Source organism: Leucobacter edaphi (assembly GCF_016522535.1).
GTDB lineage: Bacteria > Actinomycetota > Actinomycetes > Actinomycetales > Microbacteriaceae > Leucobacter > Leucobacter edaphi.
In genome coordinates this window covers 568533-626203 of the sequence record NZ_JAEHOI010000002.1, presented here as the reverse complement: position 1 = coordinate 626203, position 57671 = coordinate 568533, and the positions used below count along the sequence as shown (strand labels likewise).

The 57671-nt window shown below is 68.3% G+C and carries 47 protein-coding genes, 1 tRNA gene, 1 other RNA gene and 1 pseudogene (2 of these 50 cut by a window edge); 22 read left to right on the top strand and 28 right to left on the bottom strand.

Annotation, left to right across the window (positions count from 1 at the left end; genetic code table 11):
- From JD292_RS04210 to JD292_RS04180, 7 genes are all read right to left on the bottom strand, one after another.
- Positions 1–88, bottom strand: partial view of a glutamate ABC transporter substrate-binding protein gene (locus JD292_RS04210; RefSeq protein WP_200131450.1) — the 5' portion only. 806 nt of this gene lie to the left of the window's left edge; the window shows 88 of its 894 coding nt (coding positions 1–88); its start codon is at positions 86–88; the stop codon falls past the left edge of the window.
- Positions 89–132: 44 nt separating this feature from the next.
- The gene (locus JD292_RS04205; RefSeq protein ID WP_439649262.1) at positions 133–879 is read right to left on the bottom strand and encodes an amino acid ABC transporter ATP-binding protein; all 747 of its coding nucleotides are present in this window, start codon (positions 877–879) and stop codon (positions 133–135) included.
- Positions 880–1067: 188 nt separating this feature from the next.
- Positions 1068–2015: a TAXI family TRAP transporter solute-binding subunit gene (locus JD292_RS04200; RefSeq protein ID WP_369411141.1), complete on the bottom strand. Its 948-nt coding sequence runs from the start codon at positions 2013–2015 to the stop codon at positions 1068–1070.
- A gap of 26 nt (positions 2016–2041) precedes the next feature.
- Positions 2042–3415: a sensor histidine kinase gene (locus JD292_RS04195; RefSeq protein WP_200131449.1), complete on the bottom strand. Its 1374-nt coding sequence runs from the start codon at positions 3413–3415 to the stop codon at positions 2042–2044.
- A complete protein-coding gene (locus JD292_RS04190) occupies positions 3416–4090 on the bottom strand; it encodes a response regulator transcription factor (RefSeq protein WP_200131448.1) in 675 nt (224 codons plus the stop codon).
- A gap of 1197 nt (positions 4091–5287) precedes the next feature.
- The gene (locus JD292_RS04185; RefSeq protein WP_200131447.1) at positions 5288–5872 is read right to left on the bottom strand and encodes a hypothetical protein; all 585 of its coding nucleotides are present in this window, start codon (positions 5870–5872) and stop codon (positions 5288–5290) included.
- A 307-nt stretch (positions 5873–6179) separates the two neighbouring features.
- A complete protein-coding gene (locus JD292_RS04180; RefSeq protein ID WP_200131446.1) occupies positions 6180–6440 on the bottom strand; it encodes a hypothetical protein in 261 nt (86 codons plus the stop codon).
- A 496-nt stretch (positions 6441–6936) separates the two neighbouring features.
- Between JD292_RS04180 and JD292_RS04175 the strand changes: the two genes are divergently transcribed.
- Positions 6937–7350 (top strand): exonuclease domain-containing protein, encoded by a 414-nt coding sequence (locus tag JD292_RS04175; RefSeq protein ID WP_233613276.1) that lies wholly within the window; start codon positions 6937–6939, stop codon positions 7348–7350.
- 596 nt (positions 7351–7946) lie between these two features.
- Here the strand turns inward: JD292_RS04175 and acnA are convergent.
- The 4 genes from acnA to dut all read right to left on the bottom strand — a co-directional run bounded on the left by acnA (position 7947) and on the right by dut (position 12743).
- Complete coding sequence (gene acnA / locus JD292_RS04170) at positions 7947–10616, bottom strand: aconitate hydratase AcnA (RefSeq protein ID WP_200131444.1); 2670 nt, start codon at positions 10614–10616, stop codon at positions 7947–7949.
- A gap of 61 nt (positions 10617–10677) precedes the next feature.
- Entirely contained in the window at positions 10678–11571 is an 894-nt protein-coding gene (locus JD292_RS04165) for a DUF3159 domain-containing protein (protein ID WP_200131443.1), read from the bottom strand.
- Complete coding sequence (locus tag JD292_RS04160) at positions 11568–12215, bottom strand: DUF3710 domain-containing protein (protein ID WP_200131442.1); 648 nt, start codon at positions 12213–12215, stop codon at positions 11568–11570. The genes JD292_RS04165 and JD292_RS04160 overlap by 4 nt, the downstream gene beginning before the upstream one ends.
- A gap of 81 nt (positions 12216–12296) precedes the next feature.
- Positions 12297–12743, bottom strand: a complete 447-nt coding sequence (gene dut / locus JD292_RS04155) for a dUTP diphosphatase (RefSeq protein ID WP_200131441.1) — start codon at positions 12741–12743, stop codon at positions 12297–12299.
- 158 nt (positions 12744–12901) lie between these two features.
- On the opposite strand from dut, the gene JD292_RS04150 reads away from it, so the two are divergent.
- Positions 12902–13372, top strand: coding sequence for a DUF3093 domain-containing protein (locus tag JD292_RS04150; protein WP_200131440.1), 471 nt, complete (start codon positions 12902–12904; stop codon positions 13370–13372).
- 165 nt (positions 13373–13537) lie between these two features.
- Here JD292_RS04150 and JD292_RS04145 read toward each other — a convergent pair whose 3' ends face one another.
- The gene (locus JD292_RS04145) at positions 13538–13828 is read right to left on the bottom strand and encodes a DUF4193 domain-containing protein (protein ID WP_200131439.1); all 291 of its coding nucleotides are present in this window, start codon (positions 13826–13828) and stop codon (positions 13538–13540) included.
- Between the two features lie 209 nt (positions 13829–14037).
- Here JD292_RS04145 and sepH point away from each other — a divergent pair, with 209 nt between their 5' ends.
- On the top strand, positions 14038–15243 hold the full coding sequence (gene sepH, locus JD292_RS04140) for a septation protein SepH (protein WP_200131438.1): 1206 nt from the start codon (positions 14038–14040) through the stop codon (positions 15241–15243).
- Between the two features lie 54 nt (positions 15244–15297).
- Here the strand turns inward: sepH and JD292_RS04135 are convergent, their stop codons facing one another.
- Positions 15298–16530 carry an alkaline phosphatase family protein gene (locus JD292_RS04135; protein WP_200131437.1) on the bottom strand — a complete coding sequence of 411 codons (1233 nt, stop codon included), beginning with the start codon at positions 16528–16530 and terminating at the stop codon, positions 15298–15300.
- 10 nt (positions 16531–16540) lie between these two features.
- On the opposite strand from JD292_RS04135, the gene JD292_RS04130 reads away from it, so the two are divergent.
- On the top strand, positions 16541–18991 hold the full coding sequence (locus JD292_RS04130) for a DNA gyrase/topoisomerase IV subunit A (RefSeq protein ID WP_200131436.1): 2451 nt from the start codon (positions 16541–16543) through the stop codon (positions 18989–18991).
- 66 nt (positions 18992–19057) lie between these two features.
- Here the strand turns inward: JD292_RS04130 and JD292_RS04125 are convergent, their stop codons facing one another.
- A complete protein-coding gene (locus tag JD292_RS04125) occupies positions 19058–21151 on the bottom strand; it encodes a DNA gyrase/topoisomerase IV subunit B (protein WP_200131435.1) in 2094 nt (697 codons plus the stop codon).
- Between the two features lie 192 nt (positions 21152–21343).
- Here JD292_RS04125 and JD292_RS04120 point away from each other — a divergent pair, with 192 nt between their 5' ends.
- Entirely contained in the window at positions 21344–21565 is a 222-nt protein-coding gene (locus tag JD292_RS04120; protein ID WP_200131434.1) for a DUF7455 domain-containing protein, read from the top strand.
- A 142-nt stretch (positions 21566–21707) separates the two neighbouring features.
- Here the strand turns inward: JD292_RS04120 and JD292_RS04115 are convergent, their stop codons facing one another.
- Together JD292_RS04115 and JD292_RS04110 are read right to left on the bottom strand one after the other, a co-directional pair.
- Positions 21708–23282 (bottom strand): RNA polymerase sigma factor, encoded by a 1575-nt coding sequence (locus JD292_RS04115; RefSeq protein ID WP_200131433.1) that lies wholly within the window; start codon positions 23280–23282, stop codon positions 21708–21710.
- 199 nt (positions 23283–23481) lie between these two features.
- Positions 23482–24597, bottom strand: a complete 1116-nt coding sequence (locus JD292_RS04110) for a proteasome assembly chaperone family protein (protein WP_369411140.1) — start codon at positions 24595–24597, stop codon at positions 23482–23484.
- 166 nt (positions 24598–24763) lie between these two features.
- Between JD292_RS04110 and lpdA the strand changes: the two genes are divergently transcribed.
- The 5 genes and pseudogenes from lpdA (at position 24764) to glnA (ending at position 31522) form a co-directional block, all read left to right on the top strand.
- Positions 24764–26137 (top strand): dihydrolipoyl dehydrogenase, encoded by a 1374-nt coding sequence (gene lpdA / locus JD292_RS04105; RefSeq protein ID WP_200131432.1) that lies wholly within the window; start codon positions 24764–24766, stop codon positions 26135–26137.
- Between the two features lie 42 nt (positions 26138–26179).
- A pseudogene (sucB, locus tag JD292_RS04100) lies at positions 26180–28033 on the top strand (2-oxoglutarate dehydrogenase, E2 component, dihydrolipoamide succinyltransferase); the annotation flags it as partial.
- 810 nt (positions 28034–28843) lie between these two features.
- Complete coding sequence (locus JD292_RS04095) at positions 28844–29533, top strand: DUF4191 domain-containing protein (protein ID WP_200131431.1); 690 nt, start codon at positions 28844–28846, stop codon at positions 29531–29533.
- A gap of 3 nt (positions 29534–29536) precedes the next feature.
- On the top strand, positions 29537–29965 hold the full coding sequence (locus JD292_RS04090) for an RDD family protein (RefSeq protein WP_200131430.1): 429 nt from the start codon (positions 29537–29539) through the stop codon (positions 29963–29965).
- Positions 29966–30097: 132 nt separating this feature from the next.
- Positions 30098–31522, top strand: a complete 1425-nt coding sequence (gene glnA / locus JD292_RS04085; RefSeq protein WP_200131429.1) for a type I glutamate--ammonia ligase — start codon at positions 30098–30100, stop codon at positions 31520–31522.
- Positions 31523–32036: 514 nt separating this feature from the next.
- On the opposite strand, the gene JD292_RS04080 is transcribed toward glnA, so the two are convergent.
- Positions 32037–35111, bottom strand: coding sequence for a bifunctional [glutamine synthetase] adenylyltransferase/[glutamine synthetase]-adenylyl-L-tyrosine phosphorylase (locus tag JD292_RS04080; protein ID WP_200131428.1), 3075 nt, complete (start codon positions 35109–35111; stop codon positions 32037–32039).
- Positions 35112–35117: 6 nt separating this feature from the next.
- Positions 35118–36455, bottom strand: a complete 1338-nt coding sequence (locus tag JD292_RS04075; RefSeq protein WP_200131427.1) for a glutamine synthetase family protein — start codon at positions 36453–36455, stop codon at positions 35118–35120.
- A gap of 111 nt (positions 36456–36566) precedes the next feature.
- On the opposite strand from JD292_RS04075, the gene map reads away from it, so the two are divergent.
- A complete protein-coding gene (map, locus tag JD292_RS04070; RefSeq protein WP_200131426.1) occupies positions 36567–37436 on the top strand; it encodes a type I methionyl aminopeptidase in 870 nt (289 codons plus the stop codon).
- Between the two features lie 147 nt (positions 37437–37583).
- Here map and rnpB read toward each other — a convergent pair.
- From rnpB to JD292_RS04040, 6 genes are all read right to left on the bottom strand, one after another.
- An RNA gene (rnpB, locus tag JD292_RS04065) (RNase P RNA component class A) lies at positions 37584–37957 on the bottom strand.
- A gap of 36 nt (positions 37958–37993) precedes the next feature.
- Positions 37994–38722: a zinc ribbon domain-containing protein gene (locus tag JD292_RS04060; RefSeq protein ID WP_200131425.1), complete on the bottom strand. Its 729-nt coding sequence runs from the start codon at positions 38720–38722 to the stop codon at positions 37994–37996.
- Positions 38723–38731: 9 nt separating this feature from the next.
- Positions 38732–39589 carry a Nif3-like dinuclear metal center hexameric protein gene (locus tag JD292_RS04055; protein ID WP_200131424.1) on the bottom strand — a complete coding sequence of 286 codons (858 nt, stop codon included), beginning with the start codon at positions 39587–39589 and terminating at the stop codon, positions 38732–38734.
- 2 nt (positions 39590–39591) lie between these two features.
- On the bottom strand, positions 39592–40257 hold the full coding sequence (locus JD292_RS04050) for a methionine ABC transporter permease (protein WP_200131423.1): 666 nt from the start codon (positions 40255–40257) through the stop codon (positions 39592–39594).
- Positions 40257–41285 carry a methionine ABC transporter ATP-binding protein gene (locus JD292_RS04045; protein ID WP_200131422.1) on the bottom strand — a complete coding sequence of 343 codons (1029 nt, stop codon included), beginning with the start codon at positions 41283–41285 and terminating at the stop codon, positions 40257–40259. The genes JD292_RS04050 and JD292_RS04045 overlap by 1 nt, the downstream gene beginning before the upstream one ends.
- Positions 41286–41396: 111 nt before the next feature.
- Positions 41397–42302: a MetQ/NlpA family ABC transporter substrate-binding protein gene (locus tag JD292_RS04040; RefSeq protein WP_200131421.1), complete on the bottom strand. Its 906-nt coding sequence runs from the start codon at positions 42300–42302 to the stop codon at positions 41397–41399.
- 205 nt (positions 42303–42507) lie between these two features.
- On the opposite strand from JD292_RS04040, the gene JD292_RS04035 reads away from it, so the two are divergent.
- The 4 genes from JD292_RS04035 to JD292_RS04020 all read left to right on the top strand — a co-directional run bounded on the left by JD292_RS04035 (position 42508) and on the right by JD292_RS04020 (position 46881).
- Complete coding sequence (locus tag JD292_RS04035) at positions 42508–43947, top strand: glyceraldehyde-3-phosphate dehydrogenase (RefSeq protein ID WP_200131420.1); 1440 nt, start codon at positions 42508–42510, stop codon at positions 43945–43947.
- A 43-nt stretch (positions 43948–43990) separates the two neighbouring features.
- Positions 43991–44836 carry a universal stress protein gene (locus JD292_RS04030; protein WP_200131419.1) on the top strand — a complete coding sequence of 282 codons (846 nt, stop codon included), beginning with the start codon at positions 43991–43993 and terminating at the stop codon, positions 44834–44836.
- 89 nt (positions 44837–44925) lie between these two features.
- Entirely contained in the window at positions 44926–46185 is a 1260-nt protein-coding gene (locus tag JD292_RS04025) for a serine hydrolase domain-containing protein (RefSeq protein WP_200131418.1), read from the top strand.
- 51 nt (positions 46186–46236) lie between these two features.
- The gene (locus JD292_RS04020; RefSeq protein WP_200131417.1) at positions 46237–46881 is read left to right on the top strand and encodes an MBL fold metallo-hydrolase; all 645 of its coding nucleotides are present in this window, start codon (positions 46237–46239) and stop codon (positions 46879–46881) included.
- An 18-nt stretch (positions 46882–46899) separates the two neighbouring features.
- Here the strand turns inward: JD292_RS04020 and JD292_RS04015 are convergent, their stop codons facing one another.
- Both JD292_RS04015 and JD292_RS04010 read right to left on the bottom strand, forming a co-directional pair.
- Positions 46900–48000 carry a glutathione S-transferase C-terminal domain-containing protein gene (locus JD292_RS04015; protein ID WP_200131416.1) on the bottom strand — a complete coding sequence of 367 codons (1101 nt, stop codon included), beginning with the start codon at positions 47998–48000 and terminating at the stop codon, positions 46900–46902.
- 72 nt (positions 48001–48072) lie between these two features.
- Positions 48073–48627, bottom strand: a complete 555-nt coding sequence (locus tag JD292_RS04010; RefSeq protein WP_200131415.1) for a flavin reductase family protein — start codon at positions 48625–48627, stop codon at positions 48073–48075.
- 150 nt (positions 48628–48777) lie between these two features.
- Between JD292_RS04010 and JD292_RS04005 the strand changes: the two genes are divergently transcribed.
- Positions 48778–49263 carry a glutathione peroxidase gene (locus JD292_RS04005; protein WP_200131414.1) on the top strand — a complete coding sequence of 162 codons (486 nt, stop codon included), beginning with the start codon at positions 48778–48780 and terminating at the stop codon, positions 49261–49263.
- Positions 49264–49266: 3 nt separating this feature from the next.
- On the opposite strand, the gene JD292_RS04000 is transcribed toward JD292_RS04005, so the two are convergent.
- Positions 49267–49343, bottom strand: a tRNA-Val gene (locus JD292_RS04000).
- A 100-nt stretch (positions 49344–49443) separates the two neighbouring features.
- Complete coding sequence (locus JD292_RS03995) at positions 49444–49905, bottom strand: peroxiredoxin (RefSeq protein WP_200131413.1); 462 nt, start codon at positions 49903–49905, stop codon at positions 49444–49446.
- Between the two features lie 255 nt (positions 49906–50160).
- Here JD292_RS03995 and aceE point away from each other — a divergent pair, with 255 nt between their 5' ends.
- The 6 genes from aceE to JD292_RS03965 all read left to right on the top strand — a co-directional run.
- Positions 50161–52887, top strand: coding sequence for a pyruvate dehydrogenase (acetyl-transferring), homodimeric type (gene aceE / locus JD292_RS03990; protein ID WP_200131412.1), 2727 nt, complete (start codon positions 50161–50163; stop codon positions 52885–52887).
- Between the two features lie 14 nt (positions 52888–52901).
- Positions 52902–54101 carry a PucR family transcriptional regulator gene (locus JD292_RS03985; RefSeq protein ID WP_200131411.1) on the top strand — a complete coding sequence of 400 codons (1200 nt, stop codon included), beginning with the start codon at positions 52902–52904 and terminating at the stop codon, positions 54099–54101.
- A 79-nt stretch (positions 54102–54180) separates the two neighbouring features.
- Positions 54181–55098: an ACP S-malonyltransferase gene (locus tag JD292_RS03980; RefSeq protein ID WP_200131410.1), complete on the top strand. Its 918-nt coding sequence runs from the start codon at positions 54181–54183 to the stop codon at positions 55096–55098.
- Between the two features lie 42 nt (positions 55099–55140).
- Positions 55141–56145, top strand: a complete 1005-nt coding sequence (locus JD292_RS03975; RefSeq protein WP_200131409.1) for a beta-ketoacyl-ACP synthase III — start codon at positions 55141–55143, stop codon at positions 56143–56145.
- Positions 56146–56224: 79 nt separating this feature from the next.
- Positions 56225–56473: an acyl carrier protein gene (locus tag JD292_RS03970; RefSeq protein ID WP_130454444.1), complete on the top strand. Its 249-nt coding sequence runs from the start codon at positions 56225–56227 to the stop codon at positions 56471–56473.
- 103 nt (positions 56474–56576) lie between these two features.
- On the top strand, positions 56577–57671 hold the 5' portion of the coding sequence (locus JD292_RS03965) for a beta-ketoacyl-[acyl-carrier-protein] synthase family protein (protein ID WP_200131408.1). It continues 147 nt past the right edge of the window; the window shows 1095 of its 1242 coding nt (coding positions 1–1095); the start codon lies at positions 56577–56579; its stop codon lies beyond the right edge, outside the window.

Genomic DNA, 57671 nt, shown 5'->3' with positions numbered 1-57671 from the left:
TTCCGGGCGATCCGCTGTTGCAGGCGGAGAGTGTCAGCGTTGCCGCAGCGAGGGCGCCGATCACGACGAGTGCCTTTTTCATTCGCATGATGCGTTCCTTTCAGTGGGGTGGTCCGGCCTGATGAGAGCCGGCTACTTGGTGATGAGCTTGGAGAGGAAGTCCTTGGCCCGGTCCGACTTCGGCTGGGTGAAGAACTCGTCGGGCGTGCCCTCCTCGACGATGCGTCCGTCGGCCATGAAGACGACACGATCGGCCGCCTTCCGCGCGAAGCCCATCTCGTGGGTGACGACGATCATGGTCATGCCCGCCTTGGCGAGCCCCACCATGACGTCGAGGACCTCGTTGATCATCTCGGGGTCGAGGGCGCTGGTCGGCTCGTCGAAGAGCATGACCTTCGGCTGCATCGCGAGCGCGCGGGCGATCGCCACGCGCTGCTGCTGGCCGCCGGAGAGCTGGGCCGGCAGCTTCGAAGCCTGCTTGTCGACGCCGACGCGACGGAGCAGCTCCATGGCCTCCGCCTCTGCGTCGGCCTTCGAGAGGCCACGAACCTTGATCGGCCCGAGCGTGACGTTCTCGAGGATCGTGAGGTGTGCGAAGAGGTTGAAGGACTGGAACACCATGCCCACCTCCGCGCGGAGCTGCGCGAGGGCCTTGCCCTCGTACGGGAGCTCCTCGCCGTCGATGCGGATCGAGCCGCTCGTGATCGTCTCCAGCCGGTTGATCGAACGGCAGAGCGTCGACTTTCCGGATCCGGACGGGCCGACGATCACCACCACCTCACCGCGCTTCACGGTGAGGTCGATGTCGGTCAGCGCTTGGAAATCTCCGTAGTGCTTTTGCAGGTTCTCGACGACGACCAGGGGTTCGCTCGAACTCATCTCTGTTCCACCTTCGGCTCTGGGCCGGCATCGCGGGAGCCGCACTGCCAACACACGTGTCACGAACGGCTCAGAGGAACGAGGTGATCGCTTCCTCTTCGAACCGATGCCCTCACGCTAATGAAGGCCGCTCGCGAGATCACGCCTCTTGAGGGTTTCTTGAGTGTTGGGTGTGAATGCCTGAGAATCTAGAGCCGGTGCGAGGTGTAATAATCCTCCGCCCCGGGATGCAGCGGCACCGGTGCCGTGAAGATCGCCTGGCGCCGATCCAGGAGCGCGGCAACGGGGACGCGCTTCGACATCGCAGGACGTGCCGCGAAGATCGTCGCCACCACCTCGCTGACGAGCGCATCGGGGGCTCCCGCCGACACGATCAGGTAGTTCGGAATCGTCATGGTCTGGATCGAGGAGTGCGTGCCATAGCTCCCCTCGGGAACATCCGACATGCGGTAGACGCCGTTGTGCTCCGAGTTCATGGTCTCGACCACGTCGGCGGGGATGGGCAGCAGCCGGAGGGGCGTTGTGACCGCGAGTCGCTCGATGCCGGGCGTGGGGATCCCCCCGACCCAGAAGATGGCGTCGATCTCGCCGTTCTGCATGGCGGTGACCGAATCGTCGAGCCCGAGCGAGACCGGGGTGAAATCGCCCTCCGAGAGACCGGCGGCCGCGAGCGCGCGCGTCGCGACCACCCGGACGCCGGAGTTTTCGTCGCCGATCGATACCCGCTTTCCTCGAAGGTCCCCGAGGCCCGTGATGCTGGAGCTCTCAGGGACGAGGACGTGCACGTACTCGTCGTACACCCGAGCGACCGCGCGGATCGGTTCCGGCTTCGAGAACGCACCCGTGCCCGCCACCGCGTCCGCCGCGGCGTCAGCCTGGGCGAAACCGAGCAGCGCCCTCCCGTCGGCAACACGCCGCAGATTGTCGAGGGATCCGGCGGTGCTCGTGACCGTGATGTCGAGTCCGCCCTCCCGGAGCTGCGTGGAGATCTCGCTCGCGTAGGCGTAATAGATGCCGTGCGTTCCCCCGCCGGCGATCGTGTACTCCCCAGCATCACCGGCGAGGGGGCCGCTGCAGCTCGTGAGGAGCAGCAGCGAGCAGAGCGCGGCGACGAGCAGCCGCGCGGCGCGCGCCACGCCACTGACCCGCCCGTTCCGCCGCATCATGCTGCACGTCCCGGGAACACGAGGGTGACCTCGAGGCCGCCGCCAGCCGGCGCGGAGATGAGGAGCTCGCCGCCGAGCTCCGTCATGAGATCCGATGCGATCGCGAGGCCGAGTCCCGATCCCGGGAGCTGCTGATCGCGCGAACTTCGCCAGAAGCGGTTACTCGCCTGCTCGATCTCCTCCGGTGGGAGCCCCGGGCCGTGATCCCGCACGGTCAGGAGCACGAGGGCGTCGTCCTCGTAGAGCGTGATCTCGACCGCGGTTCCCGCTGGCGCGAATTTGAGGGCGTTGTCGATGAGGACGTCGAGCGCGCTCTGCACCGCGATCCGGTCGGTCGCGGCAAGGACCGTCGGCGAGGGCCCCTGCCGGAGCGAGATCCCCTGTTCAGCGGCGCGCTGTGACCAGGCCTCGATGCGCTCGCTCGCGAGCTCCCCCAGGTCGCACACCACGAATACCGAGTTCGTCTTGCCTCCACGCGCGAGGCGCAGGAGGGTGTCGAGGATCTGGGTCATTCGCCGTCCCTCCTCTCGCACCTGCTCGACGTCGGAGTCCCAGCTCTGGTCGAGCCCGGTGGCGAGGGTCTCCACCCTGAGGAGGAGCGCACCGAGTGGATTGCGCAACTCGTGCGACGCGTTCATGACGAACTCCTGCTGGCGGGACACCACCCGTTCGAGCTCGGCGGCCATCTGGTTGAAGAGACGCACCATGCGCCGCACCTCCGGCGGTCCCGTGTCATCGGCGATCCTGGCGTCCATCTCGCCGGCCTCGATCGCAGCCATCGCCTCGTCGACATGGTGGAGCGGGCGGAGCACCCAGCTCGCGAGCCGGAACACCGCCCACACGAGCGCCACGACCACCACAGCGCCGAAACCGGTGAGGCCAGCCCACTGGGCGAGCACCGTCGTGCGCGCGGTGCTCGTTCCGTTGACCACCACGACCGCGCCGATCACGGTGCCGTCGTCGACGACGGGCTCGACCACCGTGCTGTCGGAGGACGCCCAGGTCAACAGGCCGTCCGCGGGTTCGCTCCTGCGCCCGTCGAGCGCGAGCTGGATCAGGGGCCCGCGATCCTCGCCGAGCTTCCCCGGTTGGACGCCGCTGCTCGCCCACAGGGCGCCGCTCCGGTCGTAGACGGCGGCGTCCGCGTCGTAGAGTTCCGCGTACCGACGGAGCTCGTTCTGGATCAGGCTCGGCTCCTCAGCGCGCAGGGCCTGGCGCGCGCCCGTGAGAAAGAACCCGACGTCCCCGAGTTGCTGGGAGATCGCCTGCTGCTGCGTGGCCCGCGCCAGCGTCCACCCGTACGCGGCGCCGAGGAGCAGGAGTACGAGCGTCATGGGGACCAGGAAGACCACGATGAGCCGGCGACGCACCTAGGAACCGCCGCTCAAGCGATACCCGACGCCGCGCACGGTCTCAAGCCGGGTCGCTCCCCCGAGTTTCCTCCTGATCGAGGCGATATGCACCTCGAGGGAGCGCCGGAAGCCCGTCCAGTCGGTCCCCCACACCTCGCGGATGATCCGCTCCCGCGGCGTCACGACCCCGGGATATCTCGCCAGAACGGCGAGAATGTCGTACTCCTTGGGCGTGAGCTCCACAACCGCACCCTGGACGGTGACCTCTCGCTTGCCCAGGTCGATCCGCACGCCGTCGATTTCGACGCCGGCATGATCACCGGACACCAGCGGTTGCGCCCGGGCGCGCCGAGTCACGGCCTCGATGCGGGCCACGAGTTCGCGCACATCGAACGGCTTCACCACGAAGTCGTCGGCGCCGGCGTGGAGCCCGCGAATCCGCTCCTCGACGTTGCTCCGCGCCGTCGCGATGATGATCGGCACGCCCGTCTTCCCGCGAAGGCGACGGCACACGTCGATTCCGTCCATATCCGGAAGCCCGAGATCCAGGATCACCGCCTCGGTATCCGGCCCCACCAGGTCGATCGCGGTCGCGCCGTCGTAGGCGTGCACCGTCGTGTAGCCCGCCTGTCGCAGATACGCGCCGAGCGCCGCCGCGACGCGGGTGTCATCTTCGACGACGAGGATTCTCATGGCTGGCTTCCGACTGTGGGGGGACTTCGATCAGACTGCTCAATCTCAGACTAGCCTGCGGCGGCGACTGCTCGGCGACGCGCGCCGCCGAAGGCGTCGGCGCCGGGCGTCGGCGCCGGGTGTCGGGCGGCTGGCGTCTATCACCCGGCCAACGCCTATCCATTGCCCATGGAACTCACGATCTTTGACCAGCTCACGCAGACGATCGCGCTCGTCGCACAGGCGCGCGGGGTGAGCGTGCAGTGGGTGGACGTCTCGATCCTGCCGGGAACCTGAATACCACAGGAGAAACATGGAGGGGTTCGGCCGCATCGCGTCCGAACCCCTCTGTCAAGTGGTGGGTTCGGTGGAGGCTCTTTTCGTCTGTTTCAGGCAGGTCGAGTACCGCTTGGCACGCTGACCTGTAAGCTTTCTCGACTTTCGCGGGTGGCCGCCAATCGGGCACGCCATGGAGTCGGCCCCCGTTCCACCCGTCGACCCTTGCGGCGGTCGCGCTCTCGAGCCAGTTGACGATTGTCAAGGGTCCAGGTTTCGAACGAGTTCAGTTCTATAGAGCGAGTTCAGCCCTGGTCTCGTGGAAGGGGATGGTTTCGAAGAGCTGCGCGGGTGGATCATCGACGTTCTCGGTGGGGCCGGCCCTGACCGCTCAGCCGGACCCCGGTGAATGACAAGCTGCGCGTCAGATATCTCAAGGTGAAGCCGCACCGTGCGGTAGGACGGACAGGGCTTCGTGGACCCGAACAGCCTCATCGCTCATGAGCTGAGCGCCGTGTGATTCATGCCCGCTGTTCGGACAGGTCGATGACGTGCACGTCGGCGGTACTCCACGGCGGGACGACTCAGACTTCGCGGGCGCGTCAGCCGTGCTCGCGGAACTCACATGTACTCAGATTGGCGAAGTCTTCGGCTCGTCCTGTACGGACGCTGCGTCGAGGGCGGTCGTGCTGAGCCTCCCCGTCCCGCGCTATGAGATCGGCCACCTTGAAATGGCCCCTGAGGAACAGGTTGCAGCAGAGGCGATACACGCGCACCTCACCACAGAGCTCGGCCGCTGACCCGGCACTCCTCTGCTCGGAGCTCGTGCCTGACGAGGGAGACCCCGAGAAGGTCGATCCGTGGGCGAATCGCGAGCGCTTCTCCGGGTCGATGAGCAGCGAACCGACGAATGGCCGGACTATCGGTAGTGTGCGGATGCGGTCAGTTGATGTAGTCCGCCTCGACTAACGGTGCAGGCGGGAGAATCTGCACGTGCCCGCCGTGGCTGTTCATGTCGTCAAAGCGCGCTTCGATCACGCTCCCTGGGGCAAAGTGAAGGAACCCGTCGGCGCCAACTGACTCAAACCCGATCGTTTGCAATGCCGCAGCGTCGGTATCGGGCGGGGCCAGTAGGTAGGCGACCGGACGTTCAACTCCGTCGTTTGGCATCACGAACGTCCCTGCGGCGCCGTGGACCTTGAAGTCTTCTTCACGAACGCAGTTGAACACGCTGTGTTGGGAGCTGGGATTGCCCACCACCGCGCAGACGTTGCCCCCACGGTCTTTCCCTCTCCAGAACTCGTAGGTCCCTGTCTTCCCAACGAGGGTGATGCTCTCGGCGAGGAGTCCCCCGTCTCCGAGCTCGTTCCCATGGAGATATTTCGGGAGTTGTTCGTGGGAGTGCGCCGGTGTCGAATTGTTTGCGATCACCGTTGCCCCGAGCGTGCCCGCCACAGCCCCAGTGGCCAGAAATCCTGCTGCAGCGAACGCCAGAAACTTCAGTTTGCTCAATGACGTCTTGCTCATGATCTCGGCCTCTCAGGTATAGAAAGCGGTGCACTTGAGTCGTAGCTTCACGTTGGCAATCCCGATCGATGCCCAGCAGGCTGAGCGCGAGTTCGGAATTGGGGAGCCAGCTTGCGTACCTCCGACACTGCATCTACGGATGGCTTGAGTCGGGCCTGGGATTTTTCCCTTGGTCCGGTTCTCGAGAATCTGGGCGAAACCGACAGCTCCGAGTGCGCAGCCCTCCAACTACGAGGGATTGCTGAGCTTCCTTTCATTTTCGAAATGGGTGGGCCCATCGTTTCGTCTACTGGTGGCGCGGTGCGATTCATTCCTCTGTGTGGGGCCGGACGCCCGTCGATTCCACGTCATTTTCGCGGGCGATCAGCGCAACCAGCGAAGTGCCGAGCATGCAAGCGCCCAGCACCGCGATTGGAGTGGCAAAGAACTGGAGGATGTATCTCTTGAGGTCAAGTCCTTGGGTGGGAACCGTGAGAACGATGAAATTCGAATCGATCAGGCCGGCAACATAGCCAAGGGTGAGGAGCGCGAGCCCAATCGCGGCGGTGATGATGAGTTTGTTTTTCATGAGATTGCCTTCCTCCGCAGTGGAAGTGTCGTCACGCAAGCTCAATGTATGCAGGGGTGCGGACTGGGAACAATGCGCCAGGCACGGCAATTGGAGCAGCCCATCTGGGCCGCGGCGAAGGGCCTCACGAGCGTGCAGTCTGAACAATGCGAGCACTCGCAGGTCACCTCGTATTTGCGCCTCTCACTCTCCAATCCGAATTGGCAACCAGCAAACAATCTGGTTGCCGAAAGGAACGGACCCTTTCCCGCTCTCCGCCAATTGAACGGTCCGATCGTAGAACGCGCAGGCTGTTCTCCCTGCCGTTGTAGATGGTGTATCTCAGCCGGGCATGTGTGATTCGCATCGATCTGCCACTCGTGGGTGATCGGGGCGTCCCCGGGCAAGCGTCCGAATGGTGACACCGCTCCTGTCTCACCGTCGTGATCGGTCCTGCTGCGCGCGCCGTAGAGCTCTTGGTGACGGCCGAAGTCGCCGGAAACCGAGAAGGGGCGACATGACGATCACCGGGGTGATGTTCTGGGCCGACACCGAAACAACGGGACTGAGGCCGGACGAGGGCCTCCTCCTGCTCGGCACGGGCCACGAGATGGCGCCCGCAGAGGCCGAGATCATCCAGCATGTCCGGCAGGTGTGCGGAGACGAGCGCCCGGCTTTCGCCGGCAACTCGATCAACCCGGTCCCCAACTGCCCGCACGAACCCATGCCGAGCCTGAACGACGAGGTACTCGGCTACCGCAACATCGACGTGTCAAGCATCACAGAGCTGGCGTCCCGCTGGTCCCCTGACCTCGCGCAGGAAGTCGCCCTCCGCAAGTCCGGCACGCATCGGGTGATGGGCGACATCCTCGAGTCGATCGCGGAGCTTCGCCTCTCCCGCGAGCCCGGCTTCGTGGGGGCCGGCACATGACATTCATGCACCCTACCTCGCACGTCGACGCGATCCTGCACGCGGTGTTGACCACCTGCCCCGAGAAGGCAGTGACCTGGGAACACCACGGCGCATCTTGGACACTGACCGCGGCGCGCGCTTCCCGCGCGGGTCGGGTACTGCTGATCGCGGACGCCGAAAGCGCAAACGTGGATAGTCGGCTGAGCTCGCTCGGGCCAGTCTTCCGCTCCGACGGGGTGTTCACATCCTTCGCCTATCCGGATCGGGCGGAAAAATTCTGCTCCCGCACCCACGTCACCCGAGCGAAGCTCACCATTTGCACTGGGGCGCGCACGAACGCAACTGTTGGGCTGACGCTCACGTTGCAGGCCAGGATCACCCGGTCGTGGAGGTCCGGGACGGCTGAGAGATACGGTTTGCATTCCCCGACCCGGTGCCCATGGAACTCACGATCTTTGGCCAGCTCACGCAGACGATCGCGCTCGTCTCACAGGCGCGCGGCGCGGCCGTGCAGTGGGTGGACATCCCGATCCGGCCGGGATTCTGAGCCTGGCCGCAGACGCGAGGAGGGGCCCGGACGCATCGCGCCCGGACCCCTCGCTTCGCTCCGCTGGCTAGACGAGCGAGCGCAGCACGTACTGCAGAATGCCGCCGTTGCGGTAGTAGTCGGCCTCACCCGGGGTGTCGATGCGGACCACCGCGTCGAATTCGACGACGTTGCCGTCAGACTTCTCGGCGCGGACCTTCACGGTCTTCGGGGTGCGGCCCTCGTTGAGCTCCGTGACGCCCGAGATCGCGAACGTCTCGGTGCCGTCGAGGCCCAGCGAGTCGGCGCTCTCGCCGACCGGGAACTGCAGCGGGAGGACGCCCATGCCGATCAGGTTCGAGCGGTGGATGCGCTCGAAGCTCTCGGCGATGACGGCGCGGACGCCGAGGAGGCGCGTGCCCTTTGCAGCCCAGTCGCGCGACGAGCCGGAGCCGTACTCCTTGCCGCCGAGGACGACGAGCGGAATGCCAGCGGCCTGGTAGTTCTGCGAGGCGTCGTAGATCGTCGACTGCGGACCGTCGGCCTGCGTGAAGTCGCGCGTGAACCCGCCCTCGACGTTGTCGAGGAGCTGGTTGCGGAGGCGGATGTTCGCGAAGGTGCCGCGGATCATGACCTCGTGGTTGCCACGGCGCGAGCCGTAGGTGTTGAAGTCCTTCGGCGAGATCCCGTTCGCGACCAGGTACTGGCCGGCCGGGGTCTCCGCGCGGAAGCTACCAGCGGGGCTGATGTGGTCCGTCGTGACCGAGTCGCCGAGCTTCGCGAGGACGCGTGCACCCGCGATGTCGGTGACGGGCTCGGGCTCGAGCTTCATGCCGTCGAAGTAGGGCGCCTTGCGCACGTAGGTCGACTTCTCGTCCCACGCGAAGGTCTCGCCGGCCGGGGTCGGCAGCGAGGTCCAGTGCTCGTCGCCGTCGAAGACGGTGGCGTACTTCGAGTTGAACATGTCGGAGTCGATCGACGCGTCCGCGATCTTCTGGACCTCGACCGGGTCGGGCCAGATGTCGCGCAGGAACACGTCGTTGCCCTCGGAGTCGGTGCCGAGTGCCTCGTTCTCGAAGTCGAAGTCCATCGTGCCGGCAAGCGAGTACGCGACGACGAGCGGCGGGCTCGCGAGGTAGTTCATCTTGATGTCCGGGTTGATGCGGCCCTCGAAGTTGCGGTTGCCCGAGAGCACCGCGGTGACGGCGAGATCGTTCTCGTTGACCGCCGCCGAGATCTCCTCGTTCAGCGGGCCCGAGTTGCCGATGCAGGTCATGCAGCCGTAGCCGACGAGGAAGAAGCCGAGCGCCTCGAGGTCGTCGCGGAGGCCGGACTTCTCGTAGTAGTCGGTGACGACCTTCGAACCCGGCGCGAGCGTGGTCTTGACCCACGGCTTCGCCTTCAGGCCCTTCTCGACCGCGTTGCGGGCGAGCACGCCAGCGGCGAGCATGACCGAGGGGTTCGAGGTGTTCGTGCACGAGGTGATCGAGGCGAGGGTGACCGCGCCGTGATCGAGCTCGAACTCGTTGCCGGCCTGATCCTTCACCTTGGCGGGGTTCGCCGCCTCGGCGTAGTTCTTGAGGTCGGTCTCGAACTGCGTCTTCGCCGCGGTCAGCTCGATGCGGTCCTGGGGACGCTTCGGGCCGGCGATCGAGGAGACGACCGTGCTCAGGTCGAGCTCGAGGTACTCGCTGAACTCCGGCTCGCGCGACGGATCATGCCACATGCCCTGGGCCTGCGTGTACGCCTTGACGAGCTCGATCTGCTCCTCGGGGCGGCCGGTGAGGCGCATGTAGTCGAGCGTGACGTCGTCGACCGGGAACATCGCGGCCGTCGAGCCGAACTCGGGGCTCATGTTGCCGATCGTGGCGCGGTTGGCGAGCGGCACCGAGCCGACGCCCTCGCCGTAGAACTCCACGAACTTGCCGACGACGCCGTGCTTGCGCAGCATCTGCGTGATGGTGAGCACCACGTCGGTCGCGGTCACGCCCGCGGGGATCTGGCCCGAGAGCTTGAAGCCGACGACGCGCGGGATCAGCATGGAGATGGGCTGGCCGAGCATGGCGGCCTCGGCCTCGATGCCGCCGACGCCCCAGCCGAGCACGCCGAGGCCGTTCTCCATGGTGGTGTGCGAGTCGGTGCCGACGCAGGTGTCCGGGTATGCGAGCGTGCGGCCGTCGACGTCGCGCGTGAAGGTCACGCGGGCCAGGTACTCGATGTTGACCTGGTGCACGATGCCGGTCCCGGGCGGAACGACCTTGAAGTCGTCGAAGGCGCCCTGGCCCCAGCGGAGGAACTGGTAGCGCTCGCCGTTGCGCTGGTACTCGATCTCGACGTTCTTCGCGAAGGCGTCGGCGCGGCCGTAGACGTCGGAGATGACCGAGTGGTCGATCACGAGCTCGGCGGGAGCGAGCGGGTTGATGCGGTCCGGGTTTCCGCCCAGATCGGTGACGGCCTCGCGCATGGTGGCGAGGTCGACGATGCAGGGGACGCCGGTGAAGTCCTGCATGATCACGCGCGCGGGCGTGAACTGGATCTCGGTGTCGGGCTCCGCGTTCGGATCCCAGTTCCCGAGGGCCTCGATGTGGGCCTTCGTGACGTTCGCGCCATCCTCGGTGCGGAGCAGGTTCTCGAGGAGCACCTTCAGGCTGTAGGGCAGCCGCTCGTGACCGGGAACCCGGTCAATCCGGTAGATGTCGTATTCCTTCTCGCCGACGGCGAGGGTGCTCTGCGCGTCGAAGCTGTTGACGGCTGCCATGAGACTCCTCCAAATCTCTCGATGTCGAGATAATTCTACACCGAAAAAGCAGCGCCGTCGTTCAGGCCGAGCGGGGGTTTTCCCCTTGTGTCGCCTCGGATTCCGCTTCCGAATCATCAGATGATCCCGCGAGGCGCCCGAGCACCATCCACGTGAACACCACCACGAGTGCGAAGAGCGGGATTCCCATCACGAGCCGGGCCACCCCGAGCGCGTCGGTGGCCATCGCATCGGCGCCGTTCTTCGCGGCGAGATAGAGCGGGAGCTGCACGGCGAGTCGCGCAGCGAACATGGCGAGCCAGAGCAGGGTGACCCACGTCGCGGCGCGTTTCAGCGCGCGATCCTTCCGCCACCCGGTGAGGTCGCCGCGGAACGCGCCGAGCGCGAATCCGAGGATCGGCCAGCCGATGAGCAGCGAGACTCCGAGCCCGAGAATCCAGGCCGCGTTCGTCAGGAAGCCCGGGAGGTAATAGTCCTCCCCCTTGCCCGTGAGCAGGGTGGCTGCGACGGCGAAGCCGACGCCGATCGCGCCGGAGAGCGCGGAGGTCAGCGTCTCCTTCCTGAGGAGCCGGATCACGATCGCGATCACGGCGAGCGCGGCCGGGGCGATCGCCGCAACCTTCGCGTCCCGGGTGAACGTGAAGATCACCAGGAAGAGGACGCCGGGCACGAGGGTCTCGACGATGCCGCGCCAGCCGCCGATCGCGTCGAGGACGCCGCGCGAGGTGATCGCCTCGCCAGCGAGACCGGACTGCACCGTGCGGCCGAGGGAACCGCCGAGCGGCACGCCAGCGCGGGCGGCACCGCTTCCGTCCTCGCGTCCGGCCGGCTCGCCGCCGCTCGTGTCCTCGGGAGCCGGGGGCTGGAGCGGCGTCGAGTTCCGGGAAGCACGCGATTCAGCGCGATCCCCGTGCTCGAAGGCGTCCTCGCCCGGCGTCGGGTCGGTCGTGCTCACGCCTGCTGGGCGCCCTCGCCCGGCTGCGCGCCCGCGGGGACCTTGAGCGGGAGCAGCTCGCTCGGGGGCATCGGGGAATCGCCGCGGACGACGACGAGCTCACGGAAGAGCTCGAGCAGGCGGCCGCGCGCCTCGGCGTCCTGCGCCGCGAGGCCCATGATCACGCCGCGCAGCATCCAGCGGGGGCCATCCACCGCGATGAAGCGCGCGACCTGGGCGCCGCCCTGTTCGCCGGCGGACGGGTTCTCCACGAGCAGCTCGGGGCCGAGCTCGCCGGACTCCTCGGTGACCTGCGCGCCCTGCGCGCCCATCTGCTGGGCGATCTCCGCGCGCACTCGGTTCCACAGGCCCGTGGTCTTCGGGGCGGAGAACGCCTGCACCTGCAGGAGCGAACCCTGGTACTCGAGCGAGACGGCGAGGACCCGGTTCGCGCGCTCGTCGACCTCGAGGCGCAGCTGCAGGCCCTCGCGGGGAGCGACCTTGATGCCGCCGAGATCGACGTAGGGGCGCATCGACGGGACCTCGCTCGCGTCGAACGGGCCGGCGGTCTCGCGGTCCTTCGGCGCCGACTTCGTCTCGTCGATGTCGATCGCGTCCGGTGCATGGAGCTCGACCTGATCTGCGGTTCGCTCTTCGTTCGTCATCCTGGAATTCTCCTCAATCCGTGCCCTCGGGCCGATGTGTGTCTGGGGTGCGCGAGGCCGGACGGCCCGCGCGACGTGCGACTAGTCGCTGACCCCGGTCGAGCCGAAGCCGCCGGTCCCGCGGGCGCTCTCGGGGAGCTCAGCCACCGGAACGAACTCCGCGCGGGACACGGGCATGACGATCACCTGGGCGATCCGATCCCCCGGCTCGACACGGAAGCTCCGCTCGCGATCGGTGTTCAACAGGGTCACCTTGATCTCGCCCCGGTAGCCGGCGTCGACCGTGCCCGGTGCGTTCACGACGGTGATGCCGTGCTTCGCCGCAAGGCCGCTCCGCGGCACGACGAAGGCGGCGTAGCCCTCGGGGAGGGCGATGGCGATCCCAGTTCCGACCAGGGCTCGCTCGCCCGGTGCGAGCTCCACCGTCTCGGTGGAGCGCAGGTCGGCTCCGGCGTCTCCCGGATGCGCGTACCCCGGGACGAGGTCGGCAGCGGCGGCCTGGATGGGGATCTCTACGACGTCAGTCACCCGGACAGGCTACCGGAAGATTTCGAGCGCGCGCAGGGCGTCGCGGGCGGGTTGCGGAGACGCGGCCGCACCCATTCCGGGTCGCGGGAGCGGCCGTGAGGACGTCGGCGCACGTGCCGCCTGCCCGCAGCTGCGGTCCCACCTGGGATACTGGTGTCATGACCAGTGACGCGCCCGCCAAAACCACGGCCCTTCCCTACTCGGAGCGACTGCTCCCGGGGCCCGGCCTCTTTACCGCGCTGCTGCTCCTCGTGCCGGGCGTGACGCTCGTGCTGACGCCGATCAACAGCTCGATCGCTCTGCCGACGGCGATCGTCGTGTATCTCCTGATCGCGCTGGCACTCATCCTGATGAGCCCGAGCATCCGGGTGGAGAACGGAACGCTCATGGCGGGCCGCGCGCGCATTCCCGTCTCCGAGCTCGGCGACGTCGAACTGCTCGGTGCCGAGGCCATGCGGGCCGCGATCGGTACGGAGCTGGACGCGCGCAGCTACACCCTCGTGCGCGGCTGGATCCATCGCGGGGTCCGGATCGCGAATACCGATCCCGAGGATCCCGCTCCGTTCTGGATCATCACCACGCGCCACCCGAAGCGGCTCGCTGACGCGATCGCCGCCGCGCGCGGCTAGGCGCGCTCCGCACGATTCATGGCGCGGCGGCGCGCGCTGGCCCGTCCCGGCGGCGCCCGTCAGGCCGCGGCCGGGAAGAAGGGAATGGCCCCCGATCCAGTCGGATCGGGGGCCATTCCTTACGCGCGTGCACTCGGGCGCGGCAGGACGAACCTCAGCGGAGCGTCACGCGGAGCACTCGGCGCAGACCGGGCCGAGATCCGTCTGGTGATCCATCTGCGAGCGATGACGCACGAGGAAGCAGCTGACGCAGGTGAACTCGTCGTCCTGCTGCGGAAGCACGACGACGTCGAGCTCGACGTCGGAGAGGTCGGTTCCGCCGATGTCGAAGCTCGGGTTATCCGCGTCCTCGGAATCGAGGCCGGAGGCACCCTTCGCCGGCCCGCGCTCCTTCAACGCCTCGATTGATTCGGCGTCTTCTTCGGTCTTGCGCGGTGCGTCGTAGTCGGTGGCCATTCTCTCCCTGCACTTCCGTGCCGGGTATCGGCACTTGTTCCTGCGAGCGGCCATATTCTGCCCCACCCGGGTGGCAAAGCGCAAACCAGATCCGTCGTGTTCTCTCACCGCGAATGTTCGTCGATCGGGAACTTCGGTACCCGCCGAGTCAATACCGGCGTTCCTGCGCGGGGTATGGCACGCTTGACGCGACCGGAAGGATGGCGCCGATGGACGAACTGCGCTTTGTGCGACGCGATGACCGAACGTTGATCCTCGCGAGCGAGACGGGCGACGAATACCGTCTCGTCGTGGACGATGCCGTGCTCGCGGAACTCAAGCACCTCAATCGCAGAGAACCGAGCGCAGCACCGGTGCGCCCGCGGGAGATCCAGGCGCTGATCAGGGCGGGTAAAACCCGTGCCGAGGTGGCCGAGGCAACGGGGCTCGAGGAAGCCGACATCGAGCGCTTCGAGGAGCCCGTCCTCGCGGAGCGCCGCTACATCCTCGAGCGCGCCCACGCCGTTCCCGTGCGCACCGATGCCGCGGGCGAGGACGAGGAGAAGTTCGGCGAGGTGATCGAGCAGCGGCTCGTGTCCCTCGGCGCAGACGCAAGCGAGTGGTCGTCGTGGCGCGAGGAGGAGGGCGGCTGGAAGATCGCGCTCGAGTTCATCGCGCGCGACGTCGCCCATCGCGCCGTGTGGGGCTTCGAGCACCGAACCGCCGTGCTCTCCCCCGAGAACCCCGATGCCGTTTCGCTGTCCAAGCAGGGCGATGTGGGCGATCAGCTGATTCCGAAGCTCCGCGCGGTCGATGATCGCGAGAAGCGCGGTCGCTTCGATTCGGCGGCCTTCGACACCGTCGATGTCGCGGCGGAGCAGGCAAAAGCCGAGGCACAGGCGCAGGCGGCTGAGGAAGCGGAAGCCCAGGCGGCCGAGGAGAGCGAGGCGGAGTACGAGCGCAAGCGCGAGATCGACCACCGCGCGATCAAGACGAACGAGGATGCTCAGGACTTCAGCCAGACCGCCGATCTGCTCGACGCGCTCCGGAAGCGTCGTGGCGAGCGTGATCAGCGCGCTGGCATCCAGTCCGGCGGCGAGGGCGGCGACGATGCCTCGGCCGAGAACACCGCTCCCGTGACGAGCGTCGGTGCGACAAACGCCTCACCGGCGGAACCCGCTCGTGAGGATCGCCCCAAGAAGCCTCGAAGCATCTGGAGCGGTGCGGGCGTATCGAGTGAGGCACCCGTCCCGGGCGCCACTCCCCTGCCCGACCCCGAAGAAGTGTCGAAGCCCGCGCCGAGCGCGACGGACGACGCGAAGTCCGGCGAGCGCTCCGCGGAAAGCGAGCGCGGCTCGCGGAAGGGCCGCGCCTCGATCCCGAGCTGGGACGACATCCTCTTCGGAACGCGCAGCGACGAGGATCCCGCGGACTAACGCCGCACGCGGTGTCGGCCGCCACGGAATTGCCGTGGCCGCCGACACGGGCTCCTAGTCCGCGCCGACAGCGGCCAGCGCCGCGACGGCCGAAGCGAACCCGCTCCCGGCGAGCGCTCCGGCGACCGCGAGCGGTACGCCGCGCTCCTCGTCCGTGAACGAGCCGTGCTGGCCGATCATGGCGAGCGCCTGCGGTGCATCGGTGCTGAGATAGTAGGCGACCCGCTTCCGCGCCGCGAGGACGACGTCGCCGAGGCGCTGCGCAACCGCGGCCTCCACCGAACCGAACGCCCCGCTCGCGACCGCTTCCTCGCGCGTCGCGACCCAGGCGCGCTTGCCCTCGGCGGCCTCCAGCCGCGCCGCGAATTCCGCAGCCTCACTCGGATCCTCGAGATAGAAGGATCGGAGACGCGGCTCACCGCCCACTTCCGCGACGCCGTCGAGCAGCCCCGGAGCCTCGTCGAGCAGAACGTGGAGCGACGGATCGACGTCGACGATCCCGTGGTCCGCGGTGAGCACGACACCGACGTCGCTCGGCAGCGTGCGCAGGAAGTCGTCGAGCGCAGCGTCGAGGCGCTCGAGCCGTGAGCACCACTCCCGGCTCTCCCAGCCATCGTGATGGGCAGCGCGGTCGAGCTCGTCGATGTACAGATACCCCAGCAACGGGTCTCCGGACCTGACCGCAGCGGACATCGCGGCGAAACGATCCTCGATCCGCTGAGCGGGAAGATACTCGGCCCCCGTGAGAATCGCGGTGGTGAGACCGCTCTCCTCGTGCGCGGGCCTGGCGGTGACCACGGCCCGCGCCCCGACGAGCCTTGCTCCGCGGAACAGGGGTTCCGCGCGCTGCCATGCGCGGATGTCGTCGATGCCCTCCCACTCGCTCAGCGTCGTCACGAGTCCGAGCCGAGGGTGCCGGATCCGGTACCCGATCAGGCCGTGCTCCCCGGGAAGTCGTCCGGTGGTGATCGTCGTGAGGGCGGCCCCCGTCGTTGACGGGCTGACGGTTTCGATGCGGCGGCGGGCGAGCGCCGCGAGCGTGGGCGCGTGCCCGATCCTGCCCTGCAGATTCGCGTGTCCGAGGCCATCGACGACGATGATCACAAAGGATCGGGTCGGCCGCAGCCGGTCAGCATCCATGGCGTCGGCGGCGGCAGCCCGCTCGGCCCCGATCACGTCGGAGAGGGACTCGACGGCGCTCAGGCCGGCGCCGCGGGCCAGAGCGGCGAGCCCTGTTGGCAGAATCGCGGCAAGCCTCGCACCGTTGTCGGAGGTGGTCGGTAGCATGAAGCCCATTATGACCGAATCGCCCAGAGCACCCCACGAGATCGCCGGCGAACGGATCGAGGACATCGACATCTCCCAGGAGATGGAGGGTTCGTTCCTCGAGTACGCCTACTCGGTGATCTATTCCCGCGCGCTGCCCGATGCGCGCGACGGGCTGAAGCCGGTGCAGCGCCGGATCCTGTTCATGATGATGGACATGGGACTGCGGCCCGAGAAGGGCCACGTGAAGTCGGCTCGCGTGGTCGGCGAGGTCATGGGCAAGCTCCACCCGCACGGCGACGCCTCGATCTACGACGCGCTCGTGCGTCTCGCGCAGGGCTTTGCGATGCGCCTGCCGCTCGTGGACGGCCACGGAAACTTCGGCTCGCTCGATGACGGCCCCGCGGCCTCTCGCTACACCGAGGCGCGCCTCGCTGGCGCGGCGCTCGCCATGACCGCCTCGATCGACGAGGACGTCGTCGACTTCGTCCCCAACTACGACAACCAGATCATGCAGCCCGAGGTGCTGCCATCCGCGGTGCCGAACCTCCTGGTCAACGGCGCGAGCGGCATCGCGGTCGGCATGGCGACCAACCTCGCACCGCACAACCTCATCGAGGTCGTCGAAGGAGCGAAGCACCTGCTCGCGAACCCCGCGGCAACGGTCGAGGAACTCATGGAGTTCATTCCCGGTCCCGACCTCCCCGGCGGCGGCACGATCGTCGGTCTCGACGGCGTCAAGGACGCGTACCGCACCGGTCGCGGGGCCTTCCGTACCCGCGCGAAGGTCGCAGTGGAGCAGATCGGACCGCGTCGCACCGGTCTCGTCGTGACCGAGCTCCCCTATCTCGTCGGCCCCGAGCGCGTCATCGAGAAGATCAAGCAGGGCGTCGAGGCGAAGAAGCTCTCGGGAATCGCCGACGTCGCGGATCTCACCGACCGCAAGAACGGCCTGCGCCTCGTCATCACCCTGAAGACGGGCTTCTCCCCCGATGCGGTGCTCGAACAGCTGTACCGCTACACGCCGCTCGAGGACTCCTTCAGCATCAACTCCGTCTCCCTCGTGAACGGTCAGCCGCAGACACTCGGCCTGCGCGAGATGCTCCGCGTCTTCCTCGACCACCGGATCGACGTGATCCGCCGCCGCTCCGAGTTCCGGCTGCGCAAGCGGCGCGAGCGCCTCCACCTCGTCGAGGGCCTGCTCATCGCGATCCTCGACATCGACGAGGTCATCCAGCTGATCCGCACGAGCGACGACGCAGAGGCCGCGCGCTCGCGCCTCATGCAGGTCTTCGACCTGTCGGAGCCGCAGGCGGAGTACATCCTGGAACTGCGTCTTCGTCGGCTCACGAAGTTCTCGCGCGTGGAGCTCGAGGCGGAGCGCGACGAGCTGCGCGCCGAGATCGAGCAGCTGCTCGAGATCCTCGGCAGCGAGGCGCGCCTGCACGCGGTCGTCGCCGCGGAGCTCGACGAGGCGGCCGAGGCGTTCGGCACGCCGCGCCGCACGCTGCTGACCGGCGCGGTCGCGCGACCCTCGCGCGCCTCGGCCCAGGCCGCGTCCCTGGAGGTCGCCGACACCCCCTGCACTGTGCTGCTCTCCGTGACCGGGCGCGCGCTGCGCATCGATCGCGACCCCGAGGCCCTCGAGCCGATCCGCGGCGCGTCGCGCGCCACCAAGCACGGCGCCATCCTCTCCGCGGTCGACGGCACGGTTCGCGGCGAACTCGGTGCGGTGCTCTCCGACGGAACGCTGCACCGCTTCACCCCGGTCGACCTGCCGCTCGTGCCCGGCGCGAGCGTCGCGTTCTCGGCGGGCGCCAAGCTGCTGGAGTACATCGGCGTCACCGACAAGAAGCTCCGCGTGGTCGGCATCGTGCCGCTCGACACGGAGACCCCGATCGGCCTGTTCACCGTGCAGGGCACCGTGAAGCGGGTCCTGCTCACGGACCTCCCGGCGAAGCCCGAGTTCGAGGTGATCGGTCTCAAGGCTGGCGACGCTCTGATCGCCGCGTTCGCTGCACCGGACGATTCGGAGATCGCGGTCGTCACGAGCGACGCGCAGCTGCTCCGATTCCCCGCGAGCGCGGTGCGCCCGCAGGGCCGGCCCGCAGGCGGCATGGCCGGCATCCGGCTCGGGACCGACGCGCGCGTGGTGTTCGCCGGCTCCGTCCCGGAGGGCGCTGACGCGAAGGTCGTGACGATCGCCGACAGCTCGATCACGCTCCCCGGAACCGACGTCGCCACCGCGAAGGTGTCCGACTGGGCTGAGTTCCCGGCGAAGGGCCGCGCCACCGGCGGCGTCCGCGCGCAGCGCTTCCTCAAGTGGGAGGACCAGATCGCGGCGGCCTGGGTCGGCGTGGGTGAGCCGCGGGCGCTCTCCGCGGACGGCTCGGCGCGCAAGCTGCCGAGCGAACTCGGCAAGCGCGACGGCTCGGGTCAGCCGATCGACGGTTCGGCGGCGTTCGTGGGTCTCGCGCCCTGATCGGACGGCTCCCCGTGGCGCCCCAGGGGCCCGCGGGGAGCCGGGCAGGGCCCTGCGGGGCCAGGACTACGCGTCGATGCGCTCGCGATCGAGGTCGTCGGCGTTCTCGATGATGAACTCCTTGCGCGGGGCGACATCGTTGCCCATCAAGAGTTCGAACACCTGGGACGCGGAGTGGGCGTCCTCGACGCGGACGCGGCGGAGCGCGCGGTGCTCACGATCCATCGTGGTCTCCGCCAGCTGGTTCGCATCCATCTCGCCGAGGCCCTTGTAGCGCTGGATGGGCTCCTGGTACTTCTTGCCGCGCTTGCGCAGGTCCGCGAGAAGGGTCTGGAGTTCGCGCTCGCTGTACGTGTAGACGATCTCCTTCGGCTTGCGGCCGCCGTGCACGATCACGACCCGGTGCAGCGGCGGCACCGCCGCGTAGACGCGACCGGCCTCGAGCATGGGGCGCATATAGCGGAAGAAGAGCGTGAGGAGGAGGGTGCGGATGTGGGCGCCGTCGACGTCCGCATCGCTCATGAGGATGACCTTGCCGTAGCGCGCGGAACCCAGGTCGAAGTCGCGACCGGAGCCGGCCCCGATGACCTTGATGATCGCGCCGCACTCCGCGTTGTTGAGCATCTCCGCGACTGACGCCTTCTGGACGTTGAGGATCTTGCCTCTGATCGGGAGCAGGGCCTGGAACTCGCTGTCGCGCGCCGGGCGGGCGGTGCCGAGGGCGCTGTCGCCCTCCACGATGAAGAGTTCGGTCTCGTCGACGTTCTTGGACCGGCAGTCGATGAGTTTCGCCGGGAGCGAGGAGCTCTCGAGCGAGCTCTTCCGCCGTGCCGTGTCGCGCTGGGCCCGCAACGAGATTCGGGCCTTCATCTCGGAGACCATCTTCTCGAGCAGCTGGCCGGTCTGGGCCTTGTCCTGCTTGCGCGTGGATTCGAACCGCTCGCCGAGGCCGGCGACGACGGCCCTCGAGACGATCGAGCGCACGGCCGCGGTGCCGAGCACCTCCTTCGTCTGGCCCTCGAACTGGGGTTCCGGTACGCGGACCGTGACGACCGCGGTGAGGCCGGTCAGGATGTCGTCCTTCTCCGGCTTGTCGGATCCGGCCTTCAGCTTGCGCGCGTTCTGCTCGATCTGCTTCTTGAAGAAGCGCGTGAGCCCCTGCTCGAACCCGCTCAGGTGGGTGCCGCCCTTCGGCGTTGCGATGATGTTGACGAAACTCTGGATCTCCGTGTCGTAGCCGGTTCCCCAGCGCATGGCAACGTCGACCTCGCAGGTGCGCTCGACCTCGCGGGAGATGAGATGCCCGGTTTCCTCGTCCATGACCGGAACGGTCTCGGTGAAGGTGCCGGAATTCTGCACGCGCCAGGTCTCGGTGAGCGGCGCATCGATCGCCAGGAAGTCGACGAACTCGGAGATGCCGCCCTCGTACTCGAAGCGGTGAGAGGCCGGCTGGCCCGCCTCATCGAGCGATTCCGCGCGGTGATCCGTGATCTCGATCGCGAGCCCGGGAACGAGGAACGCCGTCTGGCGGGCGCGCGCCACGAGCGATTCCGGCTCGAAACGGGCCGTCGGCAGGAAAATCTGCGGGTCGGCCCAGTACCGGACGCGGGTACCCGTGACGCCCTTCTTGACGCGGCCCACCGCGCGCAGCTCCGAGGCCTCCTCGAACGGGGTGAACGGGCTGTCGGGGCCATCCCCGGAGAACACTCCGGGTTCACCGTGGCGGAACGACATCGCCCAGGTCTTGCCGTCGCGATCCACCTCCACGTCGAGGCGGGAGGAGAGCGCGTTCACCACGGAGGCGCCGACGCCGTGCAGGCCGCCGGACGAGGCGTAACCGCCGCCGCCGAACTTGCCGCCGGCGTGCAGCTTCGTGAAGACGAGCTCGACGCCAGACAGACCGCTCTTCGGCTCGATGTCCACGGGGACACCGCGGCCCGTGTCCGACACCGTCACACTGCCGTCCTCGTGGAGGGTGATGCCGATCTCGTTTCCGTGCCCGGCCAGGGCCTCATCCACGGAGTTGTCGATGATCTCCCACAGGCAATGCATGAGACCGCGCGAATCGGTCGTGCCGATATACATGCCGGGTCGCTTGCGCACCGCTTCAAGGCCCTCGAGGACCGTGAGATGACGTGCGGAATAGCTGGACTCTGCCAAGGCTTCGGACTCCCTCTGATCACTGACGAATCAACACTAGGACAGGCCGCTGACATTCACGGCGCAGGCCCCCGGCGAGTGCCGAAAACCCTGCACTCCGGCTACGCGCACAGCGAACCGGGGCGGCCCCTGCGCGCGCAACGCCCCCGGACATGCTTGGATGGAGTGAACACGAAGGAATGGGAGGCAGTCATGACGACCATCGAACAGGATCGTACCGACGAGGTCCTCGCAGCGGATCGTCCGCTGAGCGCACTCGACCGCTGCGACAGCTGCGGCGCGCAGGCGTACGTACGCGTAGTGCTGGGCGGCAGCGAGCTGCTCTTCTGCGCGCACCACGCAACCAAGCACGAAGCCAAGCTCCGGCCCATGGCCGAGTCCTGGCACGACGAGAGCCACCGTCTCAACGCCTAACCGGCGCGGACGATACACAGGGCCCCGGATCTCCTGATCCGGGGCCCTGTGTCATGTCCGCGCGTTTCGGGTGATGCACGCGCCAGAAAAGGCAGGAGGGCCCGCCGAAGTGATTCGACGGGCCCTCCTTGCGGCGTCCGGCCTACTCGAGGTAGTCGCGCAGCTGCTGGCTCCGCGACGGGTGCCGCAGCTTCGCCATGGTCTTCGACTCGATCTGGCGGATCCGCTCGCGCGTCACGCCGAACGTGTCACCGATCTGATCGAGGGTCTTCGGCATGCCGTCGCCCAGCCCGAAGCGCATCCGGATGACGCCGGCCTCGCGCTCGGACAGGGAGTCGAGCAGCTGCTCGAGCTGCTGCTGCAGCATCGTGAACCCGACCGCGTCGGCCGGGACGACCGCCTCGGTGTCCTCGATGAGGTCGCCGAACTCGCTGTCGCCGTCCTCGCCGAGCGGGGTGTGCAGCGAGATCGGCTCGCGACCGTACTTCTGCACCTCGACGACCTTCTCGGGGGTCATGTCGAGCTCGCGGCTCAGCTCCTCGGGGGTGGGCTCGCGGCCGAGATCCTGCAGCATCTGGCGCTGCACGCGGGCGAGCTTGTTGATGACCTCGACCATGTGCACGGGGATACGGATCGTGCGGGCCTGATCGGCCATGGCGCGGGTGATCGCCTGACGGATCCACCAGGTCGCGTACGTCGAGAACTTGAAGCCCTTGGTGTAGTCGAACTTCTCGACCGCGCGGATGAGGCCGAGGTTGCCCTCCTGAATGAGGTCGAGGAACTGCATGCCGCGGCCCGTGTACCGCTTCGCGAGCGACACGACGAGACGGAGGTTTGCGCCGAGCAGGTGGCTCTTCGCGCGCTGCCCGTCGCGTGCGACCCACTTCAGTTCGCGCTCGAGCTTCTTCGGGAGACCCTTCTCGGTGGCCAGCTTCTCCTCGGCGAACAGGCCGGCCTCGATCCGCATCGCGAGCTCGACCTCCTCCGCGGCGTTGAGGAGCGCGACCTTACCGATCTGCTTCAGGTAGTCCTTGACCGGGTCGGCGGTTGCGCCGGGGATGGCCGTCGTGACCGTCGGCACGTCCTCCTCGTCACCGGCCTTGAGCACGATCGCGCCGCGCGGAAGCGGGACCGCGGGTGCCTGCGGAGCCTTCTCCTCGTGGTGATCCTCCTCGGGAGCGATCTCGATCTCCTCGACCTCCGGCTCAGCCTTCGCCGCGGTCTTCCGCTTTGCTGGGGCCTTCTTGGCGGGTGCCTTCTTCGCGGCGGGTGCCTTCTTTGCGGCCGTGGTCTTCTTCGCGGCGGCGGGAGTCTCCTCCGCGGCGTCCTCGGCGGACTTGGCAGCGGCGGTCGACTTCTTGGCCGCGGCGGTCTTCGCAGCCGTGGTCTTTGCCGTCGCAGTCTTCGCCGTCGAGGCCTTCTTGGCGGCGGTGGTCTTCGCCGCCGTGGTCTTCGCCGCCGTGGTCTTCGCCGCGGTGGTCTTCGCCGCCGTGCTCTTCGCCGCCGTCGTCTTCTTCGCGGCGGTGGCCTTCGGTTCGGCCTTGGCCGCCGTCGTCTTCTTGGCAGCGGTCTTCGTCGCTGCGGTCTTCTTCGCCGCGGTCGCCTTCGTCGCGGCGGGGGCGGTCTCGACCGCGTCGGCGGACTCGCTGCTCTTCGCAGCGCTCGCCTTCTTCGCGGTGGAGCTCGCCCGGGTCTTGGTCGTGGATGCAGTTGCCACGCAGCCGCCTCTCTCTGTCCTGTCGGAGCCTCAAACCACCGGATCGAGCGGCCGAGTGCTCACAGCATGAAAACCCATGTCAAGCCCGGGACATTCCCGCGAGCGGGAAAAGCCACCGAATTGAATGGGTTCACGCACTATTATTGCATGCCCGAAAGGGTCAAACTGACCGTCGCCGGGGAGCGTGCGTCGCCCGCGATCAGGAAGCGGTCGGATTGTCGCCGTCGGTGTCGTCGCTTCCATCCGCGGTGCCGTCCCCGTTGCTTCCCGGCGGGACCTCGCCCGATCCCTCGTCTGGGAACGCGGATCGGCCCGGATCGCTCGTCTCACCGGGACGGGAAAGCCACGGCTCCTGTCCTGAGGGGCCCCGGTCGGAACGATCCCCGTCGAAGCGCGCGCCGGTTTCCCCCTGGCCCGACTGGCGGTCTGCGAGATACCGTTCGAGCTCGCTCGCGAGCTGATCGGCCGTCGGGATCGAGCCGTCCTCCGCGACGAGCGGGGAGCGAGAGGTCTGGTCCTCCATGTAGGCGTCGTAGCGGTGCTCGAGGTTCCGCACCATCTCCGACGATTCGTCGTTCTCCGCGATCTGGCTGTCGACCTGCGTGTTGAACTCTCGTGCTGCCTCGAGCACGCGCTCGGTGGCGAGGATCAGCCCGGTCGTGGCCATGATTCCGTCGAGTGCCGCGTAGAGCGCGTCGGGGTACTCGGTGTTCGCGAGATAGTGGGGCACGAGCAGGGCAAGTCCGACCACATCCTCCCCGAGGCTGTGCAGGCGGTACTCGAGGACGTGGGACGCAGAGGCCGAGAGCTTCGTTCGGGGTCGCCACACGGATCGCGCCTCGATCAGGTCGTCCCGGGTGCCGCTCACGGTCATGGAGATGGGACGGGTGTGCGGAACGGGCATCGGAATCGCGTGGCTCCAGACCGTTACGGAGACCTCGAACTCGTGGATCAGCAGGAGGACGCGGTCGATGAAGCGCTCCCAGGCGAAATCCGGCTCGTACCCGCTCAGCAGCAGGAACGGTTTGCCGAGATCGTCGTGCAGGAGGAAGAGCCCGAGTTCCTCGGGCGAATAGTCGATGAGATGGGTCTCGTCGAAGGTGATGATGGGCCGGCGTGCGCGGTAGTCGAGCAGCTGATCGGCATCGAAACGAACGAGTTCCTGCGGCTCGTACTCGCGCCAAAAATACTCCTCGAGTTGCGAGACCGCTCCCCCGGCATCACTCAGCCCCTGCAGCGCGACGACGAGCGGCAGGCCCTTCGGGACGAGGGCGCGACGCTCGGGATAATCTGCGGAAAATAGGGACTCGGTCACACAATCCATCCTAGGAACGGGAGCCCCCGTTCATCACCTCTATCGTGACGCTGCTAGCGAACCCGACATGCCTCGGGCCCGCAGGGGCGCGGGTGTAGTCTGGTCCTGGTGCGCCCGGCATAGCGCCGCGACGCCGACCCACCGGCAGCGACTCAAGGAGACCCACTTGGCCGATCAGCAGTTCGACATCGTAGTTCTGGGCGGCGGCAGCGCCGGTTATGCGGCGGCGATCCGCGCGACGCAGCTGGGCTACAGCGCCGCAGTCATCGAGAAGGACAAGCTCGGCGGCACCTGTCTCCACCGGGGTTGCGTGCCGACCAAAGCGCTGCTCCACTCCGCCGAGATTGCCGATGTCGCGCGCGAGGGCGAGAAGTACGGCGTGCTCTCCAGCGTTGACAGCATCGATATCGCGAAGGTCAACGCCTTCCGCGAGAACCTGGTCGCTGGAAAGTTCAAGGGGCTGCAGGGCCTGCTCAAGGCGAACGGGATCACCGTGATCGCCGGCGAGGGTCGCCTGATCGACCCGCACACGGTCCAGGTCGGCGACGACAAGATCACCGGCAAGAAGATCGTCCTCGCGACCGGGTCCTACTCCCGCTCGCTCCCCGGCCTCGACATCGAGGGCCGCGTGATCACGAGCGAGCAGGCGCTCGAGCTTCAGGAGATTCCGAACCGGGTCATCATTCTCGGTGGCGGCGTCATCGGCGTCGAGTTCGCGAGCGTGTGGCGCTCCTTCGGCGCCGAGGTCACGATCGTGGAGGGTCTCCCCCACCTCGTGCCGAACGAGGAGGAGTCGATCTCGAAGCAGCTCGAGCGGGCCTTCCGCAAGCGCGGGATCGACTTCAAGCTCGGCGTCCGTTTCAAGTCCGTCACGCAGGATGCCTCGAGCGTCACCGTGACCCTCGAGGACGGGACCGAGATCTCGGCCGACTACTTGCTCGTCGCCGTCGGCCGTGGCCCCGCGACGCAGGGCAACGGCTTCGAAGAGGTCGGGATCAACATGGATCGCGGCTTCGTGCTCACCGATGAGCGCCTCGCAACGAATGTCCCCGACGTGTACGCGATCGGCGACATCGTTCCCGGCCTCCAGCTCGCGCATCGCGGCTACCAGCAGGGCATTTTCGTCGCGGAGGAGATCGCGGGCCTGAACCCGGTGGTGGTCGAGGACGTGAATATCCCGAAGGTCACCTACTGCGACCCCGAGATCGCTTCGGTCGGCCTCACCGAGGCGAAGGCCAAGGAGAAGTACGGCGACGCCAACGTCACCACGTACGAGTACAACCTCGCCGGGAACGCGAAGAGCTCGATCCTGGGAACGGCGGGATCCGTGAAGGCCGTTCGCGTCAACGACGGCCCCGTGGTCGGCGTCCACATGATCGGCGCGCGCGTTGGCGAGCTCGTGGGCGAGGCCCAGCTCATCGTCAACTGGGAGGCGTACCCCGAGGACGTCGCCCCCTTCATCCACGGTCATCCGACCCAGAACGAAACCATCGGCGAGACCATGCTCAAGCTCGCCGGCAAGCCGCTGCACGCAATCTGACGGCAGCATCGAGACTGAACGCAACGAACGGAGAAATGCACGATGAGTGAATCGGTGGTCCTCCCCGCACTGGGTGAGAGTGTGACCGAGGGCACGGTCACGCGCTGGCTGAAGAACGTCGGCGACACCGTCGAGGTCGACGAGCCCCTGCTCGAGGTGTCGACGGACAAGGTCGACACGGAGATCCCCTCCCCCTTCTCGGGCGTGCTCGAGCAGATCCTCGTTCAGGAGGACGAGACCGCAGAGGTGGGCTCGCAGCTCGCCGTGATCGGTGACGGCTCCGGCGCAGGATCGTCCCAGGAAAGCGCACCCGCCGCGGACGCCGCCCCCGCGGCTCCGGCAGCGGAGTCCGCTGCTCCCGCTGCTGAGGCTGCTCCCGCTTCGGAGCCCGCACCCGCACCGGCGGCAGCCGCCGAGGCGCCCGCCGCCTCCGCGCCGGCGCCCGCCGCATCGAGTGACGCGCAGGACATCGTGCTGCCGTCGCTCGGTGAGAGCATCACCGAGGGAACGGTCACGCGCTGGCTGAAGAACGTTGGCGACACCGTCGAGGTGGACGATCCGCTGCTCGAGGTGTCGACCGACAAGGTGGACACGGAGGTCCCCTCCCCGATCGCCGGTGTGCTCACCGAGATCCTGGTTCAGGAGGACGACACCGTCGAGGTCGGCGGCGTACTCGCCCGGATCGGCTCCGAGGCGCCCGCGCAGGCCCCCGCCGCCGAGTCCGCACCGGCATCGGCCGCAGAACCGGCCCAGGCCGCCCCGCAGGCGCAGCCCGCTGAACCGGCCCCCGCTGCAGCGGCACCGGCCGCAGAGGCCGCTCCGGCTCCGGCAGCGGAGGCTGCTCCGGCCCCGGCCGCGACCCCCGCACCGGCAGCGACCCCCGCACCGGCAGCGACCCCCGCACCGGCAGCCACTCCCGCTCCGGCAGCTGCTCCCGCCGCTCCCGCTGCGGCACCGGCGGCTGCCCCGGCTCACGCGGATGCCTCGGGCTACGTCACGCCGATCGTCCGTAAGCTCGCCAACGACTCCGGCGTCGACCTCTCGATGGTCACCGGCACCGGCGTCGGCGGTCGCATCCGCAAGGAGGACGTCATCGCGGCCGCTGCAGCTGCGAAGCAGTCCGCTCCCGCGGCTTCGGCGTCGACCTCGGCGCCCGCGAAGCGCGCCGCCGCCGAGGTGTCCGAGCTCCGCGGCACGACGCAGAAGATGTCGCGCCTGCGCAAGGTGATCTCGGAGCGCGCGGTGCAGTCGCTGCAGAGCACGGCTCAGCTCACCACGATGGTCGAGGTCGACGTGACTCGCGTCGCCCAGTTCCGTCAGGCCAACAAGGACGCGTTCCTCGAGAAGACCGGGAACAAGCTTTCCTTCCTGCCGTTCTTCGCTGTCGCCGCGGCCGAGGCGCTGAAGAGCTACCCGATCATCAATGCGACGGTCGAGGGCGATTCGATCACCTACCCCGCCACGGAGAACATCAGCATCGCCGTGGACACCGAGCGCGGTCTGCTCACCCCGGTGCTGCGCGACGCTGGCGACAAGAACATCGCCCAGGTCGCGGCCGAGATCGCCGACCTCGCCGCCCGCACCCGCGACAACAAGCTCACGCCCGATGAGCTGAGCGGGGGTACGTTCACCCTGACGAACACGGGTTCGCGCGGCGCGCTGTTCGATACGCCGCTCGTGTTCCTGCCGCAGGTCGCCATCCTCGGCACGGGGTCCGTCGTGAAGAAGCCCGCCGTCGTTTCCGGCCCCGAGGGCGACGCGATCGCGATCCGCTCGATGGTGTTCCTGGCGCTCTCGTACGACCACCGCGTGGTCGACGGGGCGGACGCCGCGCGCTTCCTCACCCAGGTGAAGCAGCGCCTCGAGGAGGGCGATTTCGCCGCTGCCCGCGGCTTCTGCGCGGGCTTTGGGGCACGCGGATGGCGGCGGGATCACCTTGATCCCGCGGCCTTCCGCCGTTTCCCGGGGGTCCAAGATCCCCCGGCCGCAGCGCCAGCCGACTCGGCTGCTCGCCGCGGCCGCACCGGCCCGATCCTTCGCGAGACCTCATCCAGAACCGTCTCCTCGGGGGTCACGCCGGAACCGGAAGGCGCGTCGGCCGCGATCGCCTGGGCGGCAGCCGTGATCGCCTCGAACACGAGGCCGGCCGCGCCCACCCGATCCCAGCGAGCGAGCGCGCGCTCGAACGAGGCGAGCGAGACGCCCAGCGTCGCGCAGCCGAGGTCGTGACCGGAACGTGCGTGCGCACGCTCATCGCCGTCCGCGGCCAGACAGCGCGCCGAGGCTCTGAGGCGAAGCCCCGCCCAGCTCAGACGGAGCGCTCGCCACGCGAGTTCGCCAGCACCGCCGGGGATCGACTCGCGTGCATCGGGAGGAGACGGGTCCCACGAGAGCCGCTCGCGGAGCGGGGCGCTCAGGCGCTCGACGCCGCGCGCCAGGAGCGTGGCCATATTGCGGAGCCGGGACAGGCCCCGCGGCACCCACGATCTCAATGATTGGCCAGCACGCACGAGCGACCGCCTCCCGACTCACCAGACCCGCTGGATGCGGGCCGTTGTCCCATGATGCGGCGCCGGGGCGGCCCCCGGCCGCTCCGTGCCCGGATCTGTGGACGGCTTCGGGATCTGCTCGTGCTGTGAGCGAACGAGGCACGCGCACGCGGAGGGCGGTCCCGGAACTCCCCCCGAACGCGATACCCTAGGAGTCATGGCAGCAGAGCAGGCGAAGAAGACCGGTCGCATCCGGCAGATGATCGAGATCTATCAGACGACGAAGGTGCACGATCGCAACCTCACGCCGCTTCTGGTGCTCTGCTTCATCGGCCCGATCGCGGTGGCTCTCCTCGTCGCCTGGCTCCTCCCCGGCAACTGGTTCTCCTGGGTGCTGTGGCCGATCACGGGCATCCTGGTCGGTATCCTCCTCGTCATGATCGTGCTCGGTCGTCGCGCTGAAGCCGTCGCCTACCGTCAGATCGAGGGCCGTCCCGGCGCCGTCGGCGCGATCGTGCAGAGCGCGCTGCGCCGTTCCTGGCGCGGATCCGAGATCCCCGTCGCCATCAACAAGAGCCAGGACGCGGTCTACCGCGTCGTTGGCCGCGGCGGCGTCGTCCTGATCTCCGAGGGCTCCCGCCAGCGCACCCTGCGGATGGCGCAGGATGAGGAGCGCAAGGTCAAGCGCGCACTGCGCAACGTCGAGGTCGTGCACCTGTACGTCGGCCCCGACGAGGGCGGCATTCCGCTCCCCAAGCTGTCGAAGGAGCTCGTGCGCCTGAAGCCGAAGCTCAACCGCAACGAGATCGCGGCCGTCTACAACCGGCTCTCCTCGCTGCAGGCGGCTCCGGTCGGGATCCCGAAGGGCATGGATCCGAACAAGATGCGCTCGCAGCGTCCCCGCTGATCCATGGCGACCCAGGCTCCGAAAAACTTCGGGGAACTCGCGCCGAGCAAATGGCCCGGGGAGCGTCTCGGCCTGCCAGAAGAAGGACCGGGATCGGTCGCCAGGATCGGGCGTCGCTTCGCCGCGATCTTCATCGACTGGTGGCTCGCCGCGCTGCCCGCGTACTTCCTCATCGGCGGTCCGCACCCCGAACTCTGGAACATCGCGATCTTCGCGATCCTGCAGATCATCTTCATCCCCACGATCGGCGGCTCGATCGGCCACCGTATTCTGGGCCTGCGCGTCGTTCCGATCGCGGGCGGTTGGGTCGGCATGTGGCGCCCCGTGGTGCGCACCCTCCTGCTCTGCCTGGTGATCCCCGTTCTCGTGTGGGACTCGGATCAGCGCGGCTTCCACGACAAGATTGCGGGGACGGTCCTGATCCGGGCTTGAGCGAGGACGCGGCGTTTTTTCCGGCGCACGAAACACCCTGGAAACATCAGTCTCACAAAATCGAAATGCCGTTCGCGTAGTGTTGGAACGAAGCGAACGCAGCCGTGAGGCGCATCAGCAACGAGGAGCAGAATGTTCACCACCCCCCAGGAAGTCATCGATTTCATTGCGGAAACCGACGTCAAATTCGTCGACATCCGCTTCACGGACATGCCGGGGGTGCAGCAGCACTTCAACATCCCCGCGTCGATGGCCGATGAGGACTTCTTCGAAGTCGGCCAGATGTTCGACGGATCTTCGATCCGCGGCTTCGCCGGCATCGCCGAGTCCGACATGCAGCTGATCCCCGATGTGACGACGGCGTACATCGACCAGTTCCGCGCCGAGCGCACCCTGATCGTCATCTGCGACATCTTCAACCCCCGCACGGGCGAGATCTACTCCAAGGATCCTCGTCAGGTCGCGAAGAAGGCGGAGCAGTACCTCGCCTCCACCGGAATCGCAGACACCGCGTTCTTCGCCCCCGAAGCCGAGTTCTACATTCTCGACTCGGTGCGCTACGAGAACTCGCCGCAGCGGACCTTCTACGAGATCGACTCCGAAGAGGCGCACTGGAACTCCGGCCGCAAGATCGAGGGCGGCAACCTCGGCAACCAGACCGCCGAGAAGGGCGGCTACTTCCCCGTCTCCCCCGTCGACAAGCAGGCTGACCTGCGCGACGACATCTCGCTGCGCCTCATCGAGGCCGGCCTGCAGCTCGAGCGCGCGCACCACGAGGTCGGCGCACCGGGCCAGGCGGAGATCAACTACCGTTTCGACACCATGGTTCGCGCGGCGGACGACGTGCTCAAGTTCAAGTACATCGTGAAGAACACGGCTGAGCTGTGGGGCAAGACGGCAACGTTCATGCCCAAGCCCGTCTACGGCGACAACGGCTCCGGCATGCACACGCACATGTCGCTGTGGCAGGGCGGCGAGCCGCTCTTCTACGACGAGAACGGCTACGCCGGCCTCTCGGACATCGCGCGCTGGTACATCGGCGGCATCCTGCACCACGCCCCCGCGCTGCTCGCGTTCACCAACCCGACGATCAACAGCTACCGCCGCCTCGTCAAGGGCTACGAGGCCCCCGTCAACCTCGCCTACTCGGCGGGCAACCGTTCGGCGGCCGTGCGCATCCCGCTCACCGGCTCGAACCCGAAGGCGAAGCGCATCGAGTTCCGCGCGCCGGACGCCTCGGGCAACCCGTACCTCGCGTTCGCAGCGCAGCTGATGGCCGGAATCGACGGCATCCGCAACCGGATCGAGCCGATGGAGCCCATCGACAAGGACCTCTACGAGCTTCCCCCCGAGGAGGCGAAGAACATCCCCCAGGTGCCCGGATCGCTCGAAGAGGCCCTCGCGGCGCTCGAGGCGGACCACCAGTTCCTCCTTGAGGGCGGCGTGTTCACGGAGGAGCTCATCCAGACCTGGCTCGAGCTGAAGCGCGAGTCCGAGATCGCCCAGATGGCGTTGCGGCCGCACCCGTACGAGTTCGAGCTGTACTACGGCGTGTAGCGGATCGGTCTTCGAGACGCACCGCGTCGCGAACCGTTACGCGGAGCCCGCTGAGATCACCCCTTGCAATCTCTGGATTGTGAGGGGTGATCTCTGTTTTTCGAGGCCGATGCTCTCGCGCTTCTCCTCCCACAGGGGTGAGTGTCCCGGAGTGGATCTGGGCAGTGTGGCCGTTCATTGACCCTCGCGCGTGCGGAGGCCTTTCCCCGTGCGTAATACGCGGTCGTGTGTGATGGGTGCTGACAATCCAACTGAGATTGCTCCGAACGCGTGAAGCCCCCGGATTCAGGCCGGGGGCTTCACACGTTCTGGCGCGGCGGGCCGCGCGAGGTGGGCTAGGAAACGGGATCTTCCTCGATCTCGGCTCCGTCCTCTGCGAGGAGGGCCTCGAGGAACTCATTGAGTGTGGGCATGCCAAAAGATTACGCTTTGGTAACGGTGAGCGGAAGGTGAATTTGGTGAACGTACGCTGAATATTCCCCGGCGGTCCCCAGGGGCCACCGCGGCCGCACTCTCAGGGATGGGGGTAGTGTTCGTCGGGCTCGTACCCGAAGAATCGCCGTTCAAACACCGCGCGAGCGCGACGCGACGCACCGAGCCAGCGCTCCTCCAACTCCGAGGTGGTGCCGTTCGGCATTCCGAGCACGCCCGCGACCCCGGCGAGCTCGCTGCGGTCGATCGGCAGCGAGTCGGAGGATCGCCCGGACCAGAGCTTGAGCGCGGAGCGCACCTCGCTCGCGAAGCGCCACGACTCCCCCAGTTGCTCGCACTCCTCGGGGGTGAGCAGCCCGAGCTCCGTCGCGGCGGTCAACGCGCCGAGCGTCGAGACCGTGCGCAGCTCCGGGTGCTCGCCTCCCTCGGTGAGCTGCAGGAGCTGGACGAGCCACTCGACGTCGCTCAGTCCCCCGGGGCCGAGCTTGAGGTGCCGTGCCGGATCGGCCCCGCGCGGCAGCCGCTCCGACTCAACGCGAGCCTTGATGCGGCGGACCTCGCGGATCTGGGTTTCGCCGAAGGACGCCGGGTAGCGGATCTCGTCGGCGAGGGCCGTGAAGTCGGCCCCGAGCGTTTCGTCGCCAGCGATGGGTCGGGCGCGCAGCAGCGCCTGCGCCTCCCAGGTCACCGACCAGCGCTCGTAGTAGGCGCGGTAGGCATCGAGACTGCGGACGATCGGACCGTTCTTGCCCTCGGGGCGCAGATCGAAGTCGAGATCGACCGGGAACCGGGGATCCGAGACGAGCCTGCGCAACTCCCCGATCAGGCGCCCCGCCGCGCGAGAGGCGCGATCGGGGGCGATGCCGGAGGGGGCGCGGAAGACGGCGAGCAGATCGAGGTCGGAGGCGAATCCGAGCTCGCCACCGCCATAGCGGCCCATGCCGATCAGGGCGAGTTCGAGCTCCCGGGCGTCGTCGCCCTCCGGCACCGCGGCGCGAATCGCGGAGAGCAGCGCGTCGAGGAGGGCCGTGTGGGCGGCGTCGAGCCCGCGGGCGACGTCGGCCTCACCGATCACGCCAACGACCCTGCCCATGGCGAGGCGGAGGATCTCGCGCCGGTGCACCGCGCGCAGCGCCGTGGCGGCGGCCTCCGCGGTGTCGCGGCGGGACGCCAGCGCGCGCATCTCCTCGAATAGCTGCGGGAGCGGGATCGGCTGCAGCCGGTCGTCGCGCTCGAGCCAGGCGACCGCTTCCGGAATCGATTCGAGGAGCTCAGCCGTGAAGCGGGAGCAGGACAGCACCCGGGTGAGGCGCTCGGCCGCTTCCGTGCCGTCGCGCAGGAGTCGCAGATACCAGGGAGTTTCCTTGTTCGCCTCGCTGACGCGGCGGAAGGCGAGCAGACCGTAGTCGGGGTCCGTGCCGTCGGCGAGCCAGCGCAGGAGCACCGGCATGAGGTTCCGGTGGATCCGCGCGCGGCGCGAGGTGCCCTTCGTGAGCGAGGCGAGGTGCCGCATCGCCCCGTCAGGGTCTCGGAAGCCGATGCTCGTGAGCCGGGCGCGCGCCTCGTCGCTGCCGAGTACCAGCTCCTCCTCGGGCAGGGCGGCCACGGCGCTCAGGAGCGGCGCGTAGAAGATCTTCAGGTGGAGTTCGCGGACCTCCCGCTTCACGCGCTCCCACTTCTGGCGCAGCTCGGGTCCGGTGGCGGCGAGCCCGCTTGCGCGCGAGAGCACGCGGAGACCCTCTTCATCGGTGGGCATGATCGCCGTTCGACGCAGCTCTCGGAGCTGCAGGCGGTGCTCGAGCACCCGAAGGAAGCCGTAGTGCTCCGCGAGCCGTTCGCCGTCGCTGCGGGCCACGTAGCCGCCGTCAACGAGCGCGCGGAGGGCGGGCAGGGTGCCACGGAGGTGCAGGCGCTCGTCGTACTGGCCGTGCACGAGCTGGAGCAGCTGCACGCTGAACTCGATGTCACGGAGGCCGCCCGGGCCGAGCTTGAGCTGGGTCTCCAGCTCGCCGTCGTCGATGTGCTCGGTCACGCGCTCGCGCATGCGCTGCACGGAGCCCACGAAGTCGGCGCGCGAGGAGGACGTCCAGACGGCGTCGCGCGTGCGGGCGACGAACTCCGCGCCGAGATCCAGATCGCCGGCCTGTGGGCGCGCCTTGAGCAGCGCCTGGAACTCCCACCCCTTGGCCCAGCGGTCGTAGTAGTTGAGCATCGAGCCGAGCGTGCGCACGAGCGGGCCGTGGCGGCCCTCGGGCCGGAGGTTCGCGTCGAGCTGCCAGAGCGGCGGCTCGATGAGCGGATCGTGGATCCCGCGCATCGTGTCGCTCGCGAGGCGCGTGGCGATCCGGATCAGGGCGTCTCCGTCGAGCACCTCCTGGTCCGTGCTCTCGGCGATGAACACGACGTCCACGTCCGAGACCACGTTGAGCTCCTGGGCCCCGCACTTGCCCATCGCGACGACGGCGAGTCGCGTGGCGGCGAGTCGTTCAGGGCTCACCGGAGGGCCGGACGTGCCGCTCGCGATCGTGGCGCGGGACACCTCGAGCGAGGCCTCGATGGCGGCGTCGGCGAGGCTCGACAGCGAGTTCGCGACGCCCTCGAACGCGGCAACCGCCTCGCCGTTCGCCCCGCGCTCGAGATCATGGAGGGCGACCTCCGCGAGCAGCTCGCGATACCGCACGCGGAGCGCATTCCAGCCGGTATCCCCGATGAGGATCTCGCCGGCCGCGGACGACGGGCTCGACGCTCCCCCGCTCGCGCGCGATCCGGCGCGGATCGCCGCGGCGAGCTCCCGGTGCGCCGTCTCCGCATCGACGAGACGGCCGCCGTCGCGCAGGATCTCCTCCAGGCGTCCGGGGTGCCTCGCGAAGAAGTCGCCGAGCGCTGGCGACGCCCCGAGCAGCCGGCACAGCCGCACCCACTCCTCGGCCGAGAGCCGCTCCAGCAGGCCGGGGCAGCGCTCCTCGATGAAACGGATCCTCAGCACCGCGGCGTCCGGATCCGCCGCCCGGCCGAAGGCGAGCAGCAGGGTGCTCGGGGTGATCCCGATGCGGCCGGCGAGCTCGGTGAGTTCGGTGCGCGCGTCGCCCAGGTCCTGGAACCCCGAGCGCGCGAGCTCCGCAAGTCGCAGCGCCTGGGTGGGAGTGAGGTCAGGCACGATGGTCTAGATCGTGTCGAGCATCGAGCTGAGCTCGTACGGCGTGACCTGCGAGTGGTAGGCGGCGACCTCGCGTCGCTTGTCGCGCAGGAAGTAGGCGAACACCTGCTCCCCCAGCGTTTCGGCGACGAGCTCCGAGCGCTCCATGACCGCGAGTGCGTGATCGAGGCTCGCGGGCAGAGGATCGAATCCCATCGCGCGCCGCTCGCCGTCGCTGAGCGCCCACACATTGTTCTCCGCCTCGGGCGGCAGCTCGTACTCCTCGCGGATGCCCTTGAGCCCAGCCGCAAGCAGAACGGAGTACGCGAGGTAGGGGTTGGCGGCGCTGTCGAGCCCGCGGTACTCCACCCGCGCCGCACCGCCCTTGCCCGGCTTGTACATGGGCACGCGCACGAGCGCGGAGCGGTTGTTGTGGCCCCAGCTCACGAAGGACGGCGCCTCGTCCCCGCCCCAGATGCGCTTGTACGAGTTGATGTACTGGTTGGTGACCGCGGTGATCTCGGGCGCGTGGCGCAGGAGCCCGGCGACGAAGCGCCGGCCCGTCTGCGACATCTGGTAGCGGGCGCCCGGATCGTAGAACGCGTTCGAATCCCCCTCGAAGAGGGAGAGGTGGGTGTGCATGCCAGAGCCGGGCTGGCCGGCGAGCGGCTTCGGCATGAAGGTGGCGTGGACGCCCTGCGAGATCGCGACCTCCTTGACGACCGTGCGGAACGTCATGAGGTTGTCCGCCGTGGTGAGCGCGTCGGCGTAGCGCAGGTCGATCTCGTTCTGCCCGGGGCCGGCCTCGTGGTGGCTGAACTCGACCGAGATGCCCAGGTCCTCGAGCATCGAAACACTCTCGCGCCGGAAGTCGTGTGCGGTCCCGCCGGGCACGTTGTCGAAGTAGCCGGCGCGGTCAACGGGAACCGGCCCTTCCGGCCCGAACTCCTTGGACTTCAGCAGGTAGAACTCGATCTCGGGGTGGGTGTAGAAGGTGAAACCCTGATCAGCGGCGCTCGCGAGGGCGCGCTTCAGCACGTTGCGCGGGTCCGCGACCGCCGGCTCGCCGTTCGGCTGCTGAATATCGCAGAACATGCGCGCCGTTGGCGCCTGGATGCTGCGCCATGGCAGCAGCTGGAAGGTCGACGGATCCGGGATGGCCAGGAGATCGGACTCGTAGGCGCGCGTGAGCCCCTCGATGGCGGAACCGTCGAAGCCGATGCCCTCGGTGAAGGCGCCCTCCACCTCTGCGGGCGCGAGCGCCACCGATTTGAGCGTCCCTGACACGTCGCTGAACCAGAGCCGGACGAACCTGACGCCCCGCTCCTCGATCGTGCGCAGTACGAAGTCACGCTGCTTGCTCACGGATGCCTCCGTTCGTCGGTTGCCGAGGGCTGGCCGGGCGGTGAAGCCCGGCCCGTTCAGACTATCGGTCGCCTGTGACAGTCGTGTTACGTCGGCTCGTAGACTGGAGGCATGCCTTTCGACGCCCAGAATCATCTCATCCCCGGAACCGTCCCCGCCCCCCGGGCAGTCCCCCAGGAGATCGAGCGTCCGCCCTACGTCGGCCTCAAGACGCCGCCCCAGTACACGGGCGACAACACCTACTCCGAGGAGGAGATCGAGAAGATCCGCACCTCGGGCCGGATCGCCTCCCGCGCGCTCGACGCCGTCGGGGCGGCCGTTCGCCCCGGCGTCACGACGGCGGAGCTCGATCGGATCGGGCACGAGGCCGTGATCGGCGCCGGGGCGTACCCCTCAACGCTCGGCTACCGCGGCTACCGCGCCTCGACGTGCACCTCGGTGAACGAGGTCATTTGTCACGGAATCCCTGATGACACGGTGCTCCGCGAGGGCGATATCGTCAACGTCGACATCACGGCCTACCTGGACGGGTACCACGGGGACACGAACCGCACCTTCCGCGTCGGCGAGGTTTCCGAGGAGGTCGACCTGCTCGTCGAGCGCACCCACGAGGCGATGATGCGCGGGATCAAGGCCGCGAAGCCGGGGCGCGAGGTGAACATCATCGGGCGCGTCATCGAGCAGTACGCGAAGCGCTTCGGCTACGGCGTCGTGCGCGATTTCACCGGGCACGGCGTTGGCGCGGCGTTCCACACGGGTCTCATCATCCCCCACTACGACTCCGCGCCGAGCTACAGCGACGTGATCGTGCCCGGTATGGTGTTCACGGTCGAGCCGATGCTCACGCTCGGCGGCCACGAGTGGGATCAGTGGGACGACGACTGGACGGTCACGACGCGAGACAAGAGCTTCACGGCCCAGTTCGAGCACACCGTGGTGATCAGGGAGAACGGCTTCGAACTGCTCACGGTCTCCGACTGAGGGCGGCACGCAGCCGCGGCAGGCGGCGGCGCCGGGTGAGGCGCCCAGCGGGGTCGAGGCCCGGCGAGCGCGGCCCGCAGCCCGGCGAGCGCGGCCCGCGGCCCGCAGCCCGGCGAGCGCGGCCCGCAGCCCGGAACCGGGAGCGGCGGAATGGGCCGGATCATACGCCGGGTTCTGTCTCCCGGTTTCCCGGGCGACGGTCATCTCTCTCGGGATGCCGTTGCCGACACCCTCTAGCGGCCTACCCGAGGACTCGGCGGGGCGCGTCATCATCCTCTGTCTGGCCTTGCTCCGAACGAGGTTTACCTGGCCGCCCGTGTCGCCACGGACGCCGGTGGTCTCTTACACCACCCTTTCAGCCTTACCGACCGGAAATACTCCCGACTGGCGGTCTACTCTCTGTTGCACTTTCTCGCGGGTTGCCCCGGGTGGCCGTTAGCCACCGTTCTCCCCTGCGGAGCCCGGACGTTCCTCGGCGCGACATCGCAAGCGATGCGCGACGCGACCGTCTCACCGACCCATTCCACCCTCGATTCTAGCGGTGCGGGGCCGGAACGCTATTCCTCGTCGACGCGGACCAGGATCGCCCCGGTGCCCGGGCAGTAGACGAGCTCGTCGGGAGCCGCCGCCCGGATGGTGCTGAGCTCCGCCGGCGTGAGCGCCATGTTGCTCGCCTCCGAGACGTTGCCGCGCAGGCGGGCGGCGCCGATCCCGGTGCGGGCGCGCAGATCCTCGTACTCGGCGAGCACGTCGCGCTGGATCTCGGCCGCGAGGCCGGCGCGCTCCTCAGCGCCCGACTTCAGCTCCGTGTCGATCCTGGCCTCGCCGGCCTGGAGTGCTGCGCGCAGTTCCGAGCGGCGATCCTCGACGGCGTTGAGTGCGGCCTCCGCCTCGGCGAAGACCTTCTGCGCGGCCTCCTGGAGCTCCATCACCTCGAGCTCCTTCTCCTCGAGCTCGCCGGTGCGGCGCGCGAGGGTGTCGAGTTCGCTCTGCAGGGCCTGGGCCTCCTTGGGCGAGGTGCTCACCGCGATCAGCTGTTCATCGCGCGCGCGACGCTCGCTCACGAGCTTCACGTCGGTCTCGATGCGCTCGATCTCGGCGCTCTGCAGGTCGAGCTCGCGCTGGGCCTCCATGAAGCGCTGCTTCGCGCTCTCGGCCTCTCCGGCCAGGTCGGCGATGCGCTGGCGCTCGGGAAGTCCCTGGCGCTTGCGACGGAGCCGGGCGAGACCGGTGTCGAGGTCCTGGAGATCGAGGAGCAGTCGCTGCTGACGGGGGCTGGCCTTCATAGGGCCAGCCTATCGCTCGCCGCCGACGGCGAAGTCCCAGGGATCGGTGCGGAGCTCGCTCACGGTGAACTCCACCCCGGGCAGCTGCTCCGCGAGGCGCTCCGCTGCCCCCTCCAGCCACAGCGACTCGCTCGCCCAGTGGGCGACGTCCACGAGCGCGGGCCCGCCCGCGGCGCGTGCGAGCTCGATCGCGTCCTGGGCGGGATGATGGCGCAGGTCGGAGGTGAGATAGACGTCGGCCGAGCGCACGGCAGGATGATCGAGCAGGCTGTCTCCGGCTCCCCCGAGCAGTGCCACGCGCGACACGATCCGCTCCGGATCGCCGGCGACGCGCACCCCGGTCACGGTGCGCGGCATGATGCCGTCGACGAGCTCGGCGAAGGCGCGGAGTGTCAGCGGCTCCGGGAGCGTCCCCGTGCGACCGAGCCCAGCGCCATGTGCCGCGGGAGGCGCTCCCTGGACGAGCGGCTCTGTGCCGTGCAGGCCGAGGCGGCGCGCGATCTCGTCCGAGACGCCGCCCGCCGGCGCGTCCGCGTTCGTGTGCGCGGCGATGAGGGCGCAGTCGGCCCGGATCAGGCGCGCGAGCAGGGCGCCCTTGCCGGTGTCCTCGGCGATCGTGTGGACCCCGCGCAGCAGCAGCGGGTGGTGCGTGATCAGGGCATCGGCACCCAGGGCGATCGCCTCATCGACAGTCGCGGCGACCGCGTCGACCGCGAGCAGCACCCGGCGAAGCGGCCGATCGTCCCGCCCGGTCACGAGACCGACTCGGTCCCAGCTCTCTGCGGTCGCGGCCGGCCAGAACGCTTCGGTGACGCGGCGCAGATCCGCGAGGGTCGCTTCGTGCTGGCCGGTGGCGGCGCCGGACATGTCTACCTCCTGAGGAGCTTGCGGGCGATGGTGTTGCCGAGCAGCTGCACGAGCTGCACGATCACGATGATAATCAGCACCGCCGACCACGTGATCCACGGGTTGAACTGGCGGTAGCCGTACTGCAGCGCCAGGTTACCGAGCCCGCCGCCGCCGATCACACCGGCCATGGCGGTCATGTCGACGACCGCGATGAAAGCGAAGGTGTAGCCGAGCACCACGGGCCCGAGACCCTCGGGGATGAGGACCGTGAAGATCGTGCGCAGCGGCCCGGCACCCATGGCGCGCGCCGCCTCGATCACCCCGGGCGGAACCGTGAGCAGGTTCTGCTCGACGAGCCGCGCGATGCCGAAGGTCACCGCGAACGACAGCACGAAGAGCAGGGCGGGATCGCCGATGCCCTTCCCGGTCACCGCGCGAGCCAGCGGCTGCAGCGCGCCGAGCAGGATCACGAACGGGATCGGCCGGAAGAAGTTCACGAGGAAGTTCAGTACGAAGTAGCTCGGCTTGTTGGCCAGGATGCCGCCAGCGCGGGTCACCGTCAGCAGCACGCCGATGACCGTGCCGAGACCGCCGCCGATGAGCATCGCGATGGTGACGTACTGCAGGGTCTTCAGGATCGCGGCCCACAGCATGCCGTTCTCGACGAGTTCCATGAGCTGATTCATTAGGCGAGCACCTCCAGCTCGGTTTCCTGGGCGAGCGCCGCAACCGCGTGCTCCACCTTCAGATCGTCGCCGATGAGCTCGAGGGTGAGCTTGCCGAAGCTGCGGCCGCCGACGTCGGTGACGCCGCCGTGCACGATGCTCACGCCAACGCCGCGCTCGGCGATCGTGCGGAACACGACGGGCTGATCCACGTCCCCGTCGCGGAACGTGAGCGAGATGAGCCTCCCGCGGTGGCGCTCGCGAAGTGCCGCCAGGTGGTCCGGATCCGGCTCGGTCGGCAGCGCGGTCGCGACGAACCGCCGCGTGACCTCCGTCGCTGGCGCCGAGAACACCTCGAACACATCGCCCTGCTCGACGGCGCGGCCGTGTTCCATGACGGTGACGCGGTCCGCGATCGCGCGCACGACCTCCATCTCATGCGTGATCAGGATGATCGTGATCCCGAGCTCGTTGTTCACGCGCTTCAGCAGCGCGAGCACCTCCTGGGACGTCTGCGGGTCGAGCGCGCTCGTCGCCTCGTCGGCGAGCAGGAGCCCGGGGTTCGTTGCGAGGGCCCTGGCGATTCCGACGCGCTGCTTCTGGCCGCCGGACAGTTGATCGGTGTAGGCCTGGGCTTTGTCCGCGAGCCCCACGAATTCGAGGAGCTCGGCGACGCGGCGCTTGCGCTCCTCCGCGGGGACGCCAGCGACGACGAGCGGATACTCGACGTTCTTCGCGACCCGCTTCGAGAAGAACAGGTTGAACTGCTGGAAGATCATCCCGATGCCGCCGCGCACCGCGCGCAGCTTCGCCTCGGGGAGGGCGGAGACCTCGTCCTCGCCCACGAGGATCCGGCCGTCGGTGGTCCGCTCGAGACCGTTGATGAGCCGCAGCAGCGTGCTCTTCCCCGCGCCGGAATAGCCGATGATCGCGTGGATCTCGCCCGAGGCCACGTCGATCGAAACGTCGTCGACCGCGACCACGGGGGCGGCATCCTTCCCGCGGCCGGGATAGCGCTTGGACACGCCGAGTATCTGGACGCGCGTCATAGGCGTCTCCCTTCCAGTGCGGCGGCTCGGGGCGAGGCGCCGTCGGTACATGCGGGCGGGGCGTCCGGAAGAAGTTCCGAACGCCCCGATCCTACGTTGCGAGTGGGCAGATCAGCCCTTGTTCTCCGAGACCTGCTTCTGCGCATCGTCGAGGATGGTCTGCAGCTCCGAGACCGGGGTCTTCACCATAATGGCGCTGTCGCCCGAGTTCTTGATCACACCGTCCTGAACGGCCTTGTCGTTCTGGTAGATGTCGATGAGCTTCTTGTAGGTGGCGTTGTCCTTGTCCTTGGCCTTCGCCGCCCAGATGTTGATGAACGGCTTGGCCGCCTCGCTCTTCGGATCGTCCTGGAACAGGGCGTCCGAGAACTTGAGGCCGGCGTCCGTGACGAAGTCGTTGTTCACGACGGCGCCATCAACGTCCTGCAGCGACGTCGCGGTGAACGCCGCATCCATCTCGGTGACCTTGACCTTCGACCCGGCGGCATCGATGTCCTGCGGCGCGGAGAAGAGGCTGCCCGGATCCTTGAGCTTCAGCAGCTTCGCCTCGGCGAGCACGTTCAGTGCGCGAGCTCGGTTAGTGGGATCCGAGGGGATCGCGACCGTGCCGCCCTTGGGGATCTCGTCGAGCGACTTGTGCTTCGTCGAGAAGAGGCCGAGGGGGTAGATCGCCGTCGAGCCGATCGCGACGAGGTCGTCATTGTTCGCGACGTTGTAGTCGGCGAGGTAGACGATGTGCTGGAACTGGTTGAGATCCAGCTCGCCCTCGCTGAGCGCGGGGTTCGGCTGGTTGTAGTCGGTGAAGTCGACGAGTTCGACCTTGATGCCCGCGTCGTCCGCGGCCTTCTCGAAGGTCTTCCAGTACGGGTCACTCGCGCCGACGACACCGATCTTGACGGGCTTGTCGGCCTTCGCGTCGCCGCTGCCAGCGGCGTCGCCCGAGCAGCCGACGAGCGAGGCGGCGAGGGCGATTGCGGCGGCGGAGGCGGCAAGGACGCCGCGCTTCTTGGAGAGCATCGTTGTTCCTGTTCAGTAAGGGTCAAGGGTGGTCGCGCAGCTGGGGCGCGACCCGGTACTCCGACAGATTGCCCGATCCGCCGCCACACCGGGAAATCACCGTGTCACACGGCGTCATGCACGTGGGATAATGAATGTGACGAAGAAGCGTCGCCGGCGGGCAGGCCGACTACTTCAGGATCTCGAAAGGAACCCTCCGTTTCATATGAACCAGCGTGCTGATGCTCACCTCGAGGAATGGAAGACGAAGCAGGAGCTCGCCGAGCGGATGATCCCGCTCATCGGCCAGCTCTACCGCGACCACGATGTGGTGATGTCGGTTCATGGACGGAGCCTCATCGGGCGCTCCCCCATTGACATCATTCGCGCCCACAGCTTCGCCCGCAAGATCGATGACGTCGAGCTCTCCCTGGCCGAGACCTCCGCGATCGTCGAGGCCCTCGCCCAGATCCAGCCGGGCCCCGTCTCGGTCGATCTCGCCCTGCTCGCGAACGGCTTCCGCGCCTCCGGCTCGGACGATCTCGAAGCGTACCTCCGCGCGGAGCTCGCGCCGGCGATCGGCGCGTCCGCCGGCACCGGTACGGACGTCGTCCTCTACGGCTTCGGCCGCATCGGCCGCCTGCTCGCCCGCATCATCATCGACCACTCGGGATCGGGCAACGGCCTGAACCTGCGCGCGATCGTCGTGCGCAAGGGCTCCGAGAATGATCTCGTGAAGCGCGCCAACCTGCTGCGCCGCGACTCGGTGCACGGCCCCTTCAACGGCACGATCAAGGTGCTCGAGGACGAGGACGCGATCCTCGCGAACGGCGTGCGCATCCAGGTCATCTACTCGAACGATCCGGCGAGCGTCGACTACACGCAGTACGGCATCGAGAACGCCATCCTCGTGGACAACACGGGCCGCTGGCGCGACGCTGAGGGCCTCGGCCAGCACCTGCAGAACAAGGGCATCAGCCGCGTCCTGCTCACCGCGCCGGGCAAGGGCGACATGCTGAACGTCGTGTACGGCGTCAACAGCGACAAGATCACGGCGGACGAGACCATCCTCAGCGCCGCGTCCTGCACCACGAACGCGATCACCCCGGTGCTCAAGGTCATCAACGACCGCTTCGGTGTCAAGCGCGGTCACGTCGAGACCGTGCACTCCTACACGAACGATCAGAACCTGATCGACAACTTCCACAAGGGCGACCGTCGCGGCCGCTCCGCCGCGCTGAACATGGTGCTCACGGAGACCGGCGCAGCGAAGGCCGTGTCGAAGGCGCTCCCCGAGTTCGAGGGCAAGCTCACGGGCAACGCGATCCGCGTTCCCACCCCGGACGTCTCGATGGCGGTGCTCAACCTGCAGCTCGAAACCGAGACGGACCGCGATGAGATCAACGCGTTCCTCGAGCAGGTCTCGCTAACCGGCGCGCTGCGTACCCAGATCGACTACGTCGAGTCGCCCGAGATCGTCTCGACGGACTTCGTCGGCTCAAACCGCGCGGGCGTCGTCGACGGCCTCGCGACGATCGTCACCGGCGACAGCGCCGTTCTCTACGTCTGGTACGACAACGAGTACGGCTACAGCTGCCAGGTCGTCCGCATCATCGAGCAGCTCGCAGGCAGCCACCCGGCGCACCTGCCCGCGCTCGAGGACTGATCGCCCGGGCTTGCAGCACACCACCCCAATGAAAGGATCGCGCATGTCTGAGAACTACGTCATCGGAGTCGACGGATCCGAGCAGAGCCGAGCCGCCCTCGCGTGGGGCCTCGAGCGGGCGAAGCAGCGGAACGCGAGCGTGGAACTGCTCCACGTCGCAGACGACTCCTTCCTCTCCGAGAGCGTCGCCTTCCTCTCCGAGGCGCAGGCCGCCTCGGAGGCGATGCTGAAGACCGAGATCGAGTACGCGCGGAGCCTCGGTTTCGAGGGTGTCTGCAAGGGCACCGCCGTGGTCGGTCACCCGATCGCGGAGGTCGAGGAGGCGTCGAAGCGCGCTGATCTCGTGATTCTCGGCGCACACGCCGGCAGCCGTTTCGCGGGCTCCTTCTTCGGCACGCGTGCCGTGAAGGTCGCGGCGACGGCGCACTGCCCGGTCGCGGTCATTCCCGCGCCCGAGCCGGTGGAGCACAAGACCGTGGTCGTCGGCATCGACGGCTCGGAGGCCTCGCAGAAGGCGATCGCCTTCGCCGCGGAAGAGGCGTCGACGCGCGGGCTCCCGCTCACGGCCGTGTACGCGTGGATGCCGCCGCTCACTCCCGGCCTCGAGTACCTGTGGAGCGAGGAGCTCGTGAGCTCCCAGCGCTCCGCGGCCGAGGAGGCGATCGCGATCGGCGTCGCCGGTCTCGCGACCCGCTACCCGGAACTCGAGATCCGACGCGAGATCGTGCAGTCTCCGCCCGTCGCGGCGCTCGTCGACGCGGCTCGCGGCGCCGAGATGATCGTCGTCGGCAGCCGCGGGCGGGGCGGGATCTCCCGCCTGCTGCTGGGCTCTGTGAGCCACGGCGTGCTGCAGGCGCTGCCGTGCCCGGTGGTCGTGACGCGCAGCTGATCGGCCCTTTCACGCGTGGAGCGCGGTACCTTGGTGTTCACCGGGTATCGCGCTCCGTGCGTTAAACGGCCCGAACACAGGAGGCAACGATGCGCGCGTCACGGATGATCACGGCTCTCTCGATCGGTGGAGCGCTCGGCGCCGGCATCGCATGGGTGTGGCGCCACCAGGGTGCGATCGGCGTGCGCAGGCCCGTCAACGAGTGGACGTTCACCCACATGAGCAGGATCATGCCAGTGCAGATCGTGCGTTCCGCGCCCCGGATGCCGCTCCCCCGCGATCGCTTCCCGCTCGAGCACGTGGTGCGCTACGGCGCAGCCCCGGGGCGCCCGATCGCGGCGCTTTTCGACCGGAATCACGTGACGAGCATGGTGGTGCTGCATCGCGGCCGGGTGGTGCAGGAGAGTTACCCCGGGCGCTTCGCGAGTCCGGAGGCCCGGTTCCAGCTCTTCTCGCTGACGAAGTCGGTGACCTCCCTGCTCGTCGGTATCGCGCACGAGGACGGCGACCTCCCCGATCTCGGCGCCACGGTCGCCTCGTTCCTCCCGGAGCTCTCCGACAGCGCATACGCCGAGGTCACCGTGCAGGAACTCCTCGACATGCGCAGCGGTGTCGGCGGGGCCGAGGTGTGGACGGATCCGGAAGCGCTGATTCTCGCGTACGAGCGCGCGGTGATGAACGGCGGATCGGTGTTCGACGTGATCCGGAATGCACCGCGGGTGCGCCCGGCCGGAACGGCGTTCAACTACTCGACGGTCGACACGCACGTGCTCGGCTGGGTGCTGGAGGCCGCGGTCGGGACCCCGATCGCGGACTATCTCGGGGAGAAGATCTGGCGTCCGATCGGGGCCGAGAGCGACGCCTTTTACTTCCTGTCGCGCGCGACGCCGCGGACGGCCCTGGGCGGCGGGTCCCTCAACGCCACGACGATGGACCTGGCCAGGGTCGGTCTGCTGGTCGCGCAGGGTGGCGTGTGGGAGGGCCAGCGCATCGTTCCCGAGGCGTGGATCGAGCGCTGCCGGGATGCCGGGATTCCCGAGCTCGCGGTCGGCGCACTCGATCCGGAGCTGTACCCGCCGGCGTACGGCTACTCGAATCAGTGGTGGACCTTCGGCGGGGCGCACCGCGCCGTGACCGGTCTCGGGGTGCACGGGCAGTTCCTCTTCGTGGACCCGGTCGCCGGGGTCGTTGTCGCGGTCACGGGCGCCTGGGATTCCGCGGACGACGACGCGAGGGACGCCGAGATGCGCGAGGCGATGTTGGCGATCACCGAGGCGCTGGAGGCGCGTGAAGCGACCGGGGAGTTCGCGCCGCGGGGATCAGCGCCAGGTGTCGGCGGCGCGGGATAGTCTGGCCTGTGATCGGCGCCGCACGGGCGCCCCGGAGGAACGGAGCAGCGCGTGAACGCACGGATTGAACGGGTCGTCACCGTCGGCCGCATCGGCGTCGGCCGGGAGGGCGCCCCGCCGGAGGGGTTCGAGCTCGAGAACAACGTCTGGATCGTCGGTGATGACGAGTCCGTGATCGTGGTCGATGCCGCGCACGATGCCGAGGCGATCGCCGCGGCCGTGGACGGGCGCGAGGTGCTGGGGCTCCTGCTCACGCACGGTCACGAGGATCATGTGAACGCCGCTCTGGAGACCGCGGCGCTCCTCGACACCCACGTGTATCTGCACCCCGCCGACCTGTTCCTGTGGGAGGAGACGCACGGTGACGCCGTGCCAGACTTCGAGCTCGCCCAGGGCGCTTCGTTCGAGGTGGCAGGCACCGCGCTCGAGGTGCTGCACACCCCGGGCCACACCCCGGGCTCCGTGTGCTTCGCGCTCCCTGCGCTCGGCACCGTCCTCACGGGAGACACCCTGTTCCGCGGGGGTCCCGGGGCCACGCGCTGGGCGTATTCCTCGTTCCCCACGATCGTCGAGTCGATCGAGGCGGAGCTGTTTCCGCTCCCGTCCGAGACGGTCGCGAGGCCGGGCCACGGCGCGGACACCACGATCGGCGAGGAGCGACCGCAGCTCCAGGCCTGGCTGCAGCGAGGCTGGTAGCGGCGTCCGCAGGGCCGGCTACTCCCGGTCGACGAGCGGGTTGTGGCCCGCGAGCACCCGCTCCCCCGCCGGAACGGGGCCGGGCGGGGTCCCGTCGCCGAAGGGCGAGCCGCCGAGCCGCTCGCGGTCGTGCGGGTCGAGCCAGTTCCCGAGCTCGGGGCCGTCCGGCACGATCCTCGTGGGGTTGATGTCCGTGTGGGTCTCGTAGTAGTGCTGCTTGATCTGCACGAAATCGACGGTGTCGCCGAAGCCGGGCGTCTGGAAGAGATCCCGTGCGTACCCCCAGAGATGCTCCATTTCGGCGAGCTTGTTCCGGTTCGTCTTGAAGTGCCCGTGGTAGACCGGGTCGAAGCGCGCCAGCGTCGTGAAGAGCCGAACATCGGCCTCGGTGATCGTGTCACCGAGCAGATACCGCCGGGTCGCGAGCCGCTCCTCGAGCCAATCGAGGGCGGTCCACAGCCGCTCGTAGGCGGCATCGTAGGACGCCTGATCGCCGGCGAAGCCGCAGCGATACACGCCGTTGTTCACCTCGGTGAAGATCCGCGTCATCAGCGGCCACATATCCTCGAGGTGCTCCTCAGGGAGCAGGTTCGGGGCGCCCGGCCGATGGAACTCGCGCCACTGCGTCGAGAAATCGAGCGTGATCTGCGGATAGTCGTTGGTCACGACGCCCCCGCTCGGCACGTCGACGATCGCGGGGACCGTGATCCCGCGCGGATAGTCGGGGAAGCGCGCGAAGTAGTTCTCCTGCAGGCGTTCCGTGCCCAGCACCGGGTCCCTGCCGTCCGGATCGAGATCGAAGGTCCAGGAGCGGGCGTCGTGCACCGGGCCGGGACGCCCGAGCGAGATCACGTCCTCGAGGCCCAGGAGACGGCGAACGATCAGCGTGCGATTCGCCCACGGACAGGCGGGCGCCGCCACGAGCCGGTACCGTCCCGGTTCGACGGGCCACGCCTCCGCGCCCGGCGCGAGGCCGAACCCGAGGGAACCGACCTTCGATGGCGGGGGCGCCGGCAGGTTCCGCACGGCGGCGGGGTCCGCGACGATCCTGTCCTCGATGTACTGGGTATCGCGCTCGTACGCTTCACCCGTGGTGACGTAGCTGCCCTGTTCGCTCAACGTTCCTCCTGCTGCTCTGCGTTCGGTGGGGTGGGTGGTGCGGTGATGTCCCGGCGTGGATCCGGCGCGGGATCAGCCGATCTTCGGTGCGTCCTCGAGCGCGTGGAACGCCCGGTCGACGTAGACCATGGGAGTTGCCTCCTCGCCGAAGAGCGCATCGAGCACCTCGGCTACGACCACGACCGACGAGCCGACCCCGAGCGTGTGCAGCGCGCGGCAGCGCAGCGCGGCGCGGGTCCCGGGGAGATACGGTTCCCCGGTGGGAAGCGTGGTCCACCCCTGCTCAGGAGTGAAGCGCTCGGCACCCGACACGGCAAAAGACTTGGCGACCTCGACGTGCCGCGAGTCGATGAGGTGGACGAGGAACCCGTTCGCGCTCAGGATGCCGCCAGCGCTCCCCGTCGCGCGGGTGACGGAGAATGCCAGCGCCGGCGGGTCGATGCCGACCGAGGCGACGCTCGAGGCCGTGAGGCCCACCGGCCCCTCGGGGGTTTCCGCGGTGATGACCGCGATCCCTGCCGGGTGCTCACGGAAAGCACGTTTCAGAGCCTCTGCGCCGTCGCTGATGGACGTGGCCCCCGTGCCCGCCAGTGCTGCTCCCGCCTGCCCGTTCTGCTGGTCCGTCATTCCCCGCTCACGCTCCCTTCGTGATGCCCCGGTCGGGGCATGCTGTCGTATCTTCAACACCGTACGTCTCTCGATCATTCCGCGCACGTGCTTTTGGCGCACAGCCACATTTCAGCGTGTGACGGCGGCTCCCCGGGTTACCGTTGAACCATGGACCTCCGAGAAATCCCCGTGCAGACCATCGACGGCGAGACCACCACGCTGAGCGCCCTCGGCGGGCGCGCCTATCTCGTCGTCAACGTCGCCTCGAAGTGCGGCTTCACGCCGCAGTACGCCGGACTGGAAGAACTCGCCGAACGGTATCGCGAGCAGGGCCTCGTGGTCGTCGGCTTCCCCTGCAACCAGTTCCTCGCGCAGGAACCGGGTTCCGCGGAGGACATCCAGCAGTTCTGCAGCCTCAACTACGGTGTCACGTTCCCGTTGATGGCGAAGGTGAAAGTCAACGGCCGGCGTAAGCACCCCATCTATGCCGCTCTGCACGAGGCAGACGACGCGGAAGGACGTGCCGGCAGAATCGGATGGAACTTCGAGAAGTTCCTCATCTCCCCCGACGGGGCCGTCAAGCGCTTCCGTTCCAAGGTGGAGCCGAACGATCCAGCGCTCGTGGCCTCGATCGAACAGGCGCTCTCGGCCTAGATGTGGTGCGCCCTGAGGGACTCGAACCCCCGACCCTCTGGGTGTAAACCAGATGCTCTAACCAACTGAGCTAAAGGCGCGGAACCGCCGAAGCGGACCGGGACAGCCTACGGGAACCCGCCGCTCCGCGCCGAATCGACGCGCGGCGGGTCCCGCAGAAGCTGCCGGATTACCCCGTGGCTACGCGAGCGTCGCGAGGGCCTCGCGGTACGCGGAGAAGTCGCGGGCCTCGCCCGGGGAGGTCTCGAAGGAGGCGACGACCTTGCGGTCGGTGCCGATCAGGACGGTCGCGCGCGTGGCGATTCCGGCCTCCTCGACGAACACGCCGTACTCCTTGGCCACTCCGCCGTGCGGCCAGAAATCGGACAGGATCGAGAAATCGTACCCCTCCGCCTCGGCGAAGGCCTTCAGCGTCCAGACCGAGTCGACCGAGATGCCGAGCAGGCGCACCTTGCTGTCCTGGAAGACGGCGATGTTGTCCCGGAGCTCGCACAGCTCATCGGTGCAGATCCCCGAGAACGCGAGCGGGAAGAACACGAGCGCGACCGGGCCTTCCGTGACGAGTTCGGAGAGGGTGAGTTCCTCCCCGTGCTGATCGGAAAGCGTGAAATCGGGCGCCTCCGCGCCGGCTGCGATGACCATGGTCGTCCCCTTTCTGGCGCGGTGCGCCACGTTGCGATCGGACGTCCCCAGCGTAGCGAACGCAGCCTGAAATCGGTGACCCGCTCCCAGACCGAACCTTGTGCGGCATCACCACTTTTCATCGCATATTCCGTTGATACGTGGTGGCTTCGCGATAGTCTGGACGGGAACCCGCGAACCACGCGGGCCGCACGTGACGCGCGCCGCACCACTCCGCGAGCGCAGCCCCACGTCCCAGGTGAATGGAGCTCTCTCTTGGCTGTGAACACGCAGGATCCGTACGCACCCGATCAGGACGACATGGATCCCCAGGAAACTGCCGAGTGGCGCGAGTCCCTCGACTCCGTCGTCGAGGAGCGGGGCGCCGGTCGCGGCCGCGAAATCATGACGAGCCTGCTCGATCGCTCTCGCCAGCTGCACCTCAACGTCCCGCAGGTGCCGACGACGGACTACGTGAACACGATCGCCTCTGAGGACGAGCCGGACTTCCCCGGCAACGAGGAGCTCGAGCGCCGGTACCGCTCCTGGATCCGCTGGAACGCCGCCATGACCGTCCACCGCGCGCAGCGCCCCGGCATCGGCGTCGGAGGCCACATCTCCACGTACGCCTCGGCGGCCTCGCTCTACGAGGTTGGCTTCAACCACTTCTTCCGCGGCCAGGACCACCCCGGCGGCGGCGACCAGATCTTCGTGCAGGGCCACGCCTCCCCCGGCATGTACGCCCGCGCGTTCCTCGAGGGGCGCCTGAGCGAGGACCGTCTCGACGGCTTCCGCCAGGAGAAGTCGCACCTGGGCGGCGGCCTTCCGAGCTACCCCCACCCCCGGCTCATGCCCGATTTCTGGCAGTTCCCGACCGTGTCGATGGGCCTCGGGCCGATCAACGCGATCTACCAGGCCCATCTCAACAAGTACGTGACCAACCGCGGGATCAAGGACGCCTCGGACCAGCACGTCTGGGCCTTCCTCGGCGACGGCGAGATGGACGAGGTCGAGAGCCGCGGACAGCTCCAGGTTGCCGCGAACGAGGGGCTCGACAACCTCACCTTCGTGATCAACTGCAACCTGCAGCGCCTCGACGGCCCGGTGCGCGGCAACGGCAAGATCATCCAGGAGCTCGAGAGCTATTTCCGTGGCGCGGGCTGGAACGTCATCAAGGTCATCTGGGGCCGCGAGTGGGACGACCTGCTCGACCGTGACACCGACGGTGCGCTGCTCAACCTGATGAACACCACGCCGGACGGCGACTTCCAGACCTACAAGGCGGAGAACGGCGGCTTCGTCCGCGACCACTTCTTCGGCCGCGACGAGCGCACCCTGCGTCTCGTCGAGGACTACACCGACGAGCAGGTCTGGGGCCTCCGCCGCGGCGGCCACGACTACCGCAAGGTCTACGCGGCGTACAAGGCGGCGCTCGCGCACAAGGGGCGCCCGACCGTCATCCTCGCGAAGACGATCAAGGGCTACGGCCTCGGCCCGCACTTCGAGGGCCGCAACGCGACCCATCAGATGAAGAAGATGACGCTGGAGGACCTGAAGCTCTTCCGCGACACGATGCACATCCCGATCTCGGACGCCCAGCTCGAGGCCGACCCGTACCGGCCGCCGTACTACTTCCCCGGCAAGGACGACGAGGCGATCCAGTACATCCATGAGCGCCGCAGGGCCCTCGGCGGGTACCTGCCCGAGCGCCGGACGAAGCACACCGAGGTCGCTCTCCCCGACCCGAAGGCGTACGCCATCGCGGCGAAGGGCTCGGGCAACCAGGAGGCCGCGACCACGATGGTGTTCGTGCGCATGCTGAAGGACCTGATGAGGGACAAGAACTTCGGTCCCCGCTTCGTGCCGATCATCCCGGACGAGGCCCGCACCTTCGGCATGGACTCCTACTTCCCAACGTCGAAGATCTACAACCCGCACGGCCAGAACTACCTGTCGGTCGACCGCGAGCTGCTGCTCGCGTACAAGGAGAGCCCCCAGGGCGTCCTCATGCACGTCGGCATCAACGAGGCGGGCGCGGCTGCCGCGTTCACCGCGGTGGGCACCTCCTACTCGACGCAGGGTGAACCCCTGATCCCGATCTACATCTTCTACTCGATGTTCGGCTTCCAGCGCACGGGCGATGCCCTCTGGGCCGCGGGCGATCAGATGGCGCGCGGCTTCATCATCGGCGCGACCGCCGGCCGCACCACGCTCACCGGCGAGGGACTGCAGCACGCCGACGGCCACTCGCTCGCGCTCGCGGCGACGAACCCCGCCGTGCTGTCCTACGATCCCGCCTACGGCTACGAGATCGGCCACATCGTCCGCGCCGGAATGGAGCGGATGTACGGCGGCGAGCACGAGGACCCGAACGTCATGTACTACCTGACGGTGTACAACGAGCCGATCATCCACCCGGCGGAGCCCGCCGACGTGGACGTCGAGGGCATCATCAAGGGCATCCACCGCGTCTCCCCCGCGGGCGAGGGCGAGCACCGCGCTCAGATCCTGGCCTCCGGCGTCGCCGTGCCCTGGGCGATCGAGGCGCAGGAGCTCCTCGCAAAGGACTGGGGCGTCGCCGCCGACGTGTGGAGCGTCACGAGCTGGGGCGAGCTGTCCCGAGACGGTGTCGCGGCCGACCGCGAAGCGTTCATGGACCAGGCCTCGACCCCCCGCACGCCCTACCTCACGGAGAAGCTGCAGGGCTCCGAGGGTCCCGTGGTCGCGGTCAGCGACTGGGCGACCCAGGTCATGGAGCAGATCCGTCCGTTCGTCCCCGGCGATTTCTCGGTGCTCGGTGCTGACGGGTTCGGCTTCTCCGACACCCGCGCTGCCGCTCGTCGCTACTTCGGCATCGACCGCGAGTCGGTCGTCGTGAAGGTGCTCCAGCGCCTCGCGGCGCAGGGCAAGATCCCGGCCGACGTGCCCCGCAAGGCGGCCGAGCAGTACCGTCTCAATGACGTGAACGCCGGTACGACCGGCGGCGCGGGCGGAGACGCCTAGGAGGGGCGCCTCGTATGGAGCGGACGAAGGAACAGGAGCTCGCCTGGCTGCGGACGATCACGGGTGAGCTCAACACGCAGACGATCATCCGGCTCGACGACACCCTGCCCTGGTACGGGAACATGCCGCCGAGCCGGAGATCCTCCGTGGGCCTGGTCGCCCAGACGGGCATCAGCTCGTTCATCCAGTGGTACGAAGATCCGAGCGCGACCCCCTGGATCGCGTCGGACGTCTTCAGCGCCGCGCCGCGCGAGCTCCTCCGTTCCATCAGCCTCCAGGAGACGCTGCAGCTGATCCGCGTGGTCGTTTCCGTCGTGGAGGATCGCGTCGCGCCGCGGAGCGAGTCCCTGCGCGAAGCCGTGCTGCACTACTCCCGCGACGTCGCCTTCGCCGCCGCGGACGTCTACGCCCGCGCTGCCGAGGCGCGCGGACTGTGGGATGCCCGCCTCGAGGCGCTCGTCGTCGACTCGATCCTCACCGGTGAGAGCGACGACGAGCTCCCGAGCCGGATCGCGGCACTCGGCTGGCACGGCGACGGTGAGGCCGCGGTGCTCGTCGGCACCGCGGAGCGCTCCGTCGATGTCGATCAGCTCCGTCGTTCCGCGCGACACGCCGGAGCCGACGTCCTGATCGGGCTCCAGGGCACGCGCCTCGTCCTCGTGCTTGGCCGGACCGCGGTCCACGCGCCGGAGGGTGGGCACGGCGGCGACGAGCGGCTCAGTTTCATGGAGATCGCGGCCCGCCTCGCCGACGGATTCTCCGACGGACCCTTGGTGCTCGGCCCGGCGGTGGAGAACCTCGTCGATGCTTCTCGGAGCGCGCGCGCGGCCCTCGCCGGCGTCGCCGTTGCGCGATCCTGGCGCAACGCGCCTCGCCCGGTCGCTGCCGACGACCTCCTGCCGGAGCGCGCCCTCGCGGGCGATGGCCTCGCGCGGCGCACGCTCATCGAGCAGATTTACGAACCGCTCGCGGCGCACTCGGGCGAACTGCTCGAGACGCTGTGGTGCTACCTCGACAACGGCCGCTCGCTCGAGGCGACGGCGCGGGAGCTTTTCGTGCACCCGAACACGGTGCGCTATCGGCTGAAAAAGGTGTCCGAGGTGATCGGTTGGAACGCGACCGGAGCGCGGGAGGCACTGATCCTGCAGTCCGCGCTCATTGCCGGATCGATCGCGGTCAACAGTGGAAGACGCGCCGTCCCCACCAAGAAATGATGGGTTTCGACAACGAATCTTCGAATCTTTCGTGCAGAATATGCAGGTTCGCGGTCGGTCTTCTGAGAAACTGGAACACGTGATCGTTATTGCCTGCCCGGGTCAGGGCTCCCAGACTCCCGGCTTTCTCAACGAGTGGCTCGAGCTGGAGGGCGGCGAAGCCTTCCTCACCGCGGCCTCGGAGCGCGCAGGGGTCGACCTGATCGCCCACGGGACGGTCAGCGACGCCGACACGATTCGGGACACCGCGATTGCCCAGCCGCTCATCGTCGCCGCGAGCCTGCTCGCGTGGCAGCAGCTCGCACGCCGCGCCGATCTCTCGAGCGCGGGAGTCGCCGGTCACTCGGTCGGCGAGTTCGCCGCCGCGGCTGCTGCCGGCGTGCTGTCCGCGGAAGACGCGCTCGGCCTGGTGGGGGTGCGCGGGCGCGCGATGGCGGAGGCCGCGACACGCGCCGAGACCGGGATGGCCGCCGTGGTCGGCGGTGTCGAGGCCGATGTCCTCGATCGCATCGCCGCGCACGATCTCACACCGGCAAATCGCAACGGCGGCGGACAGATCGTCGCCGCCGGAGCGAAGGCGAACCTCGCCGCGCTCGCCGAGGACGCGCCGCGCGGCGCGCGCGTCATCCCCCTGCAGGTCGCGGGTGCATTCCACACCGACGCAATGGCTTCGGCCATCCCGGCGCTGCAGGACGCCGCGGCAGGCGTGACCCCTGCCGATCCCCATCGCACGCTCTGGACGAACGCCGACGGGTCGGTCGTCACCGACGGTTCGCGCTTCCTCGAGCTGCTCGTCTCCCAGATCGCGAACCCCGTTCGCTGGGACGCCTGCATGGAGGGCTTCCAGACCGCCGGGATCACCGGGCTCATCGAACTCGCGCCCGCTGGCGCGCTCACCGGCATCGCCAAGCGCGCCCTCAAGGGTGTTCCCGCGGTCGCCGTCAAGACTCCCGCGGATCTCGACGCGGCCGTAGCGCTCATCGCCGACGCGGCCTGATCGCACTCCCCGGCTCGACACTCCCCGATCGAAAGGATCACCATGGCACCTCTCGTGCAGCCCACTGGCCCCGCCCACACACGGATTCTGTCGGTCGGCGCGGCGCGCGGCGACCTCGACGTGCCGAACGATGATCTGATCGGCCCGATCGATTCCTCCGACGAGTGGATCCGCCAGCGGACCGGCATCATCCAGCGCCGCCGCGCCAGCGCGGACATCGCGGCTGTCGACCTCGCCGTCGCCGCGGGCGAAGAGGCCATCACGAAGTCCGGCCTCCCCCGCGAGGACATCGACGGTGTCATCATCTCGACGATCTCGAACGTCGCGGTCACCCCCTCGATGGCCGCGCTCGCCGCGCACCGCCTCGGCCTGACCCCGGCGGCAGCGTTCGACATCTCGGCCGCCTGCGCCGGCTACGTCTACGGCGTCGCCCAGGCCGACGCACTCGTCCGCTCCGGCACCTGCAAGAACGTCCTCGTGATCGGCGCGGAAAAGCTCTCCGACATCGTCGACCCCACCGACCGCAGCATCTCCTTCCTGCTGGCCGACGGCGCTGGCGCTGTTGTGGTGGGAGCGAGCGACCATCCCGGCATCGGCCCAACGGTGTGGGGCTCGGACGGGTCCAAGTGGGAGACGATCCGCATGACGTCCTCCTTCGAGGAGTACCGCAACAACCCGAACGAGGTGCCCTGGCCCACGCTCCGCCAGGACGGCCAAACGGTGTTCCGCTGGGCCGTGTGGGAGATGGCCAAGGTTGCTCGCCAGACGCTCGAGGTCTCGGGCATCGAGGCCTCGGACCTTGCGGCCTTCGTCCCCCATCAGGCAAACATGCGCATCGTCGACGAGTTCGCGAAGCAGCTGAAGCTCCCCGAGTCGGTCGTCGTCGCGCACGACATCGAGATGCAGGGCAACACCTCGGCGGCATCGATCCCCCTCGCGCTGCACGCCCTGCGCGAGGAGCACCCCGAGCTCTCGGGCGGGCTCGCGCTCACGATCGGCTTCGGCGCCGGCCTCGTGTACGGCGCCCAGGTCGTCGAGATCCCGTAGCGCGGCGCGCCACGCACCGAGGCGCGTGCCTCGCGCCCATAAACTTTTACAACCAACACCCATCGAACGGAGAAACACCATGGCATACAGCAACGAAGAGGTCCTCGCAGGTCTCGCCGAGCTCATCAACGACGAGACCGGGATCGCGGCCGACGTCGTCGCTCTCGACAAGTCCTTCACCGATGACCTCGACATCGATTCGATCTCCATGATGACGATCGTCGTCAACGCCGAGGAGAAGTTCGACGTCAAGATCCCCGATGAGGAAGTCAAGAACCTCAAGACCGTCGGCGACGCCGTCGACTTCATCGTCAAGGCGCAGGCCTAAGCATGTCGCCGCGGGGAGGCGCCACACCGCCTCCCCGCCGACCGCACCCCGGGCCGCTCGGCCCACCACCCCAGTTCCACACCACCACGCGGAGCAGCAGCACATGACCAAGAAGATCGTCGTCACCGGTATCGGGGCGTCCTCGCCCCTCGGCGGCACCGCCGATGAAAGCTGGAACGCCCTCCTCGCCGGAGAATCCGGCGTCCGCACGCTCGAATACGACTGGATCGAGCAGTACGACATCCCGGTGACCTTCGCTGGCCAGGCCAAGGTGCCTGCAGAAGAGGTGCTGGAGCGTCCCGTCGCGAAGCGGCTCGATCCGTCCAGCCAGTTCGCGCTCGTCGCCGCGAAGGAAGCCTTCGCCGACGCTGGCTCCCCCGAGGTCGCCCCCGAACGCCTCGGCGTCGACTGGGCGACCGGCATCGGCGGCGTCTGGTCGCTGCTGAACGCCTGGGACGTGCTGCGCGAAAAGGGACCGCGCCGCGTCATGCCGCTCACCGTCCCCATGCTCATGCCGAACGCGCCAGCGGCCGCGGTCTCGATGCATCTCGAGGCCCGCGCGTACGCGCGCACCGTCGCCTCGGCCTGCGCCTCGAGCACTGAGTCGATCGCGAACGCCTACGAGCATCTCCAGTCCGGCCTCGCAGACGTCGTCATCGCCGGCGGCTCCGAGGCGGCGATCCACCCGATCACCATCGCTTCGTTCGCGTCGATGCAGGCGCTGTCCCGCCGCAACGACGATCCGGCGACGGCCTCTCGCCCGTACAACACCGATCGCGACGGCTTCGTGATGGGTGAGGGCGCAGCAGCGCTCGTGCTCGAAACCGAGGAGCACGCGCTCGCCCGCGGCGCGAAGATCTACGCCGAGATCGCCGGCGGCGGCGTGACCGCCGACTCGTACCACATCACCGCGAACGATCCCGAGGGTCGCGGCGCCGCTCGCGCGATGCAGCTCGCGCTGGAGCAGGCCGGTGCATCGCCCGATGAGGTCACCCACATCAACGCTCACGCCACCTCGACCCCGGTCGGCGACATCAACGAGTACACCGCGCTCCACGCCGTCTTCGGGGACCGCGCGAAAGAGATCCCCGTTTCGGCGACGAAGGCGGCCACTGGCCACCTGCTCGGCGGGACCGGTGCGCTCGAGGCCCTGTTCACGGTGCTCGCCGTGAAGAACCGGGTGGCGCCCCCGACGATC

Bases quoted from the DNA above. Each gene is read 5' to 3' on its own strand.
- JD292_RS04205 (WP_439649262.1), bottom strand. From the start codon at position 879: ATGAGTTCGAGCGAACCCCTGGTCGTCGTCGAGAACCTGCAAAAGCAC.
- JD292_RS04190 (WP_200131448.1), bottom strand. From the start codon at position 4,090: ATGAGAATCCTCGTCGTCGAAGATGACACCCGCGTCGCGGCGGCGCTC.
- JD292_RS04185 (WP_200131447.1), bottom strand. From the start codon at position 5,872: ATGAGCAAGACGTCATTGAGCAAACTGAAGTTTCTGGCGTTCGCTGCA.
- JD292_RS04180 (WP_200131446.1), bottom strand. From the start codon at position 6,440: ATGAAAAACAAACTCATCATCACCGCCGCGATTGGGCTCGCGCTCCTC.
- JD292_RS04175 (WP_233613276.1), top strand. From the start codon at position 6,937: ATGACGATCACCGGGGTGATGTTCTGGGCCGACACCGAAACAACGGGA.
- acnA (WP_200131444.1), bottom strand. From the start codon at position 10,616: ATGGCAGCCGTCAACAGCTTCGACGCGCAGAGCACCCTCGCCGTCGGC.
- JD292_RS04160 (WP_200131442.1), bottom strand. From the start codon at position 12,215: ATGACGAACGAAGAGCGAACCGCAGATCAGGTCGAGCTCCATGCACCG.
- JD292_RS04150 (WP_200131440.1), top strand. From the start codon at position 12,902: ATGACCAGTGACGCGCCCGCCAAAACCACGGCCCTTCCCTACTCGGAG.
- JD292_RS04145 (WP_200131439.1), bottom strand. From the start codon at position 13,828: ATGGCCACCGACTACGACGCACCGCGCAAGACCGAAGAAGACGCCGAA.
- sepH (WP_200131438.1), top strand. From the start codon at position 14,038: ATGGACGAACTGCGCTTTGTGCGACGCGATGACCGAACGTTGATCCTC.
- JD292_RS04135 (WP_200131437.1), bottom strand. From the start codon at position 16,530: ATGCTACCGACCACCTCCGACAACGGTGCGAGGCTTGCCGCGATTCTG.
- JD292_RS04130 (WP_200131436.1), top strand. From the start codon at position 16,541: ATGACCGAATCGCCCAGAGCACCCCACGAGATCGCCGGCGAACGGATC.
- JD292_RS04120 (WP_200131434.1), top strand. From the start codon at position 21,344: ATGACGACCATCGAACAGGATCGTACCGACGAGGTCCTCGCAGCGGAT.
- JD292_RS04095 (WP_200131431.1), top strand. From the start codon at position 28,844: ATGGCAGCAGAGCAGGCGAAGAAGACCGGTCGCATCCGGCAGATGATC.
- JD292_RS04090 (WP_200131430.1), top strand. From the start codon at position 29,537: ATGGCGACCCAGGCTCCGAAAAACTTCGGGGAACTCGCGCCGAGCAAA.
- glnA (WP_200131429.1), top strand. From the start codon at position 30,098: ATGTTCACCACCCCCCAGGAAGTCATCGATTTCATTGCGGAAACCGAC.
- map (WP_200131426.1), top strand. From the start codon at position 36,567: ATGCCTTTCGACGCCCAGAATCATCTCATCCCCGGAACCGTCCCCGCC.
- JD292_RS04060 (WP_200131425.1), bottom strand. From the start codon at position 38,722: ATGAAGGCCAGCCCCCGTCAGCAGCGACTGCTCCTCGATCTCCAGGAC.
- JD292_RS04055 (WP_200131424.1), bottom strand. From the start codon at position 39,589: ATGTCCGGCGCCGCCACCGGCCAGCACGAAGCGACCCTCGCGGATCTG.
- JD292_RS04050 (WP_200131423.1), bottom strand. From the start codon at position 40,257: ATGAATCAGCTCATGGAACTCGTCGAGAACGGCATGCTGTGGGCCGCG.
- JD292_RS04045 (WP_200131422.1), bottom strand. From the start codon at position 41,285: ATGACGCGCGTCCAGATACTCGGCGTGTCCAAGCGCTATCCCGGCCGC.
- JD292_RS04040 (WP_200131421.1), bottom strand. From the start codon at position 42,302: ATGCTCTCCAAGAAGCGCGGCGTCCTTGCCGCCTCCGCCGCCGCAATC.
- JD292_RS04035 (WP_200131420.1), top strand. From the start codon at position 42,508: ATGAACCAGCGTGCTGATGCTCACCTCGAGGAATGGAAGACGAAGCAG.
- JD292_RS04030 (WP_200131419.1), top strand. From the start codon at position 43,991: ATGTCTGAGAACTACGTCATCGGAGTCGACGGATCCGAGCAGAGCCGA.
- JD292_RS04025 (WP_200131418.1), top strand. From the start codon at position 44,926: ATGCGCGCGTCACGGATGATCACGGCTCTCTCGATCGGTGGAGCGCTC.
- JD292_RS04010 (WP_200131415.1), bottom strand. From the start codon at position 48,627: ATGACGGACCAGCAGAACGGGCAGGCGGGAGCAGCACTGGCGGGCACG.
- JD292_RS04005 (WP_200131414.1), top strand. From the start codon at position 48,778: ATGGACCTCCGAGAAATCCCCGTGCAGACCATCGACGGCGAGACCACC.
- JD292_RS03995 (WP_200131413.1), bottom strand. From the start codon at position 49,905: ATGGTCATCGCAGCCGGCGCGGAGGCGCCCGATTTCACGCTTTCCGAT.
- JD292_RS03985 (WP_200131411.1), top strand. From the start codon at position 52,902: ATGGAGCGGACGAAGGAACAGGAGCTCGCCTGGCTGCGGACGATCACG.
- JD292_RS03975 (WP_200131409.1), top strand. From the start codon at position 55,141: ATGGCACCTCTCGTGCAGCCCACTGGCCCCGCCCACACACGGATTCTG.
- JD292_RS03970 (WP_130454444.1), top strand. From the start codon at position 56,225: ATGGCATACAGCAACGAAGAGGTCCTCGCAGGTCTCGCCGAGCTCATC.